Below are 56,196 nucleotides of genomic sequence, written 5' to 3'. Positions count from 1 at the left end.
CGCCTGGGCAACGATGCCTTCGCCGACCGGTGTCACTCGCACTGCACTCTTGCTGCGCTCGAAAATCAGCACACCGAGTTCGTCTTCAAGTTTCTTCACGCCCACCGACAGAGTTGGCTGGCTGACGTGGCACTTCTCGGCCGCGTGGCCGAAATGCTGCTCTTGGGCGAGGGTAACGATGTAGCGTAATTCTGTGAGGGTCATAGCAAGCGTCCATGAAGATGCGGGCCAAGCATACCGGCTGCAATCGATAGACGCACGTTATCAGACTGAGTGATGAATGCGACACCGGGCAATGCCGGTTTGCCGTTTGCAGATATGAGAAAGGCACCTTTCGGTGCCTCTGGGCTGGATTGTTCCGGTTGACGCTGAACCCTGTGGGAGCGAGCTTGCTCGCGAAAGCGGCGTATCAAGCGAAGCAGCACTGGCTGACAAGGCCCAATCGCGAGCAAGCTCGCTCCCACAGGGTTTGCAGTGTTTCTTAGCGGCGGCGTTCCAGCGAGTAAACAAACGGCGCAACAATTTCGATCGAGCCATTGGTCAGCATGTCGGCCGGTGGCTTGGGCAGCGGTTGGGCGCGGCGGATCATGTCCAGGGTGGCCCGGTCCAGATCGGCGTTGCCGGAGCGGCCCACCAATTCGAACGACAGCACGTTGCCTTCGGCATCGACAACGAAACGCAGACGGTTAAGACCTTCCTTGCCTCGTTGCTGTGCGCTTTGCGGGTACTTCTTGTACTTCTGCAAATGCGCGAGCAGCGTGCCTTGCCAACTGGCCTTGGCCGCCATTTGCGCTGGCGACGGGCCCGGTGCCGGCTGGGCGGACTTCTCTGTCGGTGCCTGGGTCTGCTGAGGCTCTGCCGGTTTTTCCTCGGAAGGTTTTTCCTTCACAGGCTCCGGTTTCTTCTCAACCGGTTTTGGCGGTTGCGGCTTCGGCTTGGGTTTCACCGGCTTGGGCACGGCAATTTCTGCTTTCGGTGCTTCGGCCAGTTTCGGGATCGGCAGTTCTTCAACCGGAGCCGGTGGCTGCGGTGGCGTGACGACTTTCGGCGGTGCAGGCGGTGGCGGGGCCGGAACTGGTGCCAGTTCGACCATCATTGCCTGCGGCGGCAGTTCGATGGGCGGGCGTGCAGTCCAGTTCAACGCCAGCGCGATGGCCAGCGCATGAACGCCCAGCACCACGGCCAGGCTACCGCTGTAACGCGTCAGTTTATGGCGCGTCGTGATCATTTCTTGACTGCGCTCTCGAGTCCGACCAGACCGACCTTCAGGTAACCGGCAGCGCGCAGATTGTCCATCACGCTCATCAGGTCGCCGTAGTCCACGCCTTTGTCGGCCTGGAAGAAGATCGTCGTGTCTTTCTTGCCTTTGGTCCGGGCGTCGAGGGTGGCGCCAAGGGCTTCGGCCTTCACTTCGTCTTCGCCGAGGAACAGGCGCTGGTCAGCCTTCACGCTAAGGAACACCGGTTTCTCTGGCCGTGGCGCCGGTTTGGCGGTCGAGGCAGGCAGGTCGACCTTGATGTCCACAGTGGCCAAAGGAGCGGCCACCATGAAGATGATCAACAGCACCAGCATCACGTCGATGAACGGCGTGACGTTGATTTCGTGGTTCTCGGCCAGATCGTCGTCTGCGCCTTCTTTCAAATGCAGGCCCATGGCCGATTACCCCACTTTGACCATGTGCGGCTGCGAGCTGCTGCGCTCAGGCTGGTGGTCAAGGTCGCGGCTGACCAGCAGCAGGACTTCTGCCGACGCATCGGACACCTGAGCCTTGTAACCGGCGATGGAGCGGGCGAACACGTTGTAGATCACGACCGCAGGAATCGCAGCAACCAGACCCAGCGCGGTAGCCAGCAGCGCTTCAGCGATGCCTGGCGCCACGACGGCGAGGTTGGTGGTCTGGGTTTTGGCGATACCGATGAAGCTGTTCATGATGCCCCACACGGTGCCGAACAGACCGACGAACGGTGCGGTGGAACCGATGGTGGCGAGTACGCCGGTGCCGCTGCTCATGTTGCGGCCACAGGCTGCCACCAGACGCTCGAGGCGGAAGCTCACACGTTCCTTGATGCCTTCTTTCTCGCGGGCGTTGGCCGACAGGCGCATCTCTTCGAGGGCGTCATGCACCAGCAGGTTGGCGAGGGTGCCTTCCTTCGCCGCGGTGGCGCTGGCTTCTTTAAGGGTGGTGGCTTTTTTCAGGGCGGCGATTTCACCACGCAGACGACGCTTGGCGCCCATCAGCTCAAGACCCTTGGCGATCCAGATGGTCCAGGTGATGATCGAAGCGATGGCCAGGCCGATCATCACGATTTTCACGATGATGTCGGCGTTCTGGTACATGCCCCATGGCGACAGGTCGTGGGCCATGCCCAGGGTGTTGTCGGCTTCGAGGACTTCAGGTGCGTCTTCGGCGCTGGCGTCCACGGCTTGAGCCGGGTCGGTCGCGGCTGGCGCTGCGGCAGGGGCGGCCGGTGCAGTCTGTTCGTGGGCGGCTGGAGTGGCTGGCGCCTGAGCGTCAGCGAAAGCGGCGGTTGGCGCCAGCATCAGGCTGAGCAGCAGGGCAGCCACGGCGCTCCAGGCGCGAGGTCGTTTGGTTGGCGAAGCGGGGATTTGATTGCGTGTCATGCTGGCCGGACCTGAGATAGAAAAACGGTGATGCTCTTCCAGGCCTCGTGAGGCCGAGAACAAAAGTGACGTGCATTATTGCAAGTAATTCTTGTTAACAAAAGTAATAGAGTTGCTTTTTTTCCTTCATTGCTAGCCGCTCGTCCCTTGCCGAGGCTAGTCTGTTGCTTTCCGATGGGAGATTTTTGATGTCCGCGCCCTCTGTTTTGATCGCCGGTTGCGGTGATGTCGGCAGCCGTCTGGCCAAGCAATTACTGGCTGCCGGTTTTCAGGTGTATGGCCTGCGCCGGGATGTTTCACGTTTGCCGGAAGGCGTTATCGGTGTGGCCGGTGACTTGTTCAATGAAGATTGCCCCGAGACCTGGCCGGTCGGTGCCGTGGATTACCTGGTGTATTGCGCGGCTGCGACCGAGCACGATGAAGCCGGTTATCGCGCGGCTTATGTGCAGGGTTTGCAGCATGTACTGGAGTGGTTGAACGACTACGGCCAGGTGCCAGACCGTCTGTTGTTTGTCTCCAGCAGCAGTGTTTATGGCCAGCAGGACGGGGAATGGGTCGATGAAAAATCCGAAACCGTTGCTGCCGGTTATTCCGGTCGGTTGATGCTGGAGGCCGAGCAGGTTGCGCTTAACAGCGGCATTCCGGCGAGCATCGTGCGTCTGACCGGCATTTACGGCCCGGGCCGTGAATGGCTGCTGACCCAGGTGCGTCGTGGTTATCGCGTGGCGGTCGATCCGCCGCTGTATGGCAATCGCATCCATGCCGATGATGCGGCGGGGTTGATGGCGTTCCTGCTGGATGCGGATCGCAAGGGTGTGGCGCTGGATGACATCTACATCGGCGTGGACGATGCGCCGGCACCGCTGGCCGAAGTGGTGGCGTGGTTGCGCGAGTATCTGGGTGTCACTGAGTGGGCGGACGATGCCAGCGTGCGTCGAACCGGCAGCAAGCGTTGCAGCAATGCCCGGGCGAAAGCGTTGGGCTGGGTGCCGACGTATCCGAGTTATCGCGAGGGGTATGCCGCGATTCTTGAGGGCAAGTGCTGATTTCCAGGCGCCACAAACCACTGTGGGAGCGAGCTTGCTCGCGATGGCGGCATAACAGTCAGCATAAATGTTGAATGCTATGGCCTCATCGCGAGCAAGCTCGCTCCCACATGGGTTCTCTGTAGCTTTAGTATCGGTTTACTGCTTCTCGAGCAACCACTTGCGTTCACCCGCGCTGAACTGCGGTTGTTCATCCGCCAGCGCCGTGTTCACGGCCTGCAGAATTTCCAGTTCCTTGCCCTTGCGAACGAAGATCCAGTTGTTGCCCTGGCCGTTCTGTTGCAGCCACATGCTGTCGTTGCCGCTGCTCATCGATGCGCAGTCGCCCGCCAGGCACAAGGCATAACGGTCGGCGCCCGGCAGGCCGGAGACTTGTCCGTCAGCCTGAAATTGCACGGTGGCGCCTTCACCCTGACCGCTGGCGATCGTCCAGTTGCCGCCCAGATAGGCCGCGTACAGTGCGCGTTCGAAGCTGGCACCGATCGGTGCGCCTTCCGGCACGGGGATCTGCGCACGGTCGAAAAGCTGCTGAGGTTCGTTTTCGCTGGCGGCCTGGTGCAACTGGCTGCCGTCGCGTTTCAGTTCGCTGCCGGAGCTGCCATAGAAGTCGACTTTCCAGGCGCCGGACTGTTCGCCCAGCAGCCGTCCTTCGACGTTCTCAAAACCGTTGGTGAAGCGGGCCTGACTGGCCTTGGTGTTGATGTCCCATTCCAGGTTCGGGCCGTAGGCCTGAAGCGCTTCGCGCAGGGGGCCGCCCTTGGCGGCGGCATCGATGGCGACCTGATTGATCCAGGTGCCGCTGATGTCACGGTCGGCAGGGTTGCTGGCGCAACCGCCGAGGAAAATGGCGAGCAGCGAGAGAGCAAGCGCTTTGCGCATGGTGGAATCCTTTCAAAACCTTTTCTTTACCGCAGAGCAGTCGGCGCGACCTTGAAGGGTCGCGCCGTGCGCATTACTCGATGACCAGAATGGCATCCATTTCAACCTGCGAACCCTTTGGCAGGGCAGCAACGCCGATGGCGGCGCGCGCTGGGTACGGCTGATCGAAGTACTTGCCCATGATCTCGTTGACCTTGGCGAAGTGGCTCAGGTCGGTGAGGAAGATGTTCAGCTTGACGATGTCCTTGAACGAACCGCCGGCAGCTTCGGCCACGGCTTTCAGGTTTTCGAACACCTGGACGGTCTGGGCTTCGAAGCCTTCGACCAGTTCCATGGTTTTCGGGTCCAGCGGGATCTGGCCCGACATGTAGACAGTGTTGCCGGCCTTGATCGCCTGGGAGTAAGTGCCGATGGCGGCCGGGGCCTTGTCGCTGGTGATAACGGTCTTGGTCATGTATGACTCCTTGTAATGTTTGAGTTATGCACGCATGCGGGTGATGCGGATCACCCCGGTCAGGGCGCGCAGTTTCTTGATCACGCGGGCCAGGTGCACACGGTCGTGGACGCTGACCACCAGTTGGACGACGCTGATGCGGCCATCGCGTTCGTCCATGCTGATTTTCTCGATATTGCCGTCGGCCGCGTTGACGCTGCTGGCCAGCAGGGCGATCAGGCCGCGTTGGTGTTCCAGCTCGACGCGCAGTTCGACGTTGAATTCGCCGGTGACATCCTTGGCCCACGAGAGCTGGATGCATTTTTCCGGGTTGTGGCGGATTTCGCTGATGTTGCGGCAGTTGTCCAGGTGCACGACCATGCCTTTGCCCGCCGACAGGTGACCGACAATCGGGTCGCCCGGGATTGGCGTGCAGCATTTGGCGTAACTGAGGACCAGGCCTTCGGTGCCGCGAATCGCCAGCGGGCCTTCCGGGCTTGGCAATTGCTCGCCTTCGCCGAGCAGGCGGCGTGCCACGACATAGGCCATGCGGTTGCCCAGGCCGATGTCTTCCAGCAAGTCTTCGATCAGTTCGAGGCGGTATTCGGTGAGCATCGCCTTCACGCGTTCGGCCGGGATCTGTTCAAGCGCGCTGTCGAAGCCGTTGAGCACCTTGTTCAGCAGGCGTTCGCCGAGGCTGATGGATTCGGAGCGGCGTTGCAGTTTCAGCGCATGGCGGATGTGAGTCCGCGCCTTGCCGGTGACCACGAAGTTGAGCCACGCCGGGTTCGGCCGCGCGCCAGGGGCGCTGACGATCTCGACCGTGGAGCCGCTTTGTAGCGGTTCGGACAGCGGCGCGAGACGACGGTTGATCCGGCAGGCGATGCAGCTGTTGCCGACGTCGGTGTGTACCGCGTAGGCAAAGTCGACCGCCGTGGAGCCTTTCGGCAGCTCCATGATCCGGCCTTTGGGCGTGAACACGTAGACCTCGTCCGGGAACAGGTCGATCTTCACGCTCTCGATGAATTCCAGTGAGTTGCCGGCACGTTGCTGCATTTCCAGCACGCCCTTGACCCACTGACGGGCGCGGGCATGGGTGCCTTTCGGCTGCTCGTCGCCACTGGATTTGTACAGCCAATGGGCGGCGATGCCGTTGTTGGCCATCTCTTCCATTTCACGGGTGCGGATCTGGATCTCGATCGGTACACCGTGCATGCCGAACAGCGTGGTGTGCAGCGACTGATAGCCGTTGGCCTTGGGGATCGCGATGTAATCCTTGAAGCGCCCCGGCAACGGTTTGTACAAATTATGAACAGCACCCAGCACGCGGTAGCAGGTGTCGACCTTGTCGACGATGATCCGGAACGCGTAAACGTCCATGATCTCGTTGAAGGCCCGACGCTTGCCGCGCATTTTCTTGTAGATGCCGTAGAGGTGTTTCTGGCGACCGCTGACTTCACCCTGAATGCCGTCGATGGCGAGGCAATGGCCAAGGGACTCTTCGATCTTGTTGACGATTTCCTTGCGGTTGCCCCGGGCACGTTTGACGGCCTGGTAGATCCGCGCGGAACGCATCGGGTGCATGGCCTTGAAGCCGAGGTCTTCGAACTCGATGCGGATTGCGTGCATGCCCAGCCGGTTGGCGATGGGTGCGTAGATCTCGAGGGTTTCCTTGGCGATGCGCCGGCGCTTTTCGCCGGACAGCACTTCCAGCGTGCGCATGTTGTGCAGGCGGTCGGCGAGCTTGACCAGGATCACGCGAATGTCGCGTGCCATGGCCATGGCCATTTTCTGGAAGTTTTCAGCCTGGGCTTCGGCCTTGGTCTCGAAGTTCATCTGGGTCAGTTTGCTGACCCCGTCGACCAGTTCGGCCACGGTTTCACCGAACTGCGCTTGCAGCGCCTCTTTGGCGATACCGGTGTCTTCGATCACGTCATGCAGCATCGCGGCCATCAGGCTCTGATGGTCCATGTGCATGTCGGCAAGAATATTTGCCACGGCAAGGGGATGCGTGACGTACGCCTCACCACTGCGGCGGCGTTGGCCGTCGTGGGCTTGTTCGGCGTAGAAATACGCTCGGCGGACCAGGTTGACCTGGTCGTTGCCGAGGTAGGTCGATAAGCGATCGGCGAGGGCGTCTATGCTCGGCATGATGTCTCCTGCCGTAGGCTGTGATCCCGCGCCGTGCTACGTCGACCAGGCATAGGCTTAGACGGCCTCGTTGGACTCGTCCTCGAACGCAGCGAAGACCGGGTCTTCGTGGACGATTTCCTGCTCGGCGATGAACTCGTAGCTCATCAGGCCTTCAGCGATTTCACGCAGCGCAACTACGGTCGGTTTGTCGTTTTCCCACTGTACCAGGGGCTCTTTGCCGCCGGTGGCCAGTTGACGGGCACGCTTGGTAGAGAGCATGACCAGCTCAAAGCGGTTTTCCACGTGTTCTAGGCAGTCTTCAACGGTTACGCGGGCCATGGTATTCCTCGGAGCGAATGCAATATGCGCGCTGCCCGGTTGGGCGAGCGGACTCAACAGTTTAAAAAATCACCAGCGATTAGGGAAGCGCTGATTTTTTGACCAGACTCTTCAACGCGCTGCAAGCACCAATGTAAAGCCCTTGCAGCGGTTTTGGGAAGTGCTGTTTCAGCCCAGCAATTCAGCCAGCAATTTGCCGAAACGCACTTGTTGGCGTTTCTGTTGCAGCTGATTGGCGCGGAAAATCGCTTTCAGATCGTCCAGCGCGTGGGCGAAATCGTCGTTGATGATCAGGTAGTCGTACTCGACGTAGTGGCTCATCTCGCTGACGGCTTCGCGCATCCGGCCGTCGATGATCTCGTCGCTGTCTTGGCCACGGTTGGTCAGGCGCTGGTGCAGGGCCTGCAGCGATGGCGGCAGAATGAAAATCGAGCGCGCCTGTGGCATCAGCTTGCGCACTTGCTCGGCGCCTTGCCAGTCGATTTCCAGAATCAGGTCGTGGCCTTCATCCAGAGTCTGTTGCAGGCGGCTTTGCGAGGTGCCGTAGAAGTTGCCGAAGACTTCGGCGCGTTCGAGGAAATCGCCGTGCTCGCCCATCTTCACGAACTCTTCGCGGGTCACGAAGTGATAGTTCACGCCGTCCACTTCGCCCGGGCGCATGGCACGGGTGGTGTGGGAAATCGAGACGCGGATTTCTTCGTTGGCGTCGGTCAGGGCCTTGACCAGACTGCTCTTGCCCGCGCCCGAAGGGGCGGAAATGATGTACAGGGTGCCGGTGCTGTGGGTCATGTCGGGGTAGCCTTACTCAATATTCTGCACTTGTTCGCGCATCTGCTCGATCAACACCTTGAGGTTGACCGCCGCCTGGGTGCTGCGCGGGTCGAAGGCCTTGGAGCCCAGTGTGTTGGCTTCGCGGTTGAGTTCCTGCATCAGGAAGTCCAGGCGCCGCCCGGCGGCACCGCCGGATTTCAGCACCCGGCGAACTTCGATGATGTGGGTGCTCAGGCGATCCAGTTCTTCGGCCACGTCGCTCTTTTGCGCGAGCATGACCATTTCCTGTTCCAGGCGCTGCGGGTCCATCTCGGCCTTCATGTCGGCGAAGCGGTCGAGGACTTTCTGGCGCTGGGTGGCGAGCATCTGCGGAACCAGTTCGCGCAGGGTCACCACATCTTCCTCGATGGAGGTCAGGCGATCGTTGATCAGGCGGGCCAGCTCCGCGCCTTCGCGCTCGCGACCGGCCTTGAGGTCTTTCAGGCCTTGATTGAACAGGGCCAGCGCCTCGGCGTTCAACGCCTGCGGGTCGGTGGCGTCGGCGACCAGTACGCCCGGCCAGGCCAGCACTTCCAGCGGGTTGAGCGCGGCCGGGTTCTTGATCAGGCCGGCGACGGTTTCGGCAGCGGCGACCAGTTGCGCGGCGCGCTCGCGATCCACTTGCAGCGGCTTGCCGGTGCTTTCCTCGGTGAAGCGCAGGGTGCATTCCAGTTTGCCGCGCGACAGGCCCTGACGCAGGGCTTCGCGGACGGCGCCTTCGAGGTCGCGGAACGACTCCGGCAAGCGCAGATGGGGTTCCAGGTAGCGGCTGTTGACCGAGCGCAGCTCCCAGCTCAGGGTGCCCTGAACGCCGGCTTTCTCGACGCGGGCGAAGGCGGTCATGCTGTGCACCATGGCGGTGACCTCGCGATACAGATCGGCGCGGATTTGAAGCTCCGCAGCTCGATATCAATGAATTTAAGCCGACTGGCAGCAAAGGCGCAGGATTGTAGCGCAGTGCGGCAGATGCGCCCAAACACACGGTGTGACAAAGGGCTGCAGGCCGTCGGCGAAGTGCGTTTCAGGGCCCTTGATCGACGGCCGGAATTTTTAAGCAGTGCCCAGGCGCGGTGCGCAGCTCTATAATGCTCCGCAGTTTTCCGTCCCCAGTACAGGTATCTCCTATGAAACGTCCAAGTGGTCGCGCTGCCGATCAGCTCCGCTCGATCCGCATTACCCGCAACTACACCAAGCACGCCGAAGGATCGGTACTGGTCGAATTCGGTGATACCAAAGTCATCTGCACCGTCAGCGTCGAAAACGGCGTACCACGTTTCCTGAAAGGTCAGGGCCAGGGCTGGCTGACCGCCGAGTACGGCATGTTGCCGCGCGCCACCGGCGAGCGTAACCAGCGTGAAGCGAGCCGTGGCAAGCAGGGCGGCCGTACTCTGGAAATCCAGCGCCTGATCGGTCGTTCCCTGCGCGCCGCGCTGGACATGTCCAAGCTGGGCGACGTCACCCTGTACGTCGACTGCGACGTGATCCAGGCTGACGGCGGCACCCGTACCGCGTCGATCACCGGCGCTATGGTTGCGCTGGTCGATGCCTTGAAAGTCATCAAGAAGCGCGGCGGCCTGAAGGGCGGCGATCCGCTCAAGCAAATGATCGGTGCTGTCTCCGTGGGTATGTACCAGGGCGAGCCGGTGCTGGATCTGGACTATCTTGAAGATTCCGCCGCCGAGACCGACCTCAACGTGGTAATGACCAGCACCGGTGGTTTCATCGAAGTGCAGGGCACTGCCGAAGGCGCGCCGTTCCAGCCTGAAGAGCTGAACGCGATGCTGGAACTGGCCAAGAAAGGCATGAACGAGATCTTCGAACTGCAAACGGCCGCACTGGCCGACTGAGCAGATTCGTAACCCGCAAGGAGGGCGCGATGAGTGATGAGCAAGAGTTACTGCCCAGGCCGAGCCAGGAGGTTCGCCAATGGGCGATGTTCTGTCACTTGTCCGGCTTGCTGGGGATCTGGTTTCCATTTGGCAGTTTGATCGGGCCGCTGATCCTCTGGCAGATGAAGCGTGAGAAGGACTCGTTTATTGATGCGCAGGGTAAGGAAGCACTGAATTTTCAGATCACGATGACCATTGCTACGCTCATTAGCGTGGGGCTGACGGTAGTGCTTATTGGGTATCTGCTGATTATCCCTGTGGTCATTTGCTCGTTTGTGCTGCCGATTATTGCCGGGGTGAAGGCTAATAACGGGTTTCCTTACCGCTATCCGTTCACTTGGCGATTGGTCAAATAACGATCAACTCGAGTCCCCTGCATAAAAGCAAAAATCAGCGCCCACAAAAAAGCCGACAGCGATGTCGGCTTTTTTGCATCCACGAATCGCCGCTTAGATGGTCAGCGTCCAGTCGTAGTCGACGATCAGCGGTGCGTGCTGCGAGAACCGTGGCTGACGTGGCAGGCGTGCGCTGCGCACGAAGCGCCGCAGGCCCGGGGTCAGGATCTGGTAGTCGAAGCGCCAGCCCAGATTCAGCATCTCGGCCTGTTCGTTGTCCGGCCACCAGCTGTACTGGTCGCCTTCGCGGCTGACTTCGCGCAGGGCATCGACGTAGCCCATGTTGCCGACAATCTCGTCCATCCAGGCACGTTCCGGCGCCAGGAAGCCCGGGGATTGCTGGCTGTCGCGCCAGTTCTTGATGTCGAGCTTCTGCTGCGCGACGTACAGCGAGCCACAATAAATGTACTCGCGACGTTTGCGCCGCTGTTTGTCCAGGTACTTGCCGAAGTCGTCCATGAGCTTGAACTTCTGGTTCAAGTCCTCATCGCCGTTCATTCCCGAAGGAAGCAGCAAGGTGGCAATACTGACTTTGTCGAAATCTGCTTGCAGGTAGCGCCCGTAGCGGTCGGCCGTCTCGAAACCGAGACCGCTGATGACAGCCTTCGGTTGCAACCGCGAGTACAAAGCCACGCCACCTTGGGCGGGAACTTCTGCGTCGCAGGCATAAAGGAAGTAGCCATCCAGTTGGAAGGCTGGGTCGTCCAGTTCAAAGGCGGAGGCACGGGTGTCCTGCAGGCAGATGACGTCGGCATTCTGTGCCTGCAGCCAACTGAGCAAACCTCGCTCGACTGCAGCCTGAATACCATTGACGTTCACACTGATGATCCGCATAAATGGCCCCAAAAATCGCGTGCGTGTATGATACACGGCGTCAAGCTAATTAGCTAAATCCGTGGTATTTGGGGTTTTTTTCATGCAAGCGTATCAGCGCGATTTCATTCGTTTTGCCATCGATCGCGGCGTTTTGCGCTTCGGTGAGTTCACCCTGAAGTCCGGGCGCACCAGTCCTTACTTCTTCAATGCCGGCCTGTTCAACTCGGGTTCCGCGCTGGCGCAGCTGGGTCGTTTCTACGCCGCAGCCATCGCCGAGAGCGGTATTCCGTTCGACGTGCTGTTCGGCCCGGCCTACAAAGGCATCCCGCTGGCGGCAACCACCGCCGTGGCGTTGGCCGAGCACCATAACCGTGACCTGCCTTGGTGCTTCAACCGCAAGGAAGCCAAGGCCCACGGCGAGGGTGGCAGCCTGGTCGGCGCACCGCTGACCGGCGACGTGCTGATCATCGACGACGTGATCACCGCCGGCACCGCGATCCGTGAAGTGATGCAGATCATCGCTTCCCAGGACGGCGCCAAGGCCGCTGGCGTGCTGATCGCCCTGAACCGTCAGGAGCGCGGCAACGGCGAGCTGTCGGCGATTCAGGAAGTCGAACGTGATTTCGGCATCCCGGTCATCAGCATCGTGTCGCTGAACCAGGTGCTGGAATTCCTGGCTGACGACCCGCAGCTCAAGCAGCACCTGCCAGCCGTTGAAGCCTATCGCGCCCAGTTCGGCGTCTGATCGCTTCTTCCGGGTAAAAAAAGACCCCGCTCAGTCAGGCTGAGCGGGGTCTTTTTGTTTGCGCTACGGCTTACGGACGCTTGCGATTGCTGATCAGCGTGCCCACACCGGTGTCGGTGAAGATTTCCAGCAGGATTGCGTTCGGTACGCGGCCGTCGATGATCAGCGAGCTGCCCACGCCGCCCTGAACCGCTTCCAATGCGCAGCGGATCTTCGGCAGCATGCCGCCGTAGATGGTGCCGTCGGCGATCAGATCATCGACCTGCTGGGTGCTCAGGCCGGTCAGCACGGTGCCCGACTTGTCCATCAGGCCGGCGATGTTGGTCAGCAGCATCAGCTTCTCGGCTTTCAGCGCTTCGGCGACTTTACCGGCCACCAGGTCAGCGTTGATGTTGTACGACTCGCCGTTCTCACCCACGCCGATCGGCGCGATCACCGGGATGAAGTTGCCTTTGACCAGCAGGTTCAGCAGTTCGGTGTTGATCCCGACCACTTCGCCCACCTGACCGATGTCGATGATTTCCGGTTGGGTCATCTCCGGGGTCTGGCGGGTGACGGTGAGCTTTTTCGCACGAATCAGCCCCGCGTCTTTACCGGTCAGGCCGATGGCGCTGCCGCCGTGACGGTTGATCAGGTTGACGATGCTTTTGTTGACCTGGCCGCCGAGGACCATTTCCACCACGTCCATGGTCGCCGCGTCGGTCACGCGCATGCCGTCGACGAAGTGGCTTTCGATCGACAGGCGCTTGAGCAGATCACCGATCTGCGGGCCGCCGCCGTGAACCACGACCGGGTTGATGCCCACGGCTTTCATCAAGACGATGTCGCGGGCGAAGCCGGTTTTCAGCTCCTCGCTTTCCATCGCGTTGCCGCCGTATTTGATCACCAGGGTCTTGCCGACATAACGTCGGATGTAAGGCAGCGCTTCGGACAGGACCTGGGCGGTGTGGGCGGCGGCTTCGCGTTCGAGGGTCATTCAGGGCTCCGGGTGAATCAGAAATCAGAACGGTAGTTGGAGATCAGGTGCAACGCGTTTCAGTTGGGCATGGAACACAGCCTGGATGCGCTGCAATTCAGCCTCGTCATCGGCCTCGAAGCGCAGCACCAGCACCGGTGTGGTGTTGGAGGCGCGCACCAGGCCCCAGCCTTTGGCGTAATCGACCCGCACGCCGTCAATGGTGGTCAGGTCGGCGCCTGGGCCCCACTGTGCATCGTGCAGTGCATCAATGATGCTGAATTTGCTCTCTTCGGTCACATGGATATTGATTTCCGGCGTGGAAATATCGTTCGGGAAGGTCGCGAACAGCGTTTCCGCGTCGGATTTTTCCTTGCTGAGGATCTCCAGCAGCCGTGCGGCGCTGTAGATGCCGTCGTCGAAACCGAACCAGCGTTCCTTGAAGAAGATGTGCCCGCTCATTTCGCCGGCCAACAGCGCGCCGGATTGTTTCATTTTCTTTTTGATCAACGAGTGACCGGTTTTCCACATTAGCGACTCGCCGCCGTATTCCTTGATCAGCGGGATCAGGCGACGGGTGCATTTGACGTCAAAGATGATTTCCGCGCCCGGGTTGCGGGCCAGTACGTCGCGGGCAAACAGCATCAGCAGACGGTCCGGGAAGACGATGGTGCCGGTGTTGGTCACCACGCCGACGCGGTCGCCGTCACCGTCGAAGGCCAGGCCGATATCGGCCTTGGTTTCTTTGACCTTGGCGATCAGGTCGACAAGGTTTTCAGGCTTGCCCGGGTCCGGGTGGTGGTTCGGGAAGTTGCCGTCGACTTCGCAGAACAGCGGGATGACTTCGCAGTTCAGCGCTTCGATCAGTTGCGGGGCGATCACGCCGGCTGCGCCGTTACCGCAGTCGACCACGACTTTCAGGCGTCGGGCCAGTTTGATGTCCTGGACGATTTCGGTGGTGTAACGGTCGAGGATTTCGACCTGGGTCACGCTACCCGTGCCGCTGCTCAGGTTGCCGGTCTTGATACGCTCGTGCAGAACCTGGATCTGTTCGTTGGCGAGGGTGTCGCCGGCGATCACTATCTTGAAGCCGTTGTAGTTCGACGGGTTGTGGCTGCCGGTGAGCATCACGCCGGATTTGCCGGCCAGCACGTTGGCGGCGTAGTACAGCGCCGGGGTCGGCACCAGGCCAACGTCGCTGACGTGGCAGCCGCTTTCGGCGATGCCACGGATCAGCTCGGCAACCAGTTCTGGGCCGGACAGGCGGCCATCACGGCCGACGGACACGTTCGGTTCACCTTGGGCCAGGCTCTGGGAGCCAATGGCGCGACCGATCCAGTAGGCGGTTTCGGCATTGAGGAATTCCGGCACGGTGCCGCGAATGTCATAGGCGCGGAAGATGCTGTCGGGAAGCTTCGGGGCGACTTGGGCGGGGGTGCTCATCTGCGGAAATGCTCCATCTCGAAAGTGGCGGGACACACCGTCGAATCATCTCGGCGGCAGGCTCAAACTGAAGGGTATGACGGCGGTTTTCACAGAGAGTTCGTGGTGTGAAAGGGCCATGACGCCTTGTGCGGCGTGGCTTCGGCCTGCCAATGCCTTGATTTTCGGCGCTAAACCTTGCAGATGACAATTTGAAATTCGTGGCGAGGAAAACGCCCTCGCCACGACGATTGTCTAGCCGATCACTTGGTGCCGGAATGACCGAAGCCGCCGGCGCCGCGCTCGGTTTCGACGAACTCTTCAACCATTTCGAAATGCGCCTGTACCACCGGTACCAGCACCAGTTGCGCCAGACGCTCGCCGACCGGCATGGTGAATTCGCTCTGGCCACGGTTCCAGCAGGAGACCATCAGCGGCCCCTGGTAATCGGAGTCGATCAGACCGACCAGATTGCCCAGCACGATGCCGTGCTTATGACCCATGCCCGAGCGCGGCAGGATCAGCGCGGCGAGGTTCGGGTCGCCGATGTACACCGACAGACCGGTAGGGATCAGCACGGTTTCACCCGGTTTGATCACGATGTCCTCTTGCAGCATGGCGCGCAGGTCGAGGCCGGCGGAGCCCGGTGTGGCGTATTGCGGCAGCGGAAATTCGGTGCCGATGCGTGGGTCGAGGATCTTGGCTTGCAAAGCGTGCATGTAAATTAAACCTGGTTCAGACGTTCGGCGATAAAAGTGACCAGTTGGCGAGCGATCTTGCTCTTGCTGGTCTGGGCGAAAACCGTGGCGTGCAGCGCACGGTCGATGACGCTGCAGGCGTTTTCTTCGCTGTTGAAACCGATGCTCGGGTTGGCGACGTCGTTGGCGACGATCAGATCGAGATTCTTGTCCTTCAGCTTGCGTGCAGCGTAGTCGAGCAGGTGTTCGGTCTCGGCGGCGAAGCCGACACTGAACGGACGGTCGGGACGGGTCGCGATGGTGGCCAGGATGTCCGGGTTGCGCACCATTTGCAGGACGAAGCCGTCGCCGCTCGTAGGGTCTTTCTTCAATTTTTGCGGGGCGACGACTTCCGGACGGTAGTCCGCAACCGCTGCCGAGGCGATGAAAATGTCGCAAGGGATCGCGGCTTCGCACGCGGCGAGCATGTCGCGGGCGCTGACCACGTCGATGCGGGTGACACGATCCGGCGTCGGCAGGTGCACCGGGCCGCTGATCAGGGTCACGCGGGCGCCGGCTTCCACTGCCGCTTCAGCCAGGGCGAAGCCCATTTTGCCGGAGCTGTGGTTGGTGATGTAGCGCACCGGGTCGATGTTTTCCTGGGTCGGGCCGGCGGTAATCACCACGTGCTTGCCGGTCAGTGCCTGACGCTGGAAGCAGTCCGCCGCGAGCTGGGCCAGGTCGGTGGCTTCCATCATGCGGCCCATGCCGACGTCGCCGCAGGCCTGGCTGCCGGAGGCCGGGCCGAAGGTCTTCAGGCCACGGCTTTCAAGGAGTTGCAGGTTGGCCTGGGTCGCCGGGTCGCGCCACATGGCCTGGTTCATGGCTGGGGCGACAGCGACGATGGCGTCGGTGGCCAGCACCAGCGTGGTCAGCAGGTCGTTGGCGATGCCTTGGGCTAGACGGGCCAGCAGGTCGGCGGTGGCCGGGGCGATCAGCACCAGATCGGCCCATTTGGCCAGTTCGATGTGGCCCATCGCCGCTTCGGCGGCCGGGTCGAGCAAATCCAGGTGAACCGGGTGGCCGGACAGGGCCTGCATGGTCAGCGGGGTGATGAATTCGCTGCCGCCCCGGGTCATGACCACGCGCACTTCGGCGCCCTGGTCGATCAGGCGGCGCACAAGGTCGGCGCTCTTGTAGGCAGCAATGCCGCCGCCGACGCCCAGAACGATGCGTTTCCGATACAGCCGCTGCATAGGTCTGCCTTTCATTTCGTTGGTGACATGCGTGGCGAAACCCCCTCCCCAGGGTGAATTCGCCCGCAAAAAAGATGGGCTACGATATCACAGCGACCGCTACGGAACAGCGGCGCCCACAGACAAGGAATGTGTATGAGTATTCGCGATTGGCCGGCGGCGGAAAGGCCGCGGGAGAAGCTGTTGGAACAGGGCGCGGGAAGTCTTTCCGATGCCGAATTGCTGGCGATTTTTCTACGCACCGGTGTATCCGGCAAAAGTGCGGTGGATGTAGCGAGGCATCTTTTGGGTCAGTTCGGCAGCTTGCGTGCTTTGCTTGAGGCCGATCTCGCAGCGTTCAGTGAGCAATTGGGCCTGGGCCCGGCGAAGTTCGCCCAGTTGCAAGCCGTGCTGGAAATGGGCCGGCGACACTTGGCCGAGCGCATGCGCCAAAAAACGGCGCTTGAAAACCCCCAGGTCGTCCGTGATTACCTCAAAGCCATGCTGCGTCATGAGCCGCATGAAGTATTTGGCTGCCTGTTTCTGGACTCCAAACATCAGGTGCTGACTTTCGAGGCGCTGTTTCGCGGCTCGATCGACAATACCGCCGTGCATCCCCGGGAAGTGGTGAAACGTTCCTTGGCCAACAACGCGGCAGCAGTGATCCTGTGCCACAACCATCCGTCGGGAAACAGCGATCCCAGTCAGGCTGATCGTTTGCTGACCAAGCGTTTGCAGAAGGCTTTGGAGCTGATCGATGTGCGGGTGCTCGACCACTTCATCGTCGGAGACGGCGAGCCGTTGTCGATGGCGGAGTGTGGCTGGATGTAGATCCGAAGGGAGAATACAAAACCCTGTGGGAGCTGCGGTGCGACGATTCGACTTGCCAGCGATGACGGCGGCACATTCAGCACAATGTTGTCTGTCAGTCCGCTATCGCTGGCAAGTCGAATCGTCGCACCGCAGCTCCCACAGGTTTTGTGTTGTGGCGGGTTATTTGAGGGTGACCTTGGAATAGTCCTGCCGTCCGAACGGGCTCACCGAATAACCCTGCACGTCTTTACGCGTCAGCGCATACGCGGTCGGATGCGCCAGCGGCAGCCACAACGCCTGCTGCTGAATCTGCGCCTGCGCCTGTTCGTAGAGCTTGGTGCGTACACCTTGTTCGCTGGTGGTCTTGCCGGCGCTGATCAGCTTGTCCAGATCGGCGTTGCAGTAGCGGGCGAAGTTGGTGCCGGACTTCACCGCCGCGCAGGAAAACTGCGGCGTGAGGAAGTTGTCCGGGTCGCCGTTGTCACCGGCCCAGCCCATGAACAGCAAGTCATGCTCGCCAGCCTTGGCGCGACGGATCAGTTCGCCCCATTCGATCACGCGGATTTCTGCCTGAATGCCGATTTCCGCCAGATCCGACTGTAGCAGTTGTGCGCCGAGGCTCGGGTTCGGGTTGAGCAGGCTGCCGGACGGGCGCGTCCAGATGGTGGTCTGGAAACCGTCCTTCAGCCCGGCCTTGGCCAGCAATGCCTTGGCTTTTTCCACATCGTGCGGGTAGCCCGGCAGGTTCTTCGCGTAGCTCCAGGTGTTCGGCGGATACGGGCCGTTGGCAGCTTCGGCGGTGTCTTCGAACACAGCTTTCAGGTAGTTGGCCTTGTCGAAGGCGAGGTTGATCGCCTGACGCACTTCCGGCTTGTCCAGTGGCGGATGCTGGCTGTTGATGCCAACGAAAGCGGTCATGAACGCGTCAGTCTTTTCGACTTTCAGCGTCGGTTCTTCTTTCGCGGCCTGTACGTCCAATGGTTTTGGCGACAGGGCGATCTGGCACTCGTTACGCCGCAGCTTTTGCAGGCGCACGTTGGCGTCCGGGGTGATGGCGAAGATCAACGGATCCACCGCCGGTTTGCCGCCGAAGTAGTCCGGGTTGGCTTTGTAGCGGATCGACGCGTCTTTCTGGAATCGGGTGAACACGAATGGGCCGGTGCCGACCGGTTGACTGTTGAGCTTGTCGGTGGCGCCGGCCTTCAGCAGTTTGTCGGCGTATTCGGCGGAATAGATCGAGGCGAAACCCATGCTCAGAGTGGCCAGGAATGTGGAGTCTGGATGATCAAGAGTGAAGCGCACGGTCAGCGGATCGAGTGCGTCGATCTTCTTGATCAGGCTCGGCAACTGCATCGACTGGGCGTGTGGAAAGCCGCTCTGGGCGACCTTGTGCCACGGGTTGGCCGGGTCGAGCATGCGGTCGAAGCTGAATTTGACGTCTTCGGCGGTCAGATCGCGGGTCGGCTTGAAGTAGTCGGTGGTGTGAAACTTCACCTGCGGGTGCAGCCTGAACACATAGCTCAGGCCGTCGGTGCTGACTTCCCAGCTATCGGCCAGGCTCGGGACCACCTTGCCGCTGGTGGTGTCGAAATCCACCAGACGATTCATCAGCACATCGGCCGAGGCGTTGGTGGTGGTCAGCGAGTTGTATTGCACCACGTCGAACCCTTCGGGGCTGGCCTCGGTGCACACGCTCAGGGCGGCGGCTTGGGCCAGAGGGCTCAGCAATAACGGGGCGAGCAGCAGGGGGAGGGCAGCGAGGCGCATGGTCGGCTTCCTTTACAGATCGAAGGCCCATCTGCAAGTGCAGTCTGGAAAAGGCCTACCCTAGTGGTCGCGATTGCAAATGACTATCCCCTTTTTGCATTTTTCGGGGCTGTGCGGCTGAGGATTTGTCGGAAGTGGCGGCAGGAAAAGTCTCGAATGCGGGTATGATCGGTTTTCTTCGACGAATGGTAAAAATTGCCGCCAGCCTTTGCCCAAGCCGCTTGCGGGCTGGAAAAACGGCTTTTTAGCCATTCTTTGCACACGGAAAGTTGTTGCTCCGTGGTCTTTCTGGTATAAAGCAGCGCTCTTTTCTAGGGGCCCGGTTCCTTCGCTTGTAGGTGTAGCCGGTAAGACCTCTAAAGAATCGCGGCGCCTGGCGCCACAATGACTAGAGATTAAGCGGCCAACCCATGCCGGGTTGGGCATGTGGTTTTAGAGGGCTGAGGCATGTCTAGAGTATGTCAAGTTACCGGTAAGGGTCCGGTGACTGGGAACAACATTTCCCACGCAAACAACAAAACCCGTCGTCGTTTCCTGCCGAACCTGCAGCATCACCGCTTCTGGGTTGAAGAAGAGAAACGTTTCGTACGCCTGCGCGTTTCCGCCAAAGGCATGCGTATCATCGACAAGCGTGGCATCAGCGTTGTGCTGGCCGAGCTGCGTCGCGACGGCAAGGTTTAAGGGAGCTAATCATGCGTGAATTGATTCGTTTGATCTCGAGCGCCGGTACTGGTCACTTCTACACTACCGACAAGAACAAGCGTACTACCCCGGACAAAATCGAGATCAAGAAATATGATCCGGTTGTTCGCAAGCACGTGATCTACAAGGAAGGCAAAATCAAGTAATTGATTTTTCCTGACTTACGAAAAAGGCCCGTATCTCACGATACGGGCCTTTTTTGTTGCCTGAAAAACGGTTTCAAGCGCTGGCAGGGCGCTCAGCCAAAGTAGATCGAGATGATCCTCTCATCGGCGTTGACATTAAGGTTGATGCGTTCGGCGCGCGAGTCGTAGGTCGCCACATAATTGCCCCATGGGCGTGTAGGACGGCCGGTGGTCTGTTCGACTTGCTGACGCAGTTCTTCGGAGTAGGTCGAGCCGATGACCGAGTTGATCAACTCGAGCACCTGGGCGTCGGTGTAAGTCGTGATATTGGGCATGCGGCATTCCTTGCGGCGAAATGGAGATCGAGGCACCTCGTGAGTCGAGATGCTGATCCATAGTCTGCCGTTAAGGTCTGCCGGATGCGGTAGATAGTTATGCCGTCTCAGGCTTTTTGTTCGAAGATCACATAGACCTTGCGGCACGCTTCCAGCACTTCCCAGGTGCCACGGAAGCCGGCCGGAATCACGAAGCGGTCACCGACGCGCAGGGTCTTGGCGTTGCCTTCGCTGTCACGCAGCACCGAAACGCCCTGAAGGATTTCGCAGTATTCGTGTTCGGTGTAATTCACCGTCCACTGACCCACCGCACCTTCCCACACGCCGACGCCCATCTGCCCACAGGGGCTGTCGTACTGGTTGAACACCGCTTGTTCGGGATCGCCCTTGAGGACTTTGGCCGGGTCCGGGCGATAGCGTTCGGCCTGGTCCATGGTCAGGCTGATGTCGACGACGTTCTGGATGTTCATTGTTGTTTTCTCCCGTGATGACGGCGCGGTGGCTTGAAGGGGCCAAAGTCTATGTTGATTAAATTGAACGCCGCAAGGCTGTATAACCGCCTTATGTCAAATATATTGAAACAACCCCGGCCGCTGGTTTAGGGTGGCGGGTGCCTTGGGCCGAAAACAGGCTGGCCGGGCAGAATTCCTGAGGACGCCGGCGAAGATCGCGCGGCGCTCGTATTCAACAAGAGGAGGACACTCGAATGACCACCCTGACTCGTGCCGACTGGGAACAACGCGCCCGCGACCTGAAGATCGAAGGCCGCGCCTACCTTAATGGCGAGTATACCGATGCTGTCTCCGGCGAGACCTTCGAGTGCATCAGCCCGGTCGATGGCCGTCTGCTGGGCAAGATTGCCAGCTGTGACGCCGCCGACGCCCAGCGCGCCGTGGAAAACGCCCGCGCCACCTTCAATTCCGGCGTCTGGTCGCGTCTGGCGCCGACCAAACGCAAAGCCACCATGATCCGTTTCGCCGGCCTGCTGAAGCAGCACGCCGAAGAACTGGCCCTGCTCGAAACTCTCGACATGGGCAAGCCGATCAGCGATTCGCTGTACATCGACGTTCCGGGCGCCGCGCAAGCGCTGAGCTGGAGCGGTGAAGCGATCGACAAGATCTACGACGAAGTCGCTGCTACTCCGCACGATCAACTGGGTCTGGTAACCCGCGAGCCAGTGGGCGTGGTTGGCGCCATCGTGCCGTGGAACTTCCCGCTGATGATGGCCTGCTGGAAACTCGGCCCGGCGTTGTCGACCGGTAACTCGGTGATCCTCAAACCGTCGGAAAAATCCCCGCTGACCGCCATCCGTATCGCCGAACTGGCGGTCGAGGCCGGCATTCCAAAAGGCGTGCTGAACGTGCTGCCGGGTTATGGCCACACCGTCGGCAAGGCGCTGGCTCTGCATAACGATGTCGACACGCTGGTGTTCACCGGTTCGACCAAGATCGCCAAGCAACTGATGATCTACTCGGGCGAATCGAACATGAAACGCGTCTGGCTGGAAGCCGGTGGCAAGAGCCCGAACATCGTGTTTGCCGATGCACCGGATCTGCAAGCCGCTGCCGAATCTGCCGCCAGCGCCATTGCCTTCAACCAGGGCGAAGTCTGCACCGCCGGTTCCCGTCTGCTGGTCGAGCGTTCGATCAAAGACAAATTCCTGCCGATGGTGATCGAGGCGCTGAAAGCCTGGAAACCGGGCAATCCGCTGGACCCGGCCACCAACGTTGGCGCGCTGGTCGACACCCAGCAGATGAACACTGTGCTGTCTTACATCGAGTCGGGCCACACCGACGGTGCCAAACTGGTGGCCGGCGGCAAGCGCATCCTTCAGGAAACCGGTGGCACTTACGTCGAGCCAACGATTTTCGACGGCGTGAGCAACGCGATGAAGATTGCTCAGGAAGAGATCTTCGGCCCGGTGCTGTCGGTCATCGCCTTTGACACTGCCGAGGAAGCGATCAACATCGCCAACGACACGCCTTACGGCCTGGCGGCAGCGGTCTGGACTCAGGACATCTCCAAGGCGCACCTGACCGCCAAGGCACTGCGTGCCGGCAGCGTGTGGGTCAACCAGTACGACGGCGGCGACATGACCGCGCCGTTCGGCGGCTTCAAGCAGTCGGGCAACGGCCGCGACAAGTCGCTGCATGCGTTCGACAAATACACCGAGCTGAAGGCGACCTGGATCAAGCTGTAAACCGTTGAGGGAGCCTGCCGAGGCGGGCTCCCGAACGATACAAAGATCCCTGTGGGAGCGAGCTTGCTCGCGATAGCGGTGTATCCGTCAGCAAATCGGCTGAATGTGAAACCGTTTTCGCGAGCAAGCTCGCTCCCACAGTGTTTTGTGGTGCACATAACAATTATCCACAGGAGCGTGGACCATGCGTTGGGCGACGTATTTCGCCGTGTTGGCGTCTGTCTTGAGTGTTGGCTTGGCCCTCGGTGTCAGCATGCCGCTGGTGTCGTTGCGTCTGGAGGGCTGGGGTTATGGTTCGTTCGCCATCGGCGTGATGGCGGCGATGCCGGCCATTGGCGTGTTGCTGGGTGCGAAGGTTTCGAGTCATCTGGCGGCGCGCTTCGGCACGGCGAACCTGATGCGCCTGTGCCTGTGGGCCGGGGCATTGTCCATCGGTTTGCTGGCGCTGCTGCCGAGCTACCCGATCTGGCTGGTGCTGCGGTTAATGATCGGGGTGATCCTGACCATTGTCTTCATCCTCGGCGAGAGCTGGATCAATCAACTGGTGGTCGAGCAGTGGCGCGGACGATTGGTCGCTCTGTATGGCAGCAGTTATGCGTTGAGCCAACTGTCTGGTCCGTTGCTGCTGGGCGCGCTCGGCACCGAGCAGGATTATGGCTTCTGGGTCGGTGTCGCGCTGCTGATTGTCTCGCCGTTGTTGCTGCTGGGTCGCAGCGGGGCCCCGAGCAGCGAGGCGAGCAGCGTGACCTTCGGCGATTTGTGGGGCTTCAGTCGCGAATTGCCGGCCATTGCCTGGGCGGTGTCGCTGTTCGCCGCGTTCGAAGCGATGATTCTGACGCTGTTGCCGGTCTATTGCCTGCAACAGGGCTTCACGGCAGAAATCGCGCTGGCGATGGTCAGCACCGTGGTGGTGGGCGATGCGCTGCTGCAATTGCCGATCGGTGCGCTGGCCGACTACCTGTCGCGGCGGACCTTGTTCACCGGTTGCGCCGTGGTGCTGATGTTGTCGAGTCTGGCGATCCCGATGCTGATCGACACTCTGCTGATCTGGCCGCTGTGGGTGCTGTTCGGCGCCAGTGCCGGTGGCTTGTTCACCTTGTCGTTGATCCTGATCGGCGAGCGCTACCGTGACGACGCGCTGGTGCGAGCCAATGCGCATGTCGCGCAACTGTGGGGTGTCGGTTGCCTGATCGGGCCGTTGGCGGCGGGGGCGGGCAGTCAATGGATCAGCGGGCACGCGTTGCCGTGGTTCATGGCGGCCGGGGCGTTCGGGCTGGTGATTCTACTGTCGCGACAAGGGGCGTTCGGCAAGGTGCCGGAACCTGCCTGACGACTGGGTCGGAGCGGATGACTAAAGCATCCGCTCCAGCCCCACCGTGGTGCTGAACCACGCATTGAAGCGCCGCCACCAGCTGCCGGGCTCCTTGGTCAACGTGTGCATTTGGCCGTTGTCCTCGGTGACCCAAACGACTTTCCCGTCCTGCAACTTCGCTTCATAGCTCAGTGCCGGCGCCATGCCCTGCAAGGCCAGCTCACGAACATGGGTAGCCAGCTCGGGGCTGTCCACCAGCACACCGACTTCGGTGTTCCACAGCACCGAGCGCGGGTCGAAATTGAACGAGCCGATGAAGGATTTTTTCCCGTCGAAGATCATCGCCTTGCTGTGCAGGCTGGAATCCGAGCCGCGAAACGATTTGCTGTAAAACAGATGCGGGCCGCTGCCGAAGTTATCCCCAGGCTGGCGCCGCAGCTCAAACAACTTCACGCCATGTTCCAGCAATGCCTTGCGATACGGCGCGTAACCACCATGCACCGCCGGCACGTCGGTGGCTTCCAGCGAGTTGGTCAGCAGGCTCACCGACACGCCCGCATCGGCACGGCCGGTCAGGTAGACCAGCCCCGGCTGGCCCGGCACGAAGTAGGCGGAAATCATCATCAGCTCCTTGCTGACGCCTCGCAGCTCTGGTGCCAGTTGTGTGGTTAGCAGCAATTGCGGATCAGGCTCGCCGTCCGCCAGCACCTTGCTCGGCGCATCCCACAACGCCTGATTCCAGGCCCAGATCAGCTCCCGGCGCCAGATATCCATGCGCGGGTGGGTGGTGAAGGTCATCAGTTGCTGGTACAGCGCGTGATTCTGTTTGCGGGTTTCTTCGAGGGATTCTTCCAGGCGCGTGCGGGTGTTCTGCAGGTCTTTGGCCGATGGCTTGCTGGAGAGGAACTCGTCGATCGGTTTGCTCAGGGCGCTGTTCCAGTACTGGTCGAAACTGTGTCCGAGCTGTTCGGCGACCGGCCCGACGCTGAGCATGTCGATGTCGGTGAAGTTCAGGTTGGGCTCGGCATCGAAGTACTCGTCACCCAGATTGCGTCCGCCGACGATCGCGGCGCTGTTGTCCGCCAGCCACAGTTTGTTGTGCATCCGCCGGTGTTGCAGTGACAGGTTGAACAACCGCCCGGCCGCACGGGTCACGCCGGTGCTGCGCCCCAGGTTCAAGGGGTTGAACAGACGGATCTGGATATTCGGATGCGCCGCCAGCGTGGCGATGATCAGGTCGAGGCCGTCGCTGGTGGTGTCGTCCAACAGAATGCGCACCCGCACACCACGGTCGGCAGCCTTGAGCACTTCTTCCACCAGCATTCGCGTACTGATGCCGTCGTGGACGATGTAGTACTGCAAGTCGAGGCTGCTCTGAGCATTGCGGATCAACTCGGCACGGGCGGTGAACGCTTCGGTGCTGTTGGACAGCAGACGAAAGCCGGACTGGCCTTTGTACCGCGCCGCCTGGGCCTGGATAGAGCGGCCGAATGCCGATCCATTGGCTGGCAGGGCCTGGCTGGACTCTCTTGGAACATCAAGCGAGGCGCACCCGGCGAGCAGCAGGACGAGCAACATTGCAAATGGCAAAGACTGTCTGGAGCTCAAGTCGGGTCGTTCCAGGTGTGGGCGAGGTCAGGAGTATGGCATGACGTTCTCAACATCTGCTTACGTGGAAGTGTAGGACCCCGTCGCCTAGTTCCAGCTGCCTATTTATCCAGTTGCGATTTCGCTATTTAGGCGATGCCGTTTCCTACAGATTTATCTCTCATAAGCCGCAATCATCAGCCCGCTTACTTACATACCAAGTTTGTAGGGACTGAACTGTCAATCAAATGGAAGATTACGGCTTATGAAAAAGACATCCCGTCTTGCAGTGCTGGCGGCGGCGCTGCTGCCAACAATGGCGATGGCAGAAAGCGTTGACCTGAGTGTCATCGGCACCATTATCCCGACCTCCTGCATTCCGGCTTTCGCCGGTGGCGGCACGGTGGATCTGCGCAAGATTTCAGCGGCGACGTTGAATCCGACCACCCAAACCCTGTTGGCCGGTCGCGATGTGTCCCTGCACATCAATTGCGACGCACCAGCCCCTGTGGAAGTGTCAGTGCGCGACAACCGTGCAGGCACCAAGCTGCCCGGCATCAATGATGGTGCTGGCCAGAGTGATCCGGCACTGTTTTACGGTCTGGGCGAAATCAACGGTACGCGCATTGGTGGTTTCGCCTTGCGTCATGGCATTCCTGAGACCGACGGCAATGCCCAGACACTGTTGACCCGTACGCTGGCGGCCCCGGCATGGCGTGTGCCGACCAGTACGCTGGTCAGCAATGCGCCGCAGTTGTACTCGTGGGGCACCAGTGCCGCGACCGGCCCGGTTGCCGCCCGCCACCACGGTTTTCCGATGCACCTGCTGCCGATCATCGGCCCAAGCAACGCCCTGCCGATTGCCAACGAAATCCCGCTGGACGGCTCCGTGACATTTGACATGTTCTACCTCTGACGACGGCACCCCGGTGCCTCTCCGGCACCGGGACTGACTGGCGCACACGAGCGCGGTCCGGCATCTGCCGGATCGCATCCAGGATTTCACGGATTATCCCGATGCTCATTTCTTTCAAGTCTGCTCTCAAGACGGCACCGCTGTGCCTGTCCGTATGGTTTTCAATGCCGCTGACCCACGCCGCCGGAATGGTTCCGCAGACGCCGGTGCTGTTGGTGGAGGAGGGCATGGGTGAGGCGGTGATGAACGTGCGCAATACCGACACGCATCCCGCATTGCTGCACACCACCGTTGAGAACATCGAGAACAGCGACGACGTACTGCTGATCTTCACCCCGCCCATTGCCCGGGTCGAGCCGGGCGGCATTCAACAAGTGCGATTCATTCTGCAAAACCGGCAACCGTTGAAGACCGAACGCCTGAAACGGGTGATCTTTGAGGGGATCAGTCCGACCAGTGACGCCGCCGGAGCGCGGGTCACCCTCGGTGTGCGCCAGAACCTGCCGGTGATTCTGCGTCCCGCCGGGTTGCCGGTGGAGCGCGAGCCGTGGAAGCGGCTGACCTGGTCAATGGATGCTTCTGGGTTGCAGGTCGTCAATACGAGCCCCTATGTGGTTCGGCTGGCGAAAACCATTGTGCCTCTGCCGGGCACCCGCTCGGTGAATCTGGCCAAGACCTACATCTTGCCCGGCGAGCGAATGCACGCTGATCTGCCCTTGCACACGTCGGCACAGACGATGGCGGTGAGGATTTTTCCGGCCACCACCTACGGCTTTGCGGTCGACCATTACGACGCGCCGGTTACCCGCTGATGAAGTTCTGCGTTCGTTTGGGCGTGTTGCTGCTAGCAGCCAACGGCACCGTGCTGGCGGCCGAAACATTGGAATTCGACGCCCGTGTGTTGAGAGACCGCGGCATCGATCCTGCGCTGGCGGCGTACTTTCGTGAGGCGCCGCGCTTCACCCAAGGCGAGCATTCCGTTGCACTTGAAGTCAACGGACAGGCCCGAGGACGTGTGCGGGTGGCATTCAACGAGCACGGCGAATTGTGCCTGCACCTCCAATGGCTGAACGCTGCCGGCGTGCGTCCGCCCCCCTTGATGGACAAGCTGCGACCGGAGCAGTGCATGACGCTGGTGGAGGGATTTCCCGAAGCTGTGGTGCAACTGGATCCGGGACGCGAACTGATTGACCTGCTGGTACCCACCGACCGTCTGATGCTGCCGGAACGTGCACCCAACAATTTCGCCCATGGCGGTACGGCCGGCGTGTTCAACTACGACGCGCTGATGGTCGGCAGCCAGCATGAAGGCCAGCACGACAGCTTTCAAAGCCTGGTCTCGGAGGTCGGCCTGAATGCCGGGGACTGGGTGCTGCGCAGCCGGCAGTCCTACACGTCGACCTCCGGCAACTCGCGGTTCGAGCACCTGTATGCCTACGGTGCGCGAACCCTGGAGGGCGCCGAAGCCAGCCTGCAGGTCGGGCAATTGAATCTCGCGTCGACCTTGTTTGCCGGTGAGTCATTCAACGGCGTGCAGATCCTGCCGGAAGCGGCATTCACCCAGTTGCGCATGGCGCAGGACGGCGCGCGCGGGCAGGTGGAAGGTGTCGCGTATTCGCCGGCCCGCATTGAAGTCCGGCAGAACGGCGTAATGATCTACACCACGATGGTGCCGAGTGGGCCGTTCACGCTGCGATCGCTGCCATTGTTGAGCAGTCAGATTGATCTGGAGGTGACTGTCCACGAACAGGATGGACAGGCGCGGCGCTTGCGGGTGCCGGCGGCCAGTCTCCGCGAAGCGCAATGGGCAGGGCCGAGCGGGTTCAACTTTGCGCTGGGCACGGTGCGTCGGCTGGGCTCGGACGACCGACAGACACCTTCTTTCACCGCATTCAGCAAGGATTGGGATTGGGGACAGGCCACCCGATTGACCGGCGGTGTGCTCGCGGGAACCGACTACCTGTCGGCAGGCTGGGGGCTGCAGCGGCAGTGGGCAGGCGATTATGCACTGGGCCTGCGGCAGGTAATGGCCGATGAACGCTCCAGCGGAGCGGGAGGCAGTCAGACGCAACTGACGCTCAGTACGCCGCTGTCCGAGCACCTGTCGACGAGCCTGGTTGCCGTGCGCCAGAGCCGGAATTTTCGCACGCTGTCGGACACAGGCTGGAATCAGGACCTTCACCGGGCGCAATCCCCCGGTCGCAATCACCTGGTGTTTTCTCTTACCGGCTCGGTGGATAAATGGGGTGCATTCGGGGCGACCTGGTCGCGCTACTCGACCCAGGGTGAGCCGTCGCATTCGCGCCTTGGCCTGTCGTGGTCTCGCACATCGCCTGAGCGCGTCAGCCTGTCATTGAACCTGGAGCGTGCTATCGGCGACACAGCGCCCGATCGCCTGGGCAACTCCGCTTACCTGACGCTGGGAATGGCGCTGGGTGGCCAGCGAAGACTGCGCGGCTATCTGCGCAGTGATGATCGATCCGGCTTGCGTCGGGGCGTGGCCGTCAACGATGTACTGGATGAAACCCTGTCTTACAACGCCAATGTCGAATACCGCGATGAGGCTGCGACGAGTTACGGCGTGCGCTTGAATGCGCTGCCGCGCTACACCAGCCTGGACGTTGGCATCGGCCAGCGATCCGGGGCGACCGATTATGACGTGGGGCTGCGCGGTGGTGTGGCGCTGCATCGCGATGGCGCAACGTTGTCGCCTTATCCTCTGCGAGACACTTTCGGCGTACTCAAGGCCGGTGATCGATCGGGCGTGAAACTGAACACGCCTCAAGGGCCGGTCTGGACCGATGGCTTGGGCCGCGCGGTGGCCGCGAGCTTGCCGGCCTGGTCGACGGCGCGACTGGAAGTCGACCCGCTCAGCCTGCCGCGCAACGTTGAAGTGCTCGACGGTGTGCAGGAAGTAAAGCCGGCTCGAGGGTCGGTGCAGCATCTGGATTTCTCCGTCGTGACGGTCCGGCGATTATTGCTGAACGCCATGACTGCCGACCGGCAACGGCTGGCCAAGGGGTTGAGCGTTCACGACGAACAGGGACGCTATCTGACGACGGTCCAGGACGGCGGAACGATTTTTCTGCCCGACGTAAAAGCGGGTCAGAGGCTGCAGGTTCAGCTCCCTGGCGACACGCAGTGCGTTTTGCGTTTTCCTCTTTCCGAATTCCCTGAAGACAGCGCGCTCATCGAGCGAGTCGACGCCACTTGCGTCCCGACCGAGCTGTCCTGAACGAGTGCTTCTTATGAAACTCTTGATGATTGCGGCTGTGTTGTCGTGCCTTGTCTTTCAATCGGCGTGGGGCGCCGATGCGTGTCAGTCGAGTCTGTCGCCCGCAAGTGTGAATCTGGGCACCGCGACGCGAACCGAGCTGCTGCAACGTACGTCGTTCGATGGCCGGGGGCCGGGGTTCGGCCTGCGCAGCGTGCTTTTGCGGGTGCAGTGTCCCGACGTGCGCCTGATGCGTTGGGCATTTGTCGCGCCCCCGGCCGATCCGCAGCGTTTCCGTTGGGTCGCGGGCACGCTGCAACTGCGGATCGTGGCAGCGCGCCTGGACGGTTCGGCGGTGCGCTGGCGGCTGGACAGCGGCCAACCGGTCGAGGGGGATCTACTTCGGCCGGGCATCCATGTCGTTCCATGGCGGGCGGATGCCGGTGCCCGGGGCAGTCTTCTGGAGGTGGAGCTGGAGCTTGATGCGCGGGTCGATGACGCCTTAAGCCGCCCCGTCGATCCGGTGCGGTTTGAAGGTCAGGGCGCCTTTACTGTGGACTAATCGGCCTCGGCCAGTAGCTTGATCGCCGTCGCGCCAACCTTGCGCACTGCTTCTTCGACCAGCGCTGTCGGTTTGGCAGCGTAGTTCATGCGAAGGCAGTTGCGGTACTTGCCCGAGGCGGAAAAAATACTGCCGACGGCAATCTGTACGCCCTGATCGTGCAGCGCACGATTCAGTTTCAGGGTGTCGAAGCCTTCCGGCAGTTCCACCCAGAGCATGAAGCTGCCTTGCGGGCGGCTGGCGCGGGTGCCGGCCGGAAAGTATCGCGTCACCCAATCGATCATCACGTCGCGATTGCGCTGGTATTGAGTGCGCACACGCCGCAAATGCGGTTCGAAGTGCCCGGCTTTAAGGAACTCGGCAATGGCAATCTGCGGTTGCGGCGCGGTGGAGCCGGTGCTGATGTATTTCATGTGCAGCACGCGTTCGAGATAGCGACCGGGTGCGACCCAGCCGATGCGCAATCCTGGCGCGAGGGTCTTGGAAAACGAACTGCACAGCAACACGCGGCCGTCTTCGTCGAAGGATTTGATCGTGCGCGGACGCGGGTAGGTGTAGGCCAGTTCGCCATACACATCGTCCTCGATGATCGCCACGTCGAAGCGCTGGGCCAGGTTGAGCAGGGCGCGCTTGCGCGACTCCGGCATGATGTAGCCGAGCGGGTTGTTGCAGTTGGGGGTGAGCTGGATGACCTTGATCGGCCACTGCTCCAGCGCCAGTTCCAGTGCTTCGAGGCTGATGCCGGTGAGCGGGTCGGTAGGGATTTCCAGGGCTTTCATGCCCAGCCCTTTGAGGGTCTGCATGGCGCCGTGGAAGCTCGGCGAGTCCACCGCGACGATGTCACCCGGCTCGCAGATCGCATGGATGCTGGTGGACAGCGCTTCATGGCAACCGGTGGTCACCACCAGATCGCTGGCGCTCAACTGGCAGCCGGAATCGAGCATCAACCGGGCGATCTGCTCGCGCAGTTCGAGGGTGCCGTGGATGTTGTCGTAATACAGACCGGGCATGTCCTGGCGGCGGCTGATACGGGCCAGTCCGCGCAGCAGCGGTTTCATTGTCGGCGAGGAGATATCCGGCATGCCGCGGCCGAGTTGCACCACGTCTTTGCGCGGTACGGCACGAATCAGCTCCAGCACCTGATCCCACTGGGAAATCTCCACCGGCCGCTGGGCCGGACGCCCGACCGCTGGTAACTCCGGCAGCTCACGACCGACCGGCACGAAGTACCCGGACTTGGGTTTCGGCGTGGCCAGGCCGCTGTCTTCCAGCATCCGATAGGCCTGCTGCACCGTGCTCAAGCTGACCCCATGTTCTACGCTCAAGGCGCGCACCGACGGCAGGCGATCACCAGGACGGTAGAAGCCTTGTTCGATGCGGGTGCCGAGCAACTCGGCTAGGTTCACATACAGGGTCATGGTACTGCCTCGATGCAGGTGATTCGAAAAACCAGTACAGATGCGGCGTAAATCGACAATTCAGTCCCGGAGACAATAAATCTGTATGGAAATAATACGGATTCGTTGAATCTGTAATGCTTTTGCCGACCCGCGCATCATGGAATCTCTGGCTACCCAAGTAAACAGGAGCAATGAAAATGAACGGTTTGAGCGATGTGCGGCTGACGTTACACAGTCAGGAACTGGAGGCAGGGCAACAGGACAATGCGCGCAACGAGATCCTGCGCAACGCACCGTCCGGGCTGAGTCGCTGGGGTCTGTTCTGGCATCGTCTGCACACGCGCAAGGCGTTACTGGGCCTGACGCCGGAGCAGCTCAAGGATGTCGGGCTGACTCGTGAACAGGCGCTGGAGGAGGGGTTGAAGCCGTTCTGGCGGATCTGAAATCTTCGTTGTCTTTGCTGGCCTCATCGCTGGCAAGCCAGCTCCCACAGTCGTGGTGGTGTTCACACAATCAGTGTCCACCACCGACCTTGTGGGAGCTGGCTTGCTAGCGATGGCGGCCTCAAGGACGCTACAAAATCATCAAACCAGCTCTTTCAGGCGATGCCACAACATCCCCAACGCCAGCAACGGCGAGCGCAAATGCTTGCCGCCGGGGAAGGTGATGTGTGGCACCTTGGCAAACAGGTCGAAGCCACCGCTGTGCTGGCCGCTGATGGCCTCGGCCAGCAACTTGCCGGCCAAATGTGTGGCATTCACTCCGTGGCCGGAATAGGCCTGGGCGTAATACACGTTCGGCTGATCGCTTAGCCGTCCAATCTGCGGCAGACGGTTGGCACCGATGCCGATCATCCCGCCCCACTGATAATCGATCTTCGCCGAGGCGAGCTGCGGGAACACTTCCAGCATCTTCGGCTGCATATACGCGGCGATGTCCTTCGGATCACGCCCCGAGTAATGGCAGGCGCCACCGAACAGCAGTCGACGGTCGGCCGAGAGCCGGTAGTAATCCAGCGCCACCCGCTGGTCGCAGACCGCCATGTTCTGTGGCAACAACGCGTGGGCCTGTTCTTCGCTCAGTGGTTCGGTTGCGATGATGTAGCTGCCGGCGGGCAGTACCTTGCCGCTGAGTTGTGGATTCAGATTGTTGAGGTATGCGTTGCAGCCCAACACCAGCGTCTTCGCCCGCACCGAACCTTGCGCCGTGTGCACCCGGACTTCGGGGCCGTAGTCGATGCGAGTGACCGCCGATTGTTCGAACAGTTTGACACCCAGTTGCTGGGCCGCAACGGCTTCGCCCAGTGCCAGGTTCAGTGGGTGCAGATGTCCGGAACCCATGTCGATCAAACCACCGACGTAGCGTTTGGAACCGACCACGGTGTGCATCTCGTTCGCTTGCAGCAAACGGGTTTCGTAGCGGTAACCGAGGCCGCGCAACTCTTCGGCGTCTTCGGCGAAGCCTTCCAGATCGGAAGGTTTGTTGGCGAGATCGCAATAACCCCAGGTCAGGTCGCAGGGGATCTGAAAGCGTTCGACGCGCTGTCGGACGATCTCCACCGCTTCCAGGCCCATGAGTTTCATCTGACGCACGCCGTCGACACCGATCACGTTGGCGAACTGATCGAGGCCGTGACCGACCCCCCGAATCAACTGCCCGCCGTTGCGACCACTGGCGCCCCAGCCGATCTGGTGCGCTTCCAGCAGCACCACGCTCAAGCCCCGCTCAGCCAATTCCAGCGCGGTGTTCAGCCCGGAGAAACCGCCACCGACCACGCAGACGTCTGCGACCAGTTCGCCTTGCAGCACCGGATGGTCGGGTTGCGGCAGGCTGCTGGCGGCGTAATAAGAGGCAACGTGGGGTTGGCTCGCGAAGGCTTGGGCGCGGGCGTTCATGGGCGTCATCCTGAGCGGGTGTCGAGAAAATTTGACGGAGCATAAGCCGCTGGCCCGAGGCCGGGCAACATTGGTCGGCCCGTGGTGTCTGGATCACGGCTTTTGCGGCACAATTGCCGCCTATTTCTCTCCGGTTACCGCTGCAATGAGCTGCAACAGTCAGAAAATCCGCACCCTGCGTCAGCAGATTCCCACGTTCGAGTGCGTGCCGGGCTGTCATGACTGCTGCGGGCCGGTGACCACCTCGCCCGAGGAAATGGCCCGCCTGCCGCGCAAGACCCGCGCCGAGCAGGATGCAGCCATGGAGGAACTCAACTGTGTACACCTGGGGCCGAACGGCTGCACGGTGTATGACGAGCGGCCGCTGATCTGTCGGTTGTTCGGCACCACCCAGACCTTGCCGTGCCCCAACGGCCGGCGGCCGGTGGAGCTGATTCATCCACGGGTCGAGAAGCAGGTGTTCGAGTACATGGCCGAAAACCGGCAGGTGCTGGTCTGAGCGATCAGTCCGGAATCGGCAGGCTCAGGCTCTCTTTCACTTCTTCCATCACGATGTAGCTCTTGGATTCACGCACGTGCGGCAGCTTGAGCAGGATGTCGCCCAGCAGCTTGCGGTACGAGGCCATCTCGGAAATCCGCGCCTTCACCAGATAGTCGAAATCCCCTGACACCAGGTGGCATTCCAGCACGTGGGGCAACTTCAGCACCGCGCGTCGGAACTCTTCGAAAGTATCGCCGGATTTGTAATCGAGGCTGATCTCGACGAACACCAAGAGACTACCCTTCAAGTGCTGCGGATTCAGGCGGGCGTTGTAGCCCATGATGATCCCCTCGCGCTCCAGGCGCCGCACCCGCTCAGTACACGGGGTGGTGGAGAGCCCGACCTTCTCGCCCAGTTCGGTGAATGAAATCCGCCCGTCCGCCTGCAGGATCCGCAAGATGTTGCGGTCGATCTTGTCCAGCTCACGTTTGGTCTGAGTGTTAGTACGCATAGGGGATGCGCCTCCGTGAAAAGGGTTTTTGCCGAGAATTGTCGCCAAATATAGGCGCTTATACAGTGAAAAGCACTGGCAAATCTTTTTTACACTGCGCGCATCATTGCTCTAACAACAGACGTACGCGGCACGCCGCGATGAGGGATACAAAAATGCGCGTTATCGTCTTGGGTAGCGGCGTCATCGGTACCGCCAGTGCTTACTATCTGGCCCGTGCCGGGTTTGAAGTGGTGGTGGTCGACCGGCAGCCAGCCGCGGCCATGGAGACCAGTTTCGCCAACGCAGGGCAGGTCTCGCCGGGTTACGCCTCGCCGTGGGCCGCGCCGGGCGTTCCCCTCAAGGCCATCAAATGGCTGCTGCAACGCCACGCGCCGCTGGCGATCAAGGCCACCGCCGACATCGACCAATACCTGTGGATGGCGCAGATGCTGCGCAACTGCACCGCCAACCGTTACGCGGTGAACAAGGAGCGCATGGTGCGTCTGTCCGAGTACAGCCGCGACTGCCTCGACGAATTGCGCGCCGAGACCGGCATCGCCTACGAAGGCCGCAGCCTGGGCACCACCCAGCTGTTCCGCACTCAGGCGCAGCTTGATGGCGCCGCCAAGGACATCGCCGTACTGAAAGAGTCCGGCGTGCCGTTCGAAGTCCTCGACCGCGCCGGCATTGCCCGCGTCGAGCCGGCCTTGGCCAGCGTCACCGACATCCTCGCCGGTGCCCTGCGCCTGCCGAACGACCAGACCGGCGACTGCCAGATCTTCACCACCCGCCTTGCCGAAATGGCTGTGAACCTGGGTGTGGAATTCCGTTTTGGCCAGGACATCCAGCGTCTCGACTTCGCCGGTGACCGCATCAACGGCGTGTGGATCGACGGCAAGCTGGAAACCGCCGATCGCTACGTATTGGCCCTCGGCAGCTATTCGCCGCAACTGCTCAAGCCGCTGGGCATCAAGGCCCCGGTGTATCCGTTGAAGGGCTACTCGCTGACCGTGCCGATCACCAACCCGGCCATGGCTCCGACTTCGACCATCCTCGACGAGACGTACAAGGTCGCAATCACCCGTTTCGACAACCGTATTCGCGTCGGCGGCATGGCGGAGATCGCCGGTTTTGACCTGTCGCTGAACCCGCGTCGGCGTGAAACCCTGGAGATGATCGTCAACGACCTTTATCCTCAGGGCGGCAATCTGGCCGAAGCGAGTTTCTGGACCGGCCTGCGTCCAACCACGCCGGACGGCACTCCGATCGTCGGTGCCACTCCGTTCAAGAACCTGTTCCTGAACACCGGTCACGGCACCCTCGGCTGGACCATGGCGTGCGGTTCCGGTCGCCTGCTGGCTGACCTGATGGCGAAGAAGAAACCGCAGATCAGCGCCGAAGGCCTCGATATTTCCCGTTATGGCAACAAGACCCAGGAGTCCGCAAAGCATGGCAATCCAGCGCCAGCTCACCAATGAGCGCATGAGTCAGATCGTCAGCCACAACGGAACGGTGTATCTGTCCGGGCAGGTCGGCGATGACTTCAACGCCGGGGTGGAACAGCAGACCCGCGACGTGCTCGCCAATATCGAGCGTTTGCTGGATCTGGCCGGGACCGACAAACAGCATCTGCTGTCGGCGACGATCTACCTGAACGACATCGAAGCGCACTTCGCCGGGATGAACTCGGTCTGGGACCAGTGGCTGCCCAAAGGCGCCGCCCCGGCCCGTGCCACTGTCGAAGCGAAGATGGCCAAGCCGAACATTCTGGTCGAGATCTCCATCGTCGCCGCGTTGCCGTAACCCGTTGTAAAGATCCCTCTCCCGGTGCTGTTGGCGGTTCACGCCGTCAGCCAGCGCCGGTTTTTATTCCCATGACCGCCAAGAAGTCTGCTGCCATGCGTCCTGCCCGTGCCCTGATCGACCTTCAAGCCCTGCGTCACAACTACCGTATCGCCCGTGAAGTCACTGGTGCCAAGGCACTGGCAGTGATCAAGGCCGATGCCTACGGCCATGGCGCAGTGCGTTGCGCCCAGGCGCTGGAGGCTGAAGCGGACGGCTTCGCGGTGGCGTGCATCGAAGAAGCCCTGGAGCTGCGTGCCGCCGGGATTCGTGCGCCGGTGCTGTTGCTCGAAGGCTTTTTCGAGGCCGACGAGCTGGCGCTGATCGTCGAGCACGATTTCTGGTGCGTGGTGCATTCGCTGTGGCAGCTCGAAGCCATCGAGCAGGCAGCGTTGAGCAAACCGCTCACCGTGTGGCTGAAGCTCGATTCGGGCATGCACCGCGTCGGCCTGCATCCGAAGGATTACCCAGCTGCTTACCAGCGTTTGCTGGCCAGTGGCAACGTGGCGAAAGTCGTGCTGATGAGCCACTTCGCCCGAGCCGATGAGCTGCATGAGCAGAGCAGCGCTGATCAGGTTGCAGTGTTTGAAGCCGCACGTCAGGGCTTGGCAGCCGAAGTCAGCCTGCGCAACTCGCCGGCGGTTCTGGGCTGGCCACAGATTCACAGCGACTGGGTGCGCCCGGGCATCATGCTTTACGGCGCCACCCCGTTCGAAGAAGCCAACGCCGTGGCCGATCGCCTGCAACCGGTGATGACGCTGGAATCGAAAGTCATCAACGTGCGCGAGCTGCCGGCCGGCGAGCCGGTGGGCTACGGTGCGAAGTTCATCACCGACAAACCGATGCGCATTGGCGTGGTTGCCATGGGTTACGCCGATGGTTATCCGCGTCAGGCACCCACCGGCACCCCGGTGCTGGTGGCCGGCCAACGCAGCCGCATACTGGGTCGTGTGTCGATGGACATGCTCTGCATCGACCTGACCGACGTGCCGGAAGCAGGCCTCGGTTCGACCGTTGAGCTGTGGGGCAAGAACATCCTCGCCAGCGACGTGGCGAAGTGGGCCGACACCATTCCGTACCAGATCTTCTGCAACCTGCGTCGGGTGCCAAGGCTCTATTCCGAGGGTTGAAGCCCAGGCTGGGCCCAAGTGTTGTAAATACTGAACGCTGTCGCCATGATAACGCTCAATATTTCTACAACACTCAGGAGGCCCAAGCCTTGGACGTCGGTGAACGACTGCAATCGATCCGCAAGCTCAAAGGGCTTTCCCAGCGTGAACTCGCCAAACGCGCGGGCGTCACCAACAGCACCATTTCGATGATCGAAAAGAACAGTGTCAGCCCTTCGATCAGTTCGCTGAGGAAGGTGCTGGGCGGGATTCCCATGTCCATGGTCGAGTTCTTTTCCGAAGAAATCCTGCAGGAAGTACCGACCCAGATCGTCTACAAGGCCAACGAGCTGATCGACATTTCCGACGGCGCCGTGACCATGAAACTGGTCGGCCGCGCGCACCCGAGCCGGGCCATCGCGTTCCTCAATGAAATCTACCCGCCGGGCGCCGACACCGGCGAAGAAATGCTCACCCACGAAGGCGAGGAAACCGGAATTCTGGTGGAAGGGCGTCTGGAACTGGTGGTGGGCCTTGAAACTTTTATCCTCGAAGCCGGCGACAGCTACTACTTTGAAAGTACCAAGCCGCATCGTTTCCGTAATCCGTTCGACTTGCCTGCGCGACTAATCAGCGCAGCCACGCCGGCGAATTTTTAAATCTAGAGACGCCAGGCCAGTGCGGTAAAGGTGTCCGAACTGTTTGACCGATGCGCAACAAGACCCCTTTAACTTTGGGGTTGTTTCAGTGTGGCGGGCTACCCGCTATACTTGCGCCCGCCTGCGAACCGTGGCCGCAGGCGTGAATAGCCACCATTGAGGGTGAACGCGTGAACCTAATTATGAAAATGCTGGCTGCACCAGCAACCGTACTGGCCCTCTGGGCTGTCAGCGCTCAAGCTGCGACGAATGACGACATTGCCAAACGCCTCGAGCCAGTCGGTCAGGTGTGTGTTCAAGGGCAAGAGTGCAAGGGGATGGAAGTCGCCGCTTCGGCAGGCGGCGGTGGCGGCGCCAAGACGCCGGATGAAGTGATTGCCAAACATTGCAACGCTTGCCATGGCACCGGCCTGTTGGGCGCACCGAAAATCGGTGACGCAGCAGCCTGGAAAGACCGTGCCGATCACCAGGGCGGCCTCGACGGCCTGCTGGCCAAAGCCATCACCGGCCTGAACTCGATGCCTCCGAAAGGCACCTGCGCCGATTGCTCGGATGACGAGCTGAAGGGCGCGATCCAGAAGATGTCCGGCCTGAAATAAGCCGCGCTTCTGACGAAAAAAACCGTCTTCGGACGGTTTTTTTGTGCCTGCGATTCAGGCTCGAGGCTGTTCATTGCAGCAAACAACCGGCAATCTCGGTCGTACCCCTATTCACGGAACGGGCAGGAGGCTTCAGATGGTGCAGTTGTGTTCGATCGAACAGGCAGTGGACGACGTACTGGCACGGTTGCCGGCGCATATCCACATGGGCCTGCCGCTGGGCCTGGGCAAACCCAATCCCTTCGTCAACGCGCTGTACCGGCGGGTTGCTGGATTGCCCGAACGGCAGCTGACGATCTACACCGCCCTGTGCCTCGGCCGTCCGGCCCTGGGCGATGGTTTGCAGAAGCGCTTCATCGAACCCTTCGTCGAGCGGGTGTTCGGTGATTACCCGGAGCTGGATTTCCTCGCCGACCTGCACCGCGACAGCCTGCCGGCGAACATCCGTATCGAGCAATTCTTTATGCAGCCCGGCAGCCTGCTCAACAGCGCGCCGGCTCAGCAGGATTACGTCAGCAGCAACTACAGCCATGCGGCCCGAGACATCAATGCCGCCGGGCTGAACTTGGTGGCGCAGTTGCTCGCCAGCAGCAGCGAACATCCAGATCGCCTGAGCCTGAGCTGCAACCCGGACATCACCCTCGACCTGTTCCCGATGATCGCCAAACGCCGGGCGGCGGGGGAGACCATTCTGCTGGTCGGCCAGGTGCACGCCGAGTTGCCGTACATGCCGGGCGATGCCGAAGTCGACATCGACACCTTCGACCTGCTGATCGACGAGAAGGACAACAGCACGCTGTTTTCCACGCCGAACATGCCCGTCGGATTTCAGGACCACTTCATCGGTCTGCACGCCAGCACCCTGGTGCGCGACGGCGGCACCTTGCAGATCGGCATCGGCTCGATGGGCGATGCCCTGACCGCTGCGTTGCTGGCGCGTCAGGCTGACAATGCTGGTTACCGGGAGTTGCTGGCCGATGTGAATCTCAGCCAGTGGGCGCAGTTGATCGAACGCGAGGGCGGTATCGAGCCATTCGCCAAAGGCCTGTACGGTTGCAGCGAAATGTTCGTCAACGGCCTGCTGGTGCTGGCGGACGCCGGGATCATCCGGCGCAAGGTCTACCCGGACGTGCAGACCCAGGAGCAGGCCAACGCAGGCACCCTCGACGAGGCGGCGCAAACCGACGGCATTTCAGTGCACGGCGGCTTCTTCCTCGGGCCGCGCAGTTTCTATGAACGCTTGCGTAATTTGCCGCTGAGCAAACGCCTCGAATTCAACATGACTCGCATCAGCTACATCAACGAGCTGTACGGTCAGGAAGAGCTCAAGCGCCTGCAACGTCTCGATGCACGATTCATCAACACGGTGTTCACCATGACCCTGCTGGGTGCGGGGGTGGCGGATCAACTGGAAGACGGACGGGTGCTCAGCGGCGTCGGCGGGCAATACAACTTCGTTGCTCAGGGCCATGCGCTGCACGATGCGCGTTCGATTCTGCTGCTGCGCAGCTGGCGCGAGTCCGGCGGTGATGTCAGTTCGAACATCGTCTGGGAGTACGGCCATTGCACGATTCCACGGCACCTGCGCGACATCGTGGTCACCGAGTACGGCATCGCCGATCTGCGCGGCAAGTCCGATGCGGTGGTGATCGAGGCGCTGCTCAATATCAGCGACTCGCGCTTCCAGCAGGACTTGATCGAACAGGCACAGAAGGTCGGAAAGCTGCCGAAGGATTTTCGCCTCGATCCACGCTTTACCGACAACACCCCGCAACGCTTGCAGGCGATTGCCGCACGGCATCCGAATCTGTTTCCGGAGTATCCGCTGGGCTGCGATTTCAATGAGGTCGAGAAGGATTTGCTGCGGGCGCTGAACTGGCTCAAGAGCAAATTCAAGCTGACCGAGATTCTGGAGCTGGGCAAGGCCGCGCTGGATGCGCCGGAGGCTTCGCTGTATCCGGAGCATCTGGCGCGCATGCAGCTCACCCGCCCGGAAGGTCTGAAAGAAGACCTGTTTCAGCGGTTGCTGCTCACTGGCCTGAAGGCCACCGCGCAATAATTGCCCACCCCAAAACAACTGTGGGAGCCAGCAAACTGGCTCCCACAGAAGTCCTGCGGTGTTGCGGGTTACTCGATGAAAGTCACCACGCCATCCTTCAGCGACTTTACGCGAGCCAGCGACTCGACGCGATAACCCTGCGAATCCAGCTCCGCACGGCCGCCCTGGAACGACTTCTCGATCACGATGCCCAGACCTGCCACGGTGGCGCCGGCCTGCTTGATGATCGAGATCAGCGCCTGGGACGCCTTACCGTTGGCCAGGAAGTCATCGATGATCAGCACGCGGTCGCTGCTGGTCAGGTGACGCGGGGAGATGGCCACGGTGCTTTCGGTCTTCTTGGTGAACGAGTAAACGGTCGCCGACAGCAGGTTTTCAGTCAGGGTCAGGGACTGTTGCTTGCGGGCGAAGATCACCGGCACGCCGAGGTTCAGACCGGTCATGATCGCCGGGGCGATGCCCGACGCTTCGATGGTGACGATCTTGGTGATGCCGGAATCCTTGAACAGCGAGGCGAATTCGTCGCCGATCAGCTTCATCAGGGCCGGGTCGATCTGGTGGTTCAGGAAGGCGTCGACCTTCAGGACCTGGTCGGAAAGCACGATGCCTTGTTCGCGGATTTTCTGGTGCAGGGCTTCCATGAAGCTGTCCTCTTTTGGCGCATTGTGCGCCCTAAGGTTTTAAAAAAGTGGTCAATTCTAGCGCTTTAACATCGCGCGTATATCAGCCAATGCGCTATTGCCCCGCACGGCTTTGACTTCGGTCGGTGTGTCGTCGTTGCCTTCCCAGGCCAGGTCGTCCGGCGGAAGCTCATCGAGGAAGCGACTTGGCGCGCAGTCGATGATCTCGCCGTACTGTTTACGCTTGGCGGCGAAGGTAAACGCCAGGGTCTGGCGCGCGCGGGTGATGCCCACGTAGGCTAGGCGGCGTTCTTCTTCGATGGTGTCGGCTTCGATGCTGGAGCGGTGCGGGAGGATTTCCTCTTCCATGCCCATGATGAACACGTAAGGGAATTCCAGGCCCTTGGACGCATGCAGGGTCATCATCTGCACGCCTTCGGCGCCGTCCTCTTCTTCCTGCTGACGTTCCAGCATGTCGCGCAGGACGAGTTTGCCGATGGCGTCCTCGACGGTCATTTCGCCTTCTTCGTCCTTCTCAAGCGTGTTTTTCAAGGCTTCGATCAGGAACCAGACGTTGCTCATCCGGTAGTCCGCAGCCTTATCGCTGGAGCTGTTGGTGCGCAGCCAGTTCTCGTAGTCGATGTCCATGACCATGCTGCGCAGGGCGGAGATCGGGTCTTCGCCGGCGCACTGCTCGCGCACCTTGTCCATGAAGCGCTTGAAGCGCGACAGACGATCGGTGAAGCGGCTGTCCAGATGCTCGCCGAGGCCGAGTTCGTCGGTGGCGGCGTACATCGAGATCTTGCGTTCGGTGGCGTAGTTGCCGAGTTTTTCCAGGGTCGTCGAGCCGATTTCCCGGCGCGGTACGTTGATCACGCGCAGGAAGGCGTTGTCGTCGTCCGGGTTCACGATCAGGCGGAAGTAGGCCATCAGGTCTTTCACTTCCTGACGCCCGAAGAAGCTGTTGCCGCCGCTCAAACGGTACGGCACCTGATGGTGCTGCAGTTTCAGTTCGATCAGCTTGGCCTGGTAGTTGCCGCGATAGAGGATCGCAAAGTCGCTGTACGGGCGGTCGGTGCGCAAGTGCAGGCTGAGGATCTCCATGGCCACGCGCTCGGCTTCGGCGTCCTCGTTGCGGCAGCGGATCACGCGGATCTCGTCGCCGTGACCCATCTCACTCCACAGCTGCTTTTCGAATTCGTGCGGGTTGTTCGAGATCAGCACGTTGGCGCAGCGCAGGATGCGGCTGGTGGAGCGGTAGTTCTGCTCCAGCATCACCACTTTCAGGGACGGATAGTCATCCTTGAGCAACATCAGGTTTTCCGGCCGCGCGCCGCGCCAGGCGTAGATCGACTGGTCGTCGTCGCCCACCACGGTGAACTGGTTGCGTTTGCCGATGAGCATTTTCACCAGCAGGTACTGGCTGGCGTTGGTGTCCTGGTATTCGTCGACCAGCAGGTAACGCACCTTGTTCTGCCACTTTTCGAGGATGTCGGCGTGCTCTTCGAAGAGTTTTACCGGCAGCAGGATCAGGTCGTCGAAGTCCACCGCGTTGAACGCCTTGAGCGTGCGCTGATAGTGGGTGTAGACGATGGCGGCGGTCTGTTCCTTGGGGTTGCGGGCGTTTTCCAGGGCTTCGGCCGGCAGGATCAGGTCGTTCTTCCAGGCGCCGATCATGTTCTTGATCTCGTCGACGCCGTCGTCGCCCGCGTATTCCTTCTGCATGATGTCAGTCATCAGCGACTTGACGTCGGTTTCGTCGAAGATCGAGAAACCGGGTTTGTAGCCCAGCCGTTCATGTTCCTTGCGGATGATGTTCAGGCCCAGGTTGTGAAAGGTGCAGACTGTCAGGCCGCGACCTTCGCCGGCACGCAGCAGGGTGCCGACCCGTTCCTTCATCTCGCGCGCGGCCTTGTTGGTGAAGGTCATGGCGACGATGTACTGGGCACGGATGCCGCAGTTCTGGATCAGGTGCGCAATCTTGCGCGTGATCACGCTGGTCTTGCCGGAGCCAGCACCGGCGAGCACCAATAGAGGGCCGCCGACGTAGTTCACGGCTTCTTGCTGCCGGGGATTGAGTCGGGACATACGAAAATTCGGGAGTCGTTGACGAAATGGGCCGGCATTTTAACAGGCTCAGCGATTTGTGCTGCTCTCTCCGACTTGTGACGCACCACGCGATTCAAATTTGCCGGTTTTGTTACTTTCACGCAGGATGCGCGGTGATTTTGCGGCTAATGTTCTCATTCGTGACACAAAATAACGTTTTGATAACCGTTGTCATTTGGTCATTGGTTGGCAGAACGGCATAATGCCCGCCGCCCACATCATTGCAGAGTCTAGGGAGTCAGCTTGACTACGCCTGTCGAACCCTTGCGTTTGCTGCTACTGGCCGAAGAGCCAGCGTGGACAGCGTTATTGCGCGAGTGTCTGGCTCCGTTGGGGAGCGCGGCAGTGCTGATCAGCGCGCCGAGCTGGGAGTCGGTCAGCAGTCTGTTCGAAGACAATCGCCATGCGGTTTTGTTGACCGTTCCCGCCTTGCAGCCCGCGCCCGGCCGGTGCAGCCTGCCGACGGTGTTGCTGCTGGAGCACGAACCGGCGACCGCGCCCGACGGCGTCAGCGACTGGCTGGTGTTCGATGCCCTCGATGCCGGCATGCTTCGCCGTTGCCTGCGCCATGTGCGCGAACGCGGCGTGCTGGAAAACACCCTGCAACGCCTGGCCGAACAGGATCCCCTGACCGGCATTGCCAACCGCCAGGGTTTCCAGACCCTGCTCACGGCCCGGCTGGCCGAAAACGACGGTCGCGGCCTGGCCCTCGGGCACCTTGATCTCGACAACTTCCGCCACGCCAACGACGCCCTCGGTCATCAGGCCGGCGACCGTTTGATCCTGCAAGTCGTCGCACGGCTGAAAAGCCAGCTGGAGGCCGGTGATCAACTGGCGCGCCTCGGCAGCGATGAATTTGCCCTGCTGATCGACACCCGCCGCGCCCCGCAACGGGCAGAATGGATGGCCGAACGCATCACCGAAGCCTTGGCCGAGCCGTACTGGGTAGACGGCGAAAGCTTGCTGATCGGTTCAAGCCTGGGCATTGCCCACGCCCGCGCTCAGGGCGGCGCCGACCCGCTGATGTGGCACGCACACATCGCCATGCAACAGGCCAAGAGCACCCAGGGCTGCACCTTTCACATCTTCAACGAACGCATCAACCGCAATGCGCGAAGCATGGCCGACCTCGAAAGCGAGCTGCGCCGGGCCTTGCGTCGCGATGAGCTGGAGTTGCATTACCAGCCGCGTCTGAACATGCAGGACGGCCAGATCGTCGGCCTCGAAGCGCTGGTGCGCTGGCGTCACAGTGAGCGCGGCCTGCTGCCGCCTAGCGAGTTCGTGCCGCTGGCCGAGCAGAGCGGCCTGATCGTGCCGCTGGGTTACTGGGTGATTTCCCGGGCCCTGCGCGACATGCAGGCCTTGCGCGAACGCGGATTGCCGGCGCTGCACATGGCGATCAACCTGTCGTTCCGCCAGTTCCAGGACAGCCAGTTGCTGCCGACGCTCAGCCGTTTGATCGCTGAGCGCGGGGTTGAGGCGCAGTGGCTGGAATTCGAACTCACCGAAACCGCCGTGATGCGCCGCAGCGATCTGGTCAAGCAGACCATGGACGCTCTCGGTCGCCTCGGCGTGCGGTTCTCGCTGGATGACTTCGGCACCGGATTCTCGTCGTTCGTGCACCTCAACAGCCTGCCGATTACCTTGCTGAAGATCGACAAGAGCTTCGTCGGCGGCATGGAGCAGCGCGAAGAGAACCGCAAACTGGTGCACGCGATGATCAACCTCGCGCACAACCTGCACCTGGAAGTGGTGGCCGAAGGGGTGGAAACCCGCGAGCAACTGGATCTGCTGCGCGGGTTCGGCTGCGATCAGGTGCAGGGTTACCTGATCAGCAAGCCGTTGCCGTTGGCGGAACTGGTTGATTACCTGATTGCTGACGCCAGCCAGCCTCCGCTGGGCATAGTGGTTTAGCCTCAAATCCCTGTGGGAGCGAGCTTGCTCGCGATGGCGGAGTAACAGTCGACTTATTAGTCACTGACACACCCTCATCGCGAGCAAGCTCGCTCCCACAGGGAAACTCACTCGACCTGAGCGATCTTGAAGCCTTGAGATTGCGGCTCGTGCCGAATCATCCGTTTCATTTTCCATTCGAACGCCAGCGTCAGGCTGATCGCCGCGCAGGCCAGGCCCAGCGCCAGCCCCCACCAGACCCCGGTCGGCCCCCAGTGCAGATGGAACGCCATCAGCCACGCCGCCGGCGCGCCGATCAGCCAGTAGCAACCGAGCCCGACCAGAAACGTGGTTTTGGCATCCTTGAGTCCGCGGATGCAGCCCATGGCAATGGTCTGCGTTCCGTCGAACAGCTCGAACCACGCTGCCACGGCCAGCAGGCTCACGGCCAGACGAATCACCTCGGCAAACGCGGGGTCGTTATGGTCGAGGAACAACCCGACCAGCTGATTCGGCAGCAACCAGAACACCATCGCAAACCCCAGCATCACCACTGCACCGAAGACGATGCCGACCCGCCCGGACATCCGCGCATCGCTCAATTGCCCGGCGCCGTAATGCTGGCCGACGCGCATGGTGATCGCATACGACATCCCCGCCGGGACCATGAATGCCACCGAGACGATTTGCAGGGCAATCTGGTGCGCCGCCAGTTGCGTACTGCCCATGGTGCCCATGCACAGCGCCGCGAAGGCGAACAGCCCGACTTCCACCGCGTAGGTGCCGCCAATCGGCAGGCCCAGACGCCAGAGTTCTTTCAGGTACCGCCGGTTCGGCCGCGACAGCCCCTCGCGCAGCGGGTAAGCGTCGTACGCCGGATGCCGACGGATATGCCACGCCAGTGCCAGCGCCATGCAGTTGGCAACAACCGCCGTGACCAGGCCGATACCCGTCAGCCCCAGTTTCGGCAGACCGAACATGCCGGTGATCAGCGCGTAATTGAGCAGGAAGTTGGCCACTGTGCCGGCGAGGCTGATAACCATCACCGGTGTCGCCCGGCCGATGGCGCTGGTGAAACCGCGCAAGGCCATGAAGCTCAGGTAGCCGGGCAGGGCGAACGGCAGGGCGATCAGAAACTGCCCGGCAGCGTTGACGTTGGTCTCGGTCTGGCCGAACAGCAGCAGCACGGGTTTCAGATTCCACAGCAGCAGCCCGGCGCCGAGCGCCATCAGCCACGCCAGCCACAATCCGGCCTGGGTCAGTTTGGCGGCACCGATAATGTCACCGGCACCCTGACGGATCGCCACCAGAGTGCCGACCGCCGCGATCACGCCGATGCAGAAAATCGACACGAACGAATAGCTCGCGGCGCCCAGACCGCCACCGGCCAGCGCTTCGGGACTGAGGCGGGCCATCATCAGGGTGTCGGTCAGCACCATCAGCATGTGCGCCAACTGCGAGGCAATCAACGGCCCCGCCAGCCGCAGGATGGCCCAGAGTTCGGTACGCACAGGACGCTGCATGGTGTTCACATCCGTATAGAAGAGGGAGCAAGAGACCGTCGATTCTCAGGGTTTGGCGCGGGTTGCACAAAGGGATAAAAAGGATGGGTGGCATGATTAAAACTCATCCAGGAGCAATTCTGCTAAGTTGGCGCAATCCCGCCATTGGAGCGCTGTCCATGTCCCGTCGCCTTCCACCCTTGTATGCCCTGCGCGCATTCGAAGCGGCGGCACGCCACAGTTCGTTCACCCGGGCCGCCGAAGAGTTGTCGATTACCCAGAGTGCGGTCAGCCGACATATCCGCACGCTCGAAGAGCACTTCGCCTGTCGGCTGTTCCATCGCAGCGGACGCAATTTGCAACTGACGGAGTCGGCGCGCCTGCTGCTGCCGGGTATCCGTGATGGCTTCGCCGCCCTGGAACGAGCCTGCAATACCTTGCGCGCCGAAGATGACATCCTGCGCATGAAGGCCCCGTCGACCCTGACCATGCGCTGGTTGCTGGCGCGGCTCAGTCGCTTCCGCCATTTGCAGCCGGGCAATGAAGTGCAACTGACCAGTGCCTGGATGGATGTGGATTCGGTGGACTTCAACAACGAACCCTTCGATTGCGCGGTGCTGCTGAGCGACGGGCATTTTCCGCCAGACTGGGAGGCCAGCCTGCTGTTTCCGGAGGAGCTGATTCCGGTCGGCGCCCCGAGCCTTTTGCACGACCAGCCCTGGGATGTGGCGCGACTGGCCAGCGCCGAGTTGCTGCACCCGACACCGGATCGCCGCGACTGGCGCAGTTGGCTGGAGCACATGGGGTTGTCCGAGCAGGTGTCGCTCAAGGGCGGGCAGGTATTCGATACCCTGGAACTGGGGATGATCGCGGCGGCCCGGGGTTACGGGGTGTCGATGGGCGATCTGCTGATGGTGGCCGAGGACGTCGCGCAAGGGCGCTTGAGTCTGCCGTGGCCGACGGCGGTCGCCAGCGGCCTGAATTATTACCTGGTGTGGCCAAAGACCCGTCCGGGAGGTGAACGTTTGCGCCGGCTCAGCGACTTCCTGCAAGGCGAAGTCCACGCCATGGCATTGCCGGCGGTCACGCGCTTGAGCTGAAACGTTCGAGCCGCCACAATGCCGGCCTTGGGCCATAACCCCGCTGTGTACTCAAGTATTCGCGTTCACCGCCGAATACGTCCAAGTGGAACCGTCGTGCCGGTTCTACGTTTCACCCCCATTATTAGAATTTTCCGAGCCGCGATCAGGGAGGATCCGCAGACTCGGCCAGGAGCTGTCCATGTCTCAACCTCGCGCCCGGATCGCCTCGCAGCTGGGCCTCGCGCTCGCCGTGATACTGGCGGTTGTCATCAGTGGCAGTACGGTGTTCGCCCTGCGTTCGCTGGATACCGCCAACCTCGCCACCCGTGAAGAACATCTGGCCAGCGAAGCACGTTTGCTCGCCGACCAGTTGAGTACCTTCCACGGCACGCTGCGTGAAAGCACTCAGCGCCTGAGCGGGTTGTTCGAGAAGCGCTTCAGCGCGGGCCTGAGCATTCACCCGGATGAGCCAGTCAGCGTGGCGGGCACTCAGACTCCGGGCCTGCACCTGGGCAGCGAAGTGTTGAACAACAACTTCAAGGAAGTCGACGAGTTCAAGCAGATGACGGCGGGCGTTGCCACGCTGTTCGTGCGCAGCGGCGAAGACTTCGTGCGAGTCAGCACCTCGCTGACCAAACAGGACGGCACTCGCGCCATCGGCACCTTGCTCGATCACGCTCACCCGGCTTATGCGAAGTTGATGGCGGGGCAGGGCTACGTCGGTCGTGCGCTGCTGTTTGATCGTTCCTACATGACTCAGTACACCCCGGTGCGTGACAGCAGCGGCAAGGTGATCGCCGTGCTGTTCGTCGGCTTCGATTACACCGACGCGCAGAACATCCAGTTCGACAACCTCAAGCGCTTCCGTATCGGCCAGAGCGGTTCCCTGGCGCTGCTGGATGAACAGAACAAGTGGCTGGTTGCGCCGGCGGGCGTGCAGGCGCCGGATCAAGCGGTGCCGGTGGTCAATGGTCTGGCGAAGACGCCGGGCAAGGGCCGGTTCTGGAGCGACAAGTCCGAAGACTTCTACAGCATCGCCGTACCGTTCGAGGGTGGACCGTGGTCGGTGGTGGCGAGCATGCCGAAATCCGAGATCCGCGAAGTGACCTGGAGCGTTGGCATCCAGTTGGCCATCGGGAGCCTGCTGGCGATGCTGATCGCGGTCGGTTCGGCGGTGTGGCTGCTGCGCAGCAAACTGCAACCACTGGGTGATCTGGTGCGTCAGGCCGAAGCCTTGGGCGCCGGTGATCTGAGCGTGCGGCTGAATGTGTCGAGCAACGATGAAATCGGCCAGTTGGCCCGCGCCTTCAACCAGATGAGTCAGGCGCTGTCGACCATGGTCGAGCACATCCGCCGCGCTTCGGAAGAGGTCAACAGCCGTGCGCAGGCGCTGTCCGGGTTGTCCGGCGGCGCGTATGAAGGCATGGAGCAGCAGTCCGGCGAGATCACCAGCATGGCGGGTGCGGTTGAAGAGTTCTCCGCCACCTCGCTGAACATTGCCGACAACATGGGCAACACCCAGCGTCTGGCCCAGGAAAATGCCCAGCAGACCCAGATCGGTCGCACGTCGATGGAAGAAGCGTCTTCCTCGCTGGAGCAGATTGCCGGCGCACTGAACACCACGGCGACCGTGATCAACACGCTCGGTCAGCGCTCCCAGGAAATCGGCGGCATCGTCAGCGTGATCACCTCGATTGCCGAACAGACCAACCTGCTGGCACTCAACGCGGCCATCGAAGCGGCGCGTGCCGGTGAGCAAGGTCGCGGCTTTGCCGTGGTGGCTGACGAAGTGCGCAACCTCGCGTCGCGCACCCGTCAGGCGACTGACGAGATCTCCGGGATGATTCACAGCATCCAGCACGAAACCGGCAACGCCATCAGCACCATGGAGCAGGGCAACGTGCTGATGCAGGAAGGCCTGTCGCGCAACGCCAACGTCGCTTCGGCGCTGGCGCGGATCGATGAGCAGAGCCGTTCGGCGGGTCAGCAGTTCGCGGCGATCACCACCGCGACTCAGGAGCAGAGCAGCACCGCGACGTTGTTGAGCAGCAATTTGCAGAGCATTGCGATGGCCAACAGCGAGCAGCGCGAAGTGGTTTCCAATCTTGCGATTACAGCCAAAGAACTGGAGAAACTGGCGGCGGATTTGCGCTCTGAGGTTGATCGCTTTCGTTGATTGGGCAGTGGAACAGCAATCGCAAGTCAGCTCGCGATTGCTGTTCCATATGCTTTCACGCTTGCTGAAACGTTTCCGCAAGACTATAAAAATGGCACAACTCCAATAAAGGTTGCTGCCATGACCCTGCTTAAAATCGTCGCCGCCCTCGGCGCGCTGTCCGCTGCCTCCCACGCCATGGCCTGGGATTACGTCCTGCTCGATGCGGACAAGCCCGCACAAAACTGGAAGATCACCAGTGAGCAATTGGGTGTGAAAACCGAAAAACCCTTCTCCGTGACTCTGCGCACCTTGCATGGTGGCCGGCAGGAGGGGGTCAGCATTGTCGACATCGATAACGGCACGATGAAACTCTCGGTGGTGCCGACTCGCGGCATGAATGTCCTGCAGGCGTCGGTCGGTGACGTGCGCATGGGTTGGGATTCCCCAGTCAAGGAAGTGGTGAACCCGGCGTTTATCGAACTCAACGGACGCGGCGGCCTCGGCTGGCTGGAAGGTTTCAACGAACTGGTTACCCGTTGTGGCTACGAATGGGTTGGCCATCCTGGCATCGATAACGGCGAACTGCTGACCCTGCACGGTCGAGCCGCGAATATCCCGGCCAGTAGCGTCATTCTGCATATCGATGAGAAGCCGCCACACGCCATCAGCCTGCGCGGCGAACTCAAGGAACAGGCTTTCAAGAAAGTCGACTTCTCGGTGAAGACCGAACTGATCACCGAGCCGGGTAGTGCACGCTTCGCACTCAACGACACGTTGACCAATAACGGCGATTATCCGAAGGAATACCAGGCGCTGTATCACAGCAACTTCAGCACGCCATTCCTTGAACAGGACGCCCGATTCGCCGCGCCAGTCAAACAGGTGTCGCCTTTCAACGACAAGGCAAAAGGCGAATTGGCGAATTGGCAAACCTATCGCGCACCGACCAGGGACTACGACGAAACGGTTTACAACGTCGTGCCCTATGCGGACGCAAAAGGTGACACTTTGACCGTGCTGCATAACAAGGCTGGCAGCCTTGGTGTCTCCGTTGGCTTCAACACTCAACAGCTTCCGGTTTTCTCGCTGTGGAAAAACACCGACACCCAAGGGCAGGGCTATGTCACCGGCCTTGAGCCAGGTACCAGTTTTTCCTACAACCGCCGCTATCAGCGTCCGTTGAAGCTGGTACCCACCATCGCGCCAAAAGCCAGTCAGCAATTCCAGATCAGCTACAGCCTGCTGGCAGACAAGGATGCTGTGGATAACGCACTGAAGCGCGTGACCGAGATTCAGGCAGGACGTGAGACTGAAGTGCGGCAGACGCCGCTGGTCGATCTGACTGAGCATTAAGGTGTTGCCGGACGGTACTGCAACGCCTCGGCCAGATGCTCGCGCTTGATGGCGTCAACTTGCTCAAGGTCGGCCAGTGTGCGCGCGACCTTGAGTAATCGATGCGCCGAGCGTAGCGATAAGGTCAGCCGTTCACACGCCGACTCCAGCCAGGTTTCATCGGCTGTGGATAACTTGCAGTGCCTTTTCAACCCCGGCAAATCGAGAAACGCATTGGCGCAGCCCTGGCGCTTCTGCTGCCGCTTGCGGGCTTCGGCGACCAACGCCGCCGCACTGGCACTGTTCTCTCCCGGTTTCACCGCAGGGTTCAAAGCTGTGGCCTCCCGCGCCACCGTCAGGTGCAAATCGATCCGATCGAGCAACGGCCCCGAGAGCTTGTTGCGGTAGCGCTGCACCATGTCCGGCGTGCACGAGCACTTGCCGCTCGGCTCACCAAGATATCCACAGGGACAGGGATTCATCGCCGCCACCAGCTGGAATCGTGCGGGAAACCGCACACGCTCCTTGGCCCGTGCGATCACGATGCAGCCGGATTCCAGCGGTTCGCGCAGAACCTCGAGCACCTTGCGATCAAACTCGGGTAGTTCATCGAGAAACAGCACACCGTGATGAGCGAGGGTGATTTCGCCGGGTTGCGGTTTTGAACTGCTGTAGGCTTTCGAAATACATGATAAATAGCTACGCTAGAGGCCGCTATTGGCCATCAAAACCTTCTGAAATTACTGAGAATCTTGTCGGTAATAAATGAGACCAGATAAAAAATGATCGGAAATAGGTGCGACCAGATTAAGCCGGTCCGGAAGATCAAGCCGACCCGCCGCAGCATTTCAGGAGTGATGGCTTTCAAAGGGTTAGGTGGGGTCGCTTTTGAGTCGTCATTGGAAAGAGACTTTCTGAAGCGTATGCGCTTCTCTCACCAGGTTGAGTCGGTTATCTCCCAACCGGTGGAGGTTCCTTTCTCCGACTCCCTAGGACGCCCGCAGATCTACACGCCTGATTATCTTGTTTTTTACCACCAGCAGAACTTGCCGTACTTTGGCGTGCTGCGCCCGCTGCTTGTGGAGGTAAAACCGAGAGGACAATGGGTAGAGAACTGGCGAGCCTGGTCAGGCAAGTGGAAGGAAGCACGCCGGTTGGCTCGTAGCCAGGGGTGGCAGTTCCGCATTTATGACGAGTCGCGGATTCGTGGCCTTCCCCTCGAGAACATTGTGTTCCTTGAGCGCTTTGAGCGAATGATCTTTGAACAAAGTGACATCGATACAGTGCTGAATACGCTGCGCGAGATGGAAGTTGCTCCGGTGCACTACCTCCTGGCACGGCATTTCAACGGTATCTTCCGCGATCGGGGCGTATCGCTGCTGTGGCACCTGATCGCCACGCGTCAGGTTGACTGCGACATTACTGAACCGCTGAATCATGACCTCGAACTCTGGGTGCCTGATCATGAAACTGTATGAAGACGACACCAGCGAGCATCTGGTCCCGTTTGAGCCCGTTCGGTCTCGCGTTGCCATTGAGGTCGGCGCGATGGTGCGGCGAGACAGGCAGGTCTACCGGATTGTTCAGATCTTGGATCTGCAAACAGTGATCGCGACGGAGGTCGAGACCGGTCGTAGTGCGGCTCTACAGATTCTGGACCTAAGGGCTGTGGATGCGGAAAAACTGGACGGCCTATACGTTAACCACGATATCAGCAGCATCAGCTCGGATGCCTGGGCTATTGCGCAAAAGCGTTACTCCGCAATTCTGCCGTTGTTAGGCAACACTGTCTTATCCAAAGAAACCGTCGCGGCGCGTGCGAAGGCGACAGGAATCAGCCCGGCAACTCTTTATCGTTGGCTAGATCGCTACAATCGATGGAATGAGGTCTTGGCTCTCGTGCCGCGCAAACGAGGATGGCGTGAGGGCAGTACGCGTCTTTCTGTTGAAGGAGAAAAGCTCGTACAAGAGGTGTTGGCTGATTACTACCTGACTGAGCAAAGGTACACGGTTCAGTCCACCATTTCGGAAGTCGAACGCAGAGCGCGATTGCTAGACATTCAGCCTCCGGGTGCGTCCGCCATCAGGGCCCGGATCCGACAGATTCCCGAGGTGGTGAAGCTTCGCCGGCGCGGATATGCCGAGCAGGCGAACAATAGACACACACCTTCAGTCGGTCAGTTTCCAGACGAAGGCTATCCCCTAGCCGTTGTGCAGATCGACCATACCCCGGTCAATCTCATTGTGGTGGACGAACGCCATCGCAAGCCAATTGGTCGGCCATGGCTCACCCTTGCCATCGACATCTACTCCTGCATGATCGTTGGCTACTACTTGGCGTTCGAGTCGCCTTCCGAGACATCTGTGGCGATGTGCATCGCACATTCGATTTTGCCCAAGGAAGCCTGGCTGGCTGCCCACGACATCCGTGGAGAGTGGCCGGTATGGGGCTTCCCGCGCACGATTCACACTGATAACGGGGCAGACTTCAGGGCGCAGAACATCGTAGATTCTTGCAAGAACTACGGGATAGACAGCGTCTTTCGACCATCCAAAGTTCCAAAGTACGGTGGTCGAATTGAGCGGGTGCTTGGTACCTTCATGAGAATGGTGCACGAGCTACCGGGAACCACCTTCAGTAACCCTCAGGAGCGTGAGGGCTATGACTCGGATGCTAAAGCCGTTCTCACAATGGCGGAATTCGAGGTATGGCTGGTTCGGTCAATTTTGAAGTACCACCAGACCTACCATAAAAAGCTCCACATGAGCCCCGCTCGCAAGTGGCAGTTGGCATTCTTCGGCAATCGGGAGGTAGATCCCCTGATCAGCGTGCCGGCGCGACCGACGGATCCTTTGGCGGTACAGTTGGACTTCCTCCCATCTGTTCGCAGGACGGTGCAGACGTATGGTGTGCAGTGGGATCTGTTCTACTACTCCGAGGCGCTGCGTCATTGGATCAACCAAAAGGATCCCGCGACCGGAAAGGCTCTCAAACTGCTCTTCAGGCGGGATCCTAGGGATGTCAGCGTCATTTGGTTCTACGACCCTGTTCTGAAGCAATACTTCCGAGTGCCGGCCTCATACCAGGCATTTCCTGCGGTAACCCTCTGGGAGTATCACGCTGCCAAGGACAAAGCTGTCAGCGAAGGGCGCGATAACATAGACGATGCGTTGATCGCCGAGTACGCCGTCGAAAACCGAAAGCTTGTCGAAGAGGCGTCCGCGAACAGCAAGAAAGCCCGCAAAAACGCTCAGAAGAGTCGTACCCACAGCAAGAAGGGTACGCCGGCTCAACCGAGCAAGCCCGTTGCGAAGCTGGTAATGGATCCCATTCAGGAGGATTCTGACCTACTTATGCTTTCGGAGGTCGAATCGACAGGTGAAGTCGAATGAGCACATACGAACACATCCATTCTGATTTTCGACCGGTGTTGCAACTGAGTGATCGGGACAGGATCCTTTTCATGGGAGAGGAGCGCTGGATCGGCTATGTATCGGCTCGCACAATTCTGGATACGCTTAATGACCTGATCGTCATGCCCAAACGAGCTCGCATGCCTAATCTGCTGATTGTGGGCGATTCCAACAACGGCAAGACGACCATCATTCGGCGCTTCCAGAAAACGCATGGCGAAGGGTACGTCGACGAAAATGATGATCCGGTCCGCCCCTTGATTTTGGCGGAGGCACCTTCGGCTGCTGACGAGAAGGCGCTTTATGTGGCTTTGCTGGAGCAGCTATGGATGCCTTACAGGATCACGGATACAAAGTTGGCATTGCGTTACCAGGTGATTCATTCCTTCCGTGAGCTCAGGGTCAGAATGCTGATCATTGATGAGTTTCATTCGTTGCTGACGGGCTCTGCGATCAAGCAGCGTGAGGTGATGAACGCCTTGAAGTCGCTCTGTAATGAACTGGTGATACCGATCATTGGCGTCGGCACAACGGATGCCGTTCGTATCCTTCATCATGACCCACAACATGCCAGTCGCTTCGATGTCATCAAGCTCGATCAGTGGAAGCTCGATCCCGAATTCCAGCGCATGCTCAAAGGGTTTGAGTCGATTCTGCCGCTGAAGAAGCCCTCTGGGTTGGCACATCCAGACAAGGCTCGACGTATACACGCAATTTCCGGCGGAAACTTGGGGAATGTGCACCGGCTTCTGATGGAGTGTGCGAAGCAGGCCATAGCTTCCGGTAAGGAATGCATTGACATAGAACTCATCGAGAGCATGTCATGGTTACGTCCTACTCGTGGCATCCGGGAGCAGGCCCTGTAAACCCGATCTGGCCCCTCACTAAACCGCTGCTCGCCGACGAGCTTCTGACTTCCTGGATTGTCAGGATGGCACTTGCTCACGGCTGCTCCCCCGCAGCGTTGACCGCAATCATATGGCCTGGTTTTAGAGCTTGGGCAAGTGATCTGGATCGATCGGTGGTAAAGAGCAGGCTTGCGGTTCTTAGCAGGCTGTCGGGAGTATCTTATGCGAGTCTGCAGTCCGCTACCCTTGGGCGTGCGATGTCCTCGATCGTGCGTCGGCCGGACAGACTGCCGTGCGGGAATTGGCCTTGGCTAACGGTGCTGGGTTGCAGAGGGGGGCATCATAGCGGGGGCCTGCAATGCTGCCCGGATTGCATTGCGCAATACAACTCGCGGTATTGCATTCAATGGCGCCTGGCCTGGCATACCTGCTGCCCTATCCATGGGATAAAGCTTGTTGATAGGTGTGGACGTTGTCTGGCTCCTCTGCAGCCGGAACTTCTGAGAGCCGGTGCCTCGCTCAGCGACTGCCATAGGTGCGGTGCTTCACTAAGCGGCGGAGATCGGAGCGCTGCCGCAGAAGCTGCACTGGCTTTCCAGAGGTATGTGGACGAAAGCATTGGCCTTCGGCCCATGTATGGAACATCGTCTCTCGATTTTCGCGATTGGTTGACCGTTGCACGAACCATGGTGAGCTTTGCCCAATCAGCAGTACGTCGACATAGCGTTGCTGCTGGGCGATTCTTCGAATCACTGGGCATATTGCCTGAGTC

53 protein-coding genes and 2 pseudogenes (2 of these 55 cut by a window edge) are annotated in these 56,196 nt (G+C 60.6%); 29 read left to right on the top strand and 26 right to left on the bottom strand.

What is annotated here, in order from left to right; all coding sequences use genetic code 11:
* The 4 genes from JJN09_RS19385 to exbB form a co-directional block, all read right to left on the bottom strand.
* Positions 1–204 carry the 5' end (the start) of a hydrogen peroxide-inducible genes activator gene (locus JJN09_RS19385; RefSeq protein WP_249483098.1) on the bottom strand. It extends 726 nt beyond the left edge of the window, so 204 of the gene's 930 nt are visible here — the first part of the coding sequence; the start codon lies at positions 202–204; its stop codon lies off the left edge, out of view.
* Positions 205–481: 277 nt separating this feature from the next.
* Positions 482–1,228 (bottom strand): energy transducer TonB, encoded by a 747-nt coding sequence (locus tag JJN09_RS19380; protein ID WP_249483097.1) that lies wholly within the window; start codon positions 1,226–1,228, stop codon positions 482–484.
* Positions 1,225–1,653 carry a TonB system transport protein ExbD gene (exbD, locus tag JJN09_RS19375; protein WP_096817269.1) on the bottom strand — a complete coding sequence of 143 codons (429 nt, stop codon included), beginning with the start codon at positions 1,651–1,653 and terminating at the stop codon, positions 1,225–1,227. Before exbD ends, JJN09_RS19380 begins: the two co-directional genes overlap by 4 nt.
* A 6-nt stretch (positions 1,654–1,659) precedes the next feature.
* Positions 1,660–2,622: a tonB-system energizer ExbB gene (gene exbB, locus JJN09_RS19370; RefSeq protein ID WP_249483096.1), complete on the bottom strand. Its 963-nt coding sequence runs from the start codon at positions 2,620–2,622 to the stop codon at positions 1,660–1,662.
* Positions 2,623–2,810: 188 nt separating this feature from the next.
* Between exbB and JJN09_RS19365 the strand changes: the two genes are divergently transcribed.
* Positions 2,811–3,668, top strand: coding sequence for an SDR family oxidoreductase (locus JJN09_RS19365; RefSeq protein ID WP_249483095.1), 858 nt, complete (start codon positions 2,811–2,813; stop codon positions 3,666–3,668).
* Between the two features lie 138 nt (positions 3,669–3,806).
* Here the strand turns inward: JJN09_RS19365 and JJN09_RS19360 are convergent, their stop codons facing one another.
* The 6 genes from JJN09_RS19360 to JJN09_RS19335 form a co-directional block, all read right to left on the bottom strand.
* On the bottom strand, positions 3,807–4,547 hold the full coding sequence (locus tag JJN09_RS19360; protein ID WP_249483094.1) for a hypothetical protein: 741 nt from the start codon (positions 4,545–4,547) through the stop codon (positions 3,807–3,809).
* A gap of 73 nt (positions 4,548–4,620) precedes the next feature.
* Complete coding sequence (locus JJN09_RS19355; RefSeq protein ID WP_003229509.1) at positions 4,621–5,001, bottom strand: RidA family protein; 381 nt, start codon at positions 4,999–5,001, stop codon at positions 4,621–4,623.
* Positions 5,002–5,025: 24 nt separating this feature from the next.
* On the bottom strand, positions 5,026–7,131 hold the full coding sequence (gene spoT, locus JJN09_RS19350) for a bifunctional GTP diphosphokinase/guanosine-3',5'-bis pyrophosphate 3'-pyrophosphohydrolase (protein ID WP_007954439.1): 2,106 nt from the start codon (positions 7,129–7,131) through the stop codon (positions 5,026–5,028).
* A gap of 57 nt (positions 7,132–7,188) precedes the next feature.
* Positions 7,189–7,452: a DNA-directed RNA polymerase subunit omega gene (gene rpoZ, locus JJN09_RS19345; RefSeq protein ID WP_003229503.1), complete on the bottom strand. Its 264-nt coding sequence runs from the start codon at positions 7,450–7,452 to the stop codon at positions 7,189–7,191.
* Positions 7,453–7,620: 168 nt separating this feature from the next.
* Positions 7,621–8,241: a guanylate kinase gene (gene gmk / locus JJN09_RS19340; RefSeq protein ID WP_249483093.1), complete on the bottom strand. Its 621-nt coding sequence runs from the start codon at positions 8,239–8,241 to the stop codon at positions 7,621–7,623.
* Between the two features lie 12 nt (positions 8,242–8,253).
* Positions 8,254–9,117 carry a YicC/YloC family endoribonuclease gene (locus JJN09_RS19335; RefSeq protein WP_007954440.1) on the bottom strand — a complete coding sequence of 288 codons (864 nt, stop codon included), beginning with the start codon at positions 9,115–9,117 and terminating at the stop codon, positions 8,254–8,256.
* A 269-nt stretch (positions 9,118–9,386) separates the two neighbouring features.
* Between JJN09_RS19335 and rph the strand changes: the two genes are divergently transcribed.
* Together rph and JJN09_RS19325 are read left to right on the top strand one after the other, a co-directional pair.
* Positions 9,387–10,109, top strand: a complete 723-nt coding sequence (gene rph / locus JJN09_RS19330) for a ribonuclease PH (protein ID WP_085731379.1) — start codon at positions 9,387–9,389, stop codon at positions 10,107–10,109.
* Between the two features lie 29 nt (positions 10,110–10,138).
* Positions 10,139–10,507, top strand: a complete 369-nt coding sequence (locus tag JJN09_RS19325; RefSeq protein WP_249483092.1) for a DUF4870 domain-containing protein — start codon at positions 10,139–10,141, stop codon at positions 10,505–10,507.
* Between the two features lie 93 nt (positions 10,508–10,600).
* Here JJN09_RS19325 and JJN09_RS19320 read toward each other — a convergent pair whose 3' ends face one another.
* Positions 10,601–11,380 (bottom strand): exodeoxyribonuclease III, encoded by a 780-nt coding sequence (locus JJN09_RS19320; RefSeq protein ID WP_007920349.1) that lies wholly within the window; start codon positions 11,378–11,380, stop codon positions 10,601–10,603.
* Between the two features lie 82 nt (positions 11,381–11,462).
* Between JJN09_RS19320 and pyrE the strand changes: the two genes are divergently transcribed.
* A complete protein-coding gene (gene pyrE / locus JJN09_RS19315; RefSeq protein WP_011336558.1) occupies positions 11,463–12,107 on the top strand; it encodes an orotate phosphoribosyltransferase in 645 nt (214 codons plus the stop codon).
* Positions 12,108–12,177: 70 nt separating this feature from the next.
* Here the strand turns inward: pyrE and argB are convergent, their stop codons facing one another.
* From argB to coaBC, 4 genes and pseudogenes are all read right to left on the bottom strand, one after another.
* Positions 12,178–13,083, bottom strand: a complete 906-nt coding sequence (argB, locus tag JJN09_RS19310) for an acetylglutamate kinase (protein WP_003229488.1) — start codon at positions 13,081–13,083, stop codon at positions 12,178–12,180.
* A gap of 24 nt (positions 13,084–13,107) precedes the next feature.
* Positions 13,108–14,484, bottom strand: a pseudogene (locus JJN09_RS19305) (phosphomannomutase/phosphoglucomutase); the annotation flags it as partial.
* Positions 14,485–14,747: 263 nt separating this feature from the next.
* Entirely contained in the window at positions 14,748–15,203 is a 456-nt protein-coding gene (gene dut, locus JJN09_RS19300; protein ID WP_249483091.1) for a dUTP diphosphatase, read from the bottom strand.
* Positions 15,204–15,208: 5 nt separating this feature from the next.
* On the bottom strand, positions 15,209–16,417 hold the full coding sequence (gene coaBC, locus JJN09_RS19295) for a bifunctional phosphopantothenoylcysteine decarboxylase/phosphopantothenate--cysteine ligase CoaBC (protein ID WP_085606127.1): 1,209 nt from the start codon (positions 16,415–16,417) through the stop codon (positions 15,209–15,211).
* A 135-nt stretch (positions 16,418–16,552) separates the two neighbouring features.
* On the opposite strand from coaBC, the gene radC reads away from it, so the two are divergent.
* Positions 16,553–17,227, top strand: coding sequence for a DNA repair protein RadC (radC, locus tag JJN09_RS19290; protein ID WP_249483090.1), 675 nt, complete (start codon positions 16,553–16,555; stop codon positions 17,225–17,227).
* A 162-nt stretch (positions 17,228–17,389) separates the two neighbouring features.
* Here radC and JJN09_RS19285 read toward each other — a convergent pair whose 3' ends face one another.
* Entirely contained in the window at positions 17,390–18,976 is a 1,587-nt protein-coding gene (locus JJN09_RS19285; RefSeq protein WP_249483089.1) for an ABC transporter substrate-binding protein, read from the bottom strand.
* A gap of 447 nt (positions 18,977–19,423) precedes the next feature.
* Here JJN09_RS19285 and rpmB point away from each other — a divergent pair, with 447 nt between their 5' ends.
* Positions 19,424–19,657, top strand: coding sequence for a 50S ribosomal protein L28 (gene rpmB, locus JJN09_RS19280; RefSeq protein ID WP_003177273.1), 234 nt, complete (start codon positions 19,424–19,426; stop codon positions 19,655–19,657).
* 11 nt (positions 19,658–19,668) lie between these two features.
* The gene (gene rpmG / locus JJN09_RS19275) at positions 19,669–19,824 is read left to right on the top strand and encodes a 50S ribosomal protein L33 (RefSeq protein ID WP_003177274.1); all 156 of its coding nucleotides are present in this window, start codon (positions 19,669–19,671) and stop codon (positions 19,822–19,824) included.
* A 92-nt stretch (positions 19,825–19,916) separates the two neighbouring features.
* On the opposite strand, the gene JJN09_RS19270 is transcribed toward rpmG, so the two are convergent.
* Both JJN09_RS19270 and JJN09_RS19265 read right to left on the bottom strand, forming a co-directional pair.
* Positions 19,917–20,138 (bottom strand): hypothetical protein, encoded by a 222-nt coding sequence (locus JJN09_RS19270; RefSeq protein ID WP_249483088.1) that lies wholly within the window; start codon positions 20,136–20,138, stop codon positions 19,917–19,919.
* A gap of 107 nt (positions 20,139–20,245) precedes the next feature.
* Positions 20,246–20,608, bottom strand: a complete 363-nt coding sequence (locus tag JJN09_RS19265; RefSeq protein ID WP_169432451.1) for a cupin domain-containing protein — start codon at positions 20,606–20,608, stop codon at positions 20,246–20,248.
* Between the two features lie 236 nt (positions 20,609–20,844).
* On the opposite strand from JJN09_RS19265, the gene JJN09_RS19260 reads away from it, so the two are divergent.
* Both JJN09_RS19260 and JJN09_RS19255 read left to right on the top strand, forming a co-directional pair.
* Positions 20,845–22,338, top strand: a complete 1,494-nt coding sequence (locus JJN09_RS19260; RefSeq protein WP_085708877.1) for an aldehyde dehydrogenase — start codon at positions 20,845–20,847, stop codon at positions 22,336–22,338.
* Positions 22,339–22,522: 184 nt separating this feature from the next.
* A complete protein-coding gene (locus JJN09_RS19255) occupies positions 22,523–23,668 on the top strand; it encodes an MFS transporter (protein ID WP_249483087.1) in 1,146 nt (381 codons plus the stop codon).
* 21 nt (positions 23,669–23,689) lie between these two features.
* On the opposite strand, the gene JJN09_RS19250 is transcribed toward JJN09_RS19255, so the two are convergent.
* Positions 23,690–25,228 carry a phospholipase D family protein gene (locus tag JJN09_RS19250; protein ID WP_249490828.1) on the bottom strand — a complete coding sequence of 513 codons (1,539 nt, stop codon included), beginning with the start codon at positions 25,226–25,228 and terminating at the stop codon, positions 23,690–23,692.
* A gap of 274 nt (positions 25,229–25,502) precedes the next feature.
* On the opposite strand from JJN09_RS19250, the gene JJN09_RS19245 reads away from it, so the two are divergent.
* From JJN09_RS19245 to JJN09_RS19230, 4 genes are all read left to right on the top strand, one after another.
* Positions 25,503–26,153 (top strand): DUF1120 domain-containing protein, encoded by a 651-nt coding sequence (locus JJN09_RS19245; RefSeq protein ID WP_249483086.1) that lies wholly within the window; start codon positions 25,503–25,505, stop codon positions 26,151–26,153.
* A gap of 101 nt (positions 26,154–26,254) precedes the next feature.
* The gene (locus JJN09_RS19240) at positions 26,255–26,965 is read left to right on the top strand and encodes a fimbria/pilus chaperone family protein (protein ID WP_249483085.1); all 711 of its coding nucleotides are present in this window, start codon (positions 26,255–26,257) and stop codon (positions 26,963–26,965) included.
* Positions 26,965–29,388, top strand: coding sequence for a fimbria/pilus outer membrane usher protein (locus tag JJN09_RS19235; RefSeq protein WP_249483084.1), 2,424 nt, complete (start codon positions 26,965–26,967; stop codon positions 29,386–29,388). The genes JJN09_RS19240 and JJN09_RS19235 overlap by 1 nt, the downstream gene beginning before the upstream one ends.
* A 37-nt stretch (positions 29,389–29,425) precedes the next feature.
* Complete coding sequence (locus JJN09_RS19230) at positions 29,426–29,929, top strand: hypothetical protein (protein ID WP_249483083.1); 504 nt, start codon at positions 29,426–29,428, stop codon at positions 29,927–29,929.
* On the opposite strand, the gene JJN09_RS19225 is transcribed toward JJN09_RS19230, so the two are convergent.
* Positions 29,926–31,347 (bottom strand): PLP-dependent aminotransferase family protein, encoded by a 1,422-nt coding sequence (locus JJN09_RS19225; protein ID WP_249483082.1) that lies wholly within the window; start codon positions 31,345–31,347, stop codon positions 29,926–29,928. The genes JJN09_RS19230 and JJN09_RS19225 overlap by 4 nt on opposite strands.
* A gap of 179 nt (positions 31,348–31,526) precedes the next feature.
* Between JJN09_RS19225 and JJN09_RS19220 the strand changes: the two genes are divergently transcribed.
* Positions 31,527–31,772: a DUF1127 domain-containing protein gene (locus JJN09_RS19220; RefSeq protein WP_249483081.1), complete on the top strand. Its 246-nt coding sequence runs from the start codon at positions 31,527–31,529 to the stop codon at positions 31,770–31,772.
* Between the two features lie 141 nt (positions 31,773–31,913).
* Here the strand turns inward: JJN09_RS19220 and JJN09_RS19215 are convergent, their stop codons facing one another.
* Positions 31,914–33,224: an FAD-binding oxidoreductase gene (locus JJN09_RS19215; protein ID WP_249483080.1), complete on the bottom strand. Its 1,311-nt coding sequence runs from the start codon at positions 33,222–33,224 to the stop codon at positions 31,914–31,916.
* Positions 33,225–33,369: 145 nt separating this feature from the next.
* On the opposite strand from JJN09_RS19215, the gene JJN09_RS19210 reads away from it, so the two are divergent.
* The gene (locus tag JJN09_RS19210) at positions 33,370–33,723 is read left to right on the top strand and encodes a YkgJ family cysteine cluster protein (protein WP_085685871.1); all 354 of its coding nucleotides are present in this window, start codon (positions 33,370–33,372) and stop codon (positions 33,721–33,723) included.
* A gap of 4 nt (positions 33,724–33,727) precedes the next feature.
* On the opposite strand, the gene JJN09_RS19205 is transcribed toward JJN09_RS19210, so the two are convergent.
* Positions 33,728–34,216, bottom strand: a complete 489-nt coding sequence (locus tag JJN09_RS19205) for an Lrp/AsnC ligand binding domain-containing protein (protein WP_003177284.1) — start codon at positions 34,214–34,216, stop codon at positions 33,728–33,730.
* Between the two features lie 155 nt (positions 34,217–34,371).
* Between JJN09_RS19205 and dadA the strand changes: the two genes are divergently transcribed.
* The 6 genes from dadA to JJN09_RS19175 all read left to right on the top strand — a co-directional run bounded on the left by dadA (position 34,372) and on the right by JJN09_RS19175 (position 40,466).
* The gene (gene dadA / locus JJN09_RS19200; protein ID WP_249483079.1) at positions 34,372–35,676 is read left to right on the top strand and encodes a D-amino acid dehydrogenase; all 1,305 of its coding nucleotides are present in this window, start codon (positions 34,372–34,374) and stop codon (positions 35,674–35,676) included.
* Positions 35,648–36,001, top strand: coding sequence for a RidA family protein (locus tag JJN09_RS19195; RefSeq protein WP_007954489.1), 354 nt, complete (start codon positions 35,648–35,650; stop codon positions 35,999–36,001). Before dadA ends, JJN09_RS19195 begins: the two co-directional genes overlap by 29 nt.
* Before the next feature lie 95 nt (positions 36,002–36,096).
* Positions 36,097–37,170: an alanine racemase gene (gene alr / locus JJN09_RS19190; protein ID WP_249483078.1), complete on the top strand. Its 1,074-nt coding sequence runs from the start codon at positions 36,097–36,099 to the stop codon at positions 37,168–37,170.
* A gap of 89 nt (positions 37,171–37,259) precedes the next feature.
* Complete coding sequence (locus JJN09_RS19185; RefSeq protein ID WP_008086779.1) at positions 37,260–37,808, top strand: cupin domain-containing protein; 549 nt, start codon at positions 37,260–37,262, stop codon at positions 37,806–37,808.
* A 182-nt stretch (positions 37,809–37,990) separates the two neighbouring features.
* Entirely contained in the window at positions 37,991–38,407 is a 417-nt protein-coding gene (locus JJN09_RS19180; protein WP_025112727.1) for a cytochrome c5 family protein, read from the top strand.
* A 136-nt stretch (positions 38,408–38,543) separates the two neighbouring features.
* A complete protein-coding gene (locus JJN09_RS19175) occupies positions 38,544–40,466 on the top strand; it encodes an acetyl-CoA hydrolase/transferase C-terminal domain-containing protein (protein WP_249483077.1) in 1,923 nt (640 codons plus the stop codon).
* 68 nt (positions 40,467–40,534) lie between these two features.
* Here the strand turns inward: JJN09_RS19175 and JJN09_RS19170 are convergent, their stop codons facing one another.
* Both JJN09_RS19170 and rep read right to left on the bottom strand, forming a co-directional pair.
* Complete coding sequence (locus tag JJN09_RS19170) at positions 40,535–41,107, bottom strand: xanthine phosphoribosyltransferase (RefSeq protein ID WP_007920398.1); 573 nt, start codon at positions 41,105–41,107, stop codon at positions 40,535–40,537.
* 57 nt (positions 41,108–41,164) lie between these two features.
* Complete coding sequence (gene rep, locus JJN09_RS19165) at positions 41,165–43,174, bottom strand: DNA helicase Rep (RefSeq protein WP_249483076.1); 2,010 nt, start codon at positions 43,172–43,174, stop codon at positions 41,165–41,167.
* 264 nt (positions 43,175–43,438) lie between these two features.
* Here rep and JJN09_RS19160 point away from each other — a divergent pair, with 264 nt between their 5' ends.
* Positions 43,439–45,109: a bifunctional diguanylate cyclase/phosphodiesterase gene (locus JJN09_RS19160; RefSeq protein ID WP_249483075.1), complete on the top strand. Its 1,671-nt coding sequence runs from the start codon at positions 43,439–43,441 to the stop codon at positions 45,107–45,109.
* 107 nt (positions 45,110–45,216) lie between these two features.
* Here the strand turns inward: JJN09_RS19160 and JJN09_RS19155 are convergent, their stop codons facing one another.
* Positions 45,217–46,611, bottom strand: coding sequence for a NorM family multidrug efflux MATE transporter (locus JJN09_RS19155; RefSeq protein ID WP_249483074.1), 1,395 nt, complete (start codon positions 46,609–46,611; stop codon positions 45,217–45,219).
* Between the two features lie 158 nt (positions 46,612–46,769).
* Here JJN09_RS19155 and JJN09_RS19150 point away from each other — a divergent pair, with 158 nt between their 5' ends.
* The 3 genes from JJN09_RS19150 (at position 46,770) to JJN09_RS19140 (ending at position 51,183) form a co-directional block, all read left to right on the top strand.
* Positions 46,770–47,690: a LysR substrate-binding domain-containing protein gene (locus JJN09_RS19150; RefSeq protein ID WP_249483073.1), complete on the top strand. Its 921-nt coding sequence runs from the start codon at positions 46,770–46,772 to the stop codon at positions 47,688–47,690.
* A gap of 181 nt (positions 47,691–47,871) precedes the next feature.
* On the top strand, positions 47,872–49,848 hold the full coding sequence (locus JJN09_RS19145; RefSeq protein ID WP_249483072.1) for a methyl-accepting chemotaxis protein: 1,977 nt from the start codon (positions 47,872–47,874) through the stop codon (positions 49,846–49,848).
* A 120-nt stretch (positions 49,849–49,968) separates the two neighbouring features.
* Positions 49,969–51,183 (top strand): aldose 1-epimerase family protein, encoded by a 1,215-nt coding sequence (locus JJN09_RS19140; protein WP_249483071.1) that lies wholly within the window; start codon positions 49,969–49,971, stop codon positions 51,181–51,183.
* On the opposite strand, the pseudogene JJN09_RS19135 reads toward JJN09_RS19140, so the two are convergent.
* A pseudogene (locus JJN09_RS19135) lies at positions 51,180–51,827 on the bottom strand (ATP-binding protein); the annotation flags it as partial. The gene JJN09_RS19140 and the pseudogene JJN09_RS19135 overlap by 4 nt on opposite strands.
* A 258-nt stretch (positions 51,828–52,085) precedes the next feature.
* Between JJN09_RS19135 and JJN09_RS19130 the strand changes: the two are divergent.
* The 4 genes in view from JJN09_RS19130 to JJN09_RS29735 are tightly spaced (each overlapping or abutting the next) and all read left to right on the top strand, a layout consistent with a single transcriptional unit that may run on beyond the window.
* Positions 52,086–52,640, top strand: a complete 555-nt coding sequence (locus JJN09_RS19130) for a TnsA endonuclease N-terminal domain-containing protein (RefSeq protein WP_368388983.1) — start codon at positions 52,086–52,088, stop codon at positions 52,638–52,640.
* Positions 52,627–54,555, top strand: coding sequence for a Mu transposase C-terminal domain-containing protein (locus JJN09_RS19125; RefSeq protein WP_249483069.1), 1,929 nt, complete (start codon positions 52,627–52,629; stop codon positions 54,553–54,555). Before JJN09_RS19130 ends, JJN09_RS19125 begins: the two co-directional genes overlap by 14 nt.
* Complete coding sequence (locus tag JJN09_RS19120) at positions 54,552–55,442, top strand: TniB family NTP-binding protein (RefSeq protein WP_249483068.1); 891 nt, start codon at positions 54,552–54,554, stop codon at positions 55,440–55,442. Before JJN09_RS19125 ends, JJN09_RS19120 begins: the two co-directional genes overlap by 4 nt.
* A protein-coding gene (locus tag JJN09_RS29735) for a TniQ family protein (RefSeq protein WP_368388964.1) crosses the window boundary here: on the top strand, positions 55,400–56,196 show its 5' portion. Its footprint extends 325 nt past the window's final position; 797 of the gene's 1,122 nt are visible here — the first part of the coding sequence; the start codon lies at positions 55,400–55,402; the stop codon falls past the right edge of the window. The genes JJN09_RS19120 and JJN09_RS29735 overlap by 43 nt, the downstream gene beginning before the upstream one ends.

It is taken from the genome of Pseudomonas sp. HS6, assembly GCF_023375815.1.
Taxonomy (GTDB): Bacteria; Pseudomonadota; Gammaproteobacteria; order Pseudomonadales; family Pseudomonadaceae; genus Aquipseudomonas.
This window is presented reverse-complemented; position numbering and strand designations above follow the sequence as displayed.

Coding starts and splice junctions, on each gene's coding strand:
- JJN09_RS19270 (WP_249483088.1), bottom strand. CDS start 20,138: ATGCCCAATATCACGACTTACACCGACGCCCAGGTGCTCGAGTTGATC.
- JJN09_RS19220 (WP_249483081.1), top strand. CDS start 31,527: ATGAACGGTTTGAGCGATGTGCGGCTGACGTTACACAGTCAGGAACTG.
- coaBC (WP_085606127.1), bottom strand. CDS start 16,417: ATGCAGCGGCTGTATCGGAAACGCATCGTTCTGGGCGTCGGCGGCGGC.
- gmk (WP_249483093.1), bottom strand. CDS start 8,241: ATGACCCACAGCACCGGCACCCTGTACATCATTTCCGCCCCTTCGGGC.
- JJN09_RS19355 (WP_003229509.1), bottom strand. CDS start 5,001: ATGACCAAGACCGTTATCACCAGCGACAAGGCCCCGGCCGCCATCGGC.
- JJN09_RS19155 (WP_249483074.1), bottom strand. CDS start 46,611: ATGCAGCGTCCTGTGCGTACCGAACTCTGGGCCATCCTGCGGCTGGCG.
- pyrE (WP_011336558.1), top strand. CDS start 11,463: ATGCAAGCGTATCAGCGCGATTTCATTCGTTTTGCCATCGATCGCGGC.
- JJN09_RS19170 (WP_007920398.1), bottom strand. CDS start 41,107: ATGGAAGCCCTGCACCAGAAAATCCGCGAACAAGGCATCGTGCTTTCC.
- JJN09_RS19380 (WP_249483097.1), bottom strand. CDS start 1,228: ATGATCACGACGCGCCATAAACTGACGCGTTACAGCGGTAGCCTGGCC.
- JJN09_RS19140 (WP_249483071.1), top strand. CDS start 49,969: ATGACCCTGCTTAAAATCGTCGCCGCCCTCGGCGCGCTGTCCGCTGCC.
- JJN09_RS19195 (WP_007954489.1), top strand. CDS start 35,648: ATGGCAATCCAGCGCCAGCTCACCAATGAGCGCATGAGTCAGATCGTC.
- JJN09_RS19250 (WP_249490828.1), bottom strand. CDS start 25,228: ATGTTGCTCGTCCTGCTGCTCGCCGGGTGCGCCTCGCTTGATGTTCCA.
- rpmB (WP_003177273.1), top strand. CDS start 19,424: ATGTCTAGAGTATGTCAAGTTACCGGTAAGGGTCCGGTGACTGGGAAC.
- exbB (WP_249483096.1), bottom strand. CDS start 2,622: ATGACACGCAATCAAATCCCCGCTTCGCCAACCAAACGACCTCGCGCC.
- rpmG (WP_003177274.1), top strand. CDS start 19,669: ATGCGTGAATTGATTCGTTTGATCTCGAGCGCCGGTACTGGTCACTTC.
- JJN09_RS19180 (WP_025112727.1), top strand. CDS start 37,991: ATGAAAATGCTGGCTGCACCAGCAACCGTACTGGCCCTCTGGGCTGTC.
- JJN09_RS19255 (WP_249483087.1), top strand. CDS start 22,523: ATGCGTTGGGCGACGTATTTCGCCGTGTTGGCGTCTGTCTTGAGTGTT.
- radC (WP_249483090.1), top strand. CDS start 16,553: ATGAGTATTCGCGATTGGCCGGCGGCGGAAAGGCCGCGGGAGAAGCTG.
- JJN09_RS19125 (WP_249483069.1), top strand. CDS start 52,627: ATGAAACTGTATGAAGACGACACCAGCGAGCATCTGGTCCCGTTTGAG.
- JJN09_RS19150 (WP_249483073.1), top strand. CDS start 46,770: ATGTCCCGTCGCCTTCCACCCTTGTATGCCCTGCGCGCATTCGAAGCG.
- JJN09_RS19175 (WP_249483077.1), top strand. CDS start 38,544: ATGGTGCAGTTGTGTTCGATCGAACAGGCAGTGGACGACGTACTGGCA.
- alr (WP_249483078.1), top strand. CDS start 36,097: ATGCGTCCTGCCCGTGCCCTGATCGACCTTCAAGCCCTGCGTCACAAC.
- dut (WP_249483091.1), bottom strand. CDS start 15,203: ATGCACGCTTTGCAAGCCAAGATCCTCGACCCACGCATCGGCACCGAA.
- exbD (WP_096817269.1), bottom strand. CDS start 1,653: ATGGGCCTGCATTTGAAAGAAGGCGCAGACGACGATCTGGCCGAGAAC.
- JJN09_RS19245 (WP_249483086.1), top strand. CDS start 25,503: ATGAAAAAGACATCCCGTCTTGCAGTGCTGGCGGCGGCGCTGCTGCCA.
- dadA (WP_249483079.1), top strand. CDS start 34,372: ATGCGCGTTATCGTCTTGGGTAGCGGCGTCATCGGTACCGCCAGTGCT.
- JJN09_RS19335 (WP_007954440.1), bottom strand. CDS start 9,117: ATGGTGCACAGCATGACCGCCTTCGCCCGCGTCGAGAAAGCCGGCGTT.
- argB (WP_003229488.1), bottom strand. CDS start 13,083: ATGACCCTCGAACGCGAAGCCGCCGCCCACACCGCCCAGGTCCTGTCC.
- rph (WP_085731379.1), top strand. CDS start 9,387: ATGAAACGTCCAAGTGGTCGCGCTGCCGATCAGCTCCGCTCGATCCGC.
- JJN09_RS19325 (WP_249483092.1), top strand. CDS start 10,139: ATGAGTGATGAGCAAGAGTTACTGCCCAGGCCGAGCCAGGAGGTTCGC.
- JJN09_RS19360 (WP_249483094.1), bottom strand. CDS start 4,547: ATGCGCAAAGCGCTTGCTCTCTCGCTGCTCGCCATTTTCCTCGGCGGT.
- JJN09_RS19215 (WP_249483080.1), bottom strand. CDS start 33,224: ATGAACGCCCGCGCCCAAGCCTTCGCGAGCCAACCCCACGTTGCCTCT.
- JJN09_RS19260 (WP_085708877.1), top strand. CDS start 20,845: ATGACCACCCTGACTCGTGCCGACTGGGAACAACGCGCCCGCGACCTG.
- rep (WP_249483076.1), bottom strand. CDS start 43,174: ATGTCCCGACTCAATCCCCGGCAGCAAGAAGCCGTGAACTACGTCGGC.
- JJN09_RS19145 (WP_249483072.1), top strand. CDS start 47,872: ATGTCTCAACCTCGCGCCCGGATCGCCTCGCAGCTGGGCCTCGCGCTC.
- JJN09_RS19225 (WP_249483082.1), bottom strand. CDS start 31,347: ATGACCCTGTATGTGAACCTAGCCGAGTTGCTCGGCACCCGCATCGAA.
- JJN09_RS19365 (WP_249483095.1), top strand. CDS start 2,811: ATGTCCGCGCCCTCTGTTTTGATCGCCGGTTGCGGTGATGTCGGCAGC.
- JJN09_RS19205 (WP_003177284.1), bottom strand. CDS start 34,216: ATGCGTACTAACACTCAGACCAAACGTGAGCTGGACAAGATCGACCGC.
- JJN09_RS19235 (WP_249483084.1), top strand. CDS start 26,965: ATGAAGTTCTGCGTTCGTTTGGGCGTGTTGCTGCTAGCAGCCAACGGC.
- JJN09_RS19320 (WP_007920349.1), bottom strand. CDS start 11,380: ATGCGGATCATCAGTGTGAACGTCAATGGTATTCAGGCTGCAGTCGAG.
- JJN09_RS19210 (WP_085685871.1), top strand. CDS start 33,370: ATGAGCTGCAACAGTCAGAAAATCCGCACCCTGCGTCAGCAGATTCCC.
- JJN09_RS19130 (WP_368388983.1), top strand. CDS start 52,086: ATGCGCTTCTCTCACCAGGTTGAGTCGGTTATCTCCCAACCGGTGGAG.
- JJN09_RS19285 (WP_249483089.1), bottom strand. CDS start 18,976: ATGCGCCTCGCTGCCCTCCCCCTGCTGCTCGCCCCGTTATTGCTGAGC.
- JJN09_RS19120 (WP_249483068.1), top strand. CDS start 54,552: ATGAGCACATACGAACACATCCATTCTGATTTTCGACCGGTGTTGCAA.
- spoT (WP_007954439.1), bottom strand. CDS start 7,131: ATGCCGAGCATAGACGCCCTCGCCGATCGCTTATCGACCTACCTCGGC.
- rpoZ (WP_003229503.1), bottom strand. CDS start 7,452: ATGGCCCGCGTAACCGTTGAAGACTGCCTAGAACACGTGGAAAACCGC.
- JJN09_RS19240 (WP_249483085.1), top strand. CDS start 26,255: ATGCTCATTTCTTTCAAGTCTGCTCTCAAGACGGCACCGCTGTGCCTG.
- JJN09_RS19265 (WP_169432451.1), bottom strand. CDS start 20,608: ATGAACATCCAGAACGTCGTCGACATCAGCCTGACCATGGACCAGGCC.